Source organism: Undibacterium sp. RTI2.2 (assembly GCF_035018705.1).
Lineage (GTDB): Bacteria > Pseudomonadota > Gammaproteobacteria > Burkholderiales > Burkholderiaceae_D > Undibacterium.
The window spans coordinates 1-50,623 of sequence record NZ_JASJXN010000033.1; the positions used below are offsets into that span (position 1 = coordinate 1).

The window sequence follows — 50,623 nt, forward strand, 5'->3', positions numbered from 1 at the left end:
TGGCCGCTCCTTTCTCATCTATTTTGCGCTTCTCGCAATAAAATTACTCTCCGGTGTTTCGTTTTGCAAGAACCTCACTTATTAACTCAGGTACATACCTAAGATAGAGGTAGCAAAACGATCTTAGTTCATTTGCTCACATCAAGCTCTATGGTAAACGTTCTAGCGTCGACTTACGATGACTGTCGCCGTGTAAAATGTAAGCAAAGCACTATTGCTGATAGCAATATGGGTAGCAGAAATGATTCTGAGTAAGTATCAAAAATGAGGTTGTTGATGTTGTGTAGAACAAAAAAAGTTTTTCGCTGGATTGCCTTATTGGTCGTTCTGTTGTCAACCGCCATCATAGCGCAACCCGCCTTGTCGTCTTCTGACAAAGCTTTTAATGCAGCTTCTAGTCCACCTTCTAAATTATCCTCAGTGACGAAGGACAAAGTGCAGGCCGCGCCGATACGGATTGCCATGATAGACGGCATGAGTGGTGCTTTCAGCAATGCAGGTGAGGCCGTCGTGCGTAACTTGCAATTAGCGATAGAGCAGGTGAATGCGCATGGTGGCGTACGTTTGCCGGATGGCAGGCATCCGTTGAGTTTATCTACCTTTGATAATAAGCAAGGCGTGGAAGATAGCCTGACCTTGCTAAATCATGTTACCGATCAGGACATCCCGTTTATTGTGCAAGGTAATAGCTCCGCCGTAGCACTTGCTTTGGTGGATGCGATCAATAAGCATAACCAGCGTGTGCCGCAGCACCGGGTTTTGTTTTTGAATTATTCCGCAGTAGAACCAAGTTTGACGAATGAGAAATGTAGCTTTTGGCATTTTCGTTTTGATGCCAATGCAGATATGCGGATGAACGTGCTAACTGATGTGATCCGGGACGATGCGCATGCCAAAAAGGTGTATCTGGTGGGGCAGGATTATAGTTTTGGCAGGCAAGTAGCAAGCGCTGCGCGCAGCATGCTGGCGGCAAAACGTCCCGATATGACGATAGTGGGAGAAGACTTGCATCCGATTGGCAAGATCAAAGATTTCGCACCTTACGCCGCCAAGATCAAAGCCAGCGGTGCCGATACGGTGATCACTGGCAATTGGGGTAACGACCTGACATTGTTAATCAAGGCGGTGAAAGAGGCGGGCATGGACATCAAGTTTTATACATTTTACGCCAATGCTTTAGGCGCACCAGCCGCGATTGCTGATGCCGGCGTTGGTCGGGTACGTGCGGTGGCCGAGTGGCATCCCAATGTGGGCGGTGCTGAGAGTGATGCGTTTTATCAAAGCTTCCGCCAGCGCTACCCCGATCCGCGGGATGACTATGTGCATTTGCGTATGCAGGTGATGATCAGGATGCTCGTTACCGCGATTGAAAAAGCCGGGAGTGTAGAAGCCGCTGCCGTCGCCAAAGCCTTGGAAGGTGCCAGCTTTAAAAACGGTTTTCATGATGCCAGCATGCGTGCCAGCGACCATCAACTGATACAACCCCTGTATGTATCTGTGATGCAAAAACGTAGCGACTCTAGCCGCGGAACTTTAGATGTTGATGCAATGCGTGGTGCAGTGCGGTTTGATAATGAAGGCAGTGGTTATGGCTTTAAAACTGAGCGCTATTTCCCATCACGATTGACGGCACTGCCGACCTCATGCAAGATGAGTCGGTTCAACTGAATTTGATCTGCTGAATTTGACTCGGTAGATTTGACCCATTGGATGGATTCATATCCGCCGCATGTTCAAAAAACGATAGCACTACAGGTAGCAACACAGATAGCACTACGGATAGCAACACCATCAGGAGACCACCATGACTACCCCTTTTAATACCAGCGAGATTCCCGGTATGGCGTCGATGAATGACAGCTTGTCCTTCGTCAAAAATCTATGGGGCGGCATGCATATTCCAGGTATGGTCACGCCGACCGTGTCCATTGATGACTTAGATAAAAAAATCAAAGATCTGAAAACCGTAGAATCCTGGTTGACAGTCAATATGAACATGTTGCGCGGCACTATACAAGCACTAGAAGTACAGCGTGCAACGATTGCGGCACTCAATTCTTTAAGCGAGAGTTTCGCCAATACCATGAGCGCGGCAAGCGCGCCTTCAAGCTCACCCGAGGCAGTAAAGCCTACGCGTGACTACTGGCCTAATCCTCCCGCTGATTCTGGCAATAACAAAGGTAGTTCTGAAGCCGCGCCCATATTTACACCCACTCCGCCACCCGTTGTCAGCATGCCTTTGCCAGCAAGTGCGCCGCTTGCAGACCCGATACCCAATACCCCAGCACAGCACGCCACAGCAGAAGATGCCGCAGGTACTGATAGTTCGACCCGGTTTAGCAACCCGGCAGCCTGGTGGAACCTGCTGCAAGATCAATTTAAGCAAGCAGTCAGCAAAGCAATGGCAAGCGAACCGGAGGAGCCAACGCCTGAAAAAGCAGCGAAAAAAGCCACATCTACTTCAAGCAAGAGCGCACCTAAAAACTCAGTAAAAAAAGCACCGGGGAAGGTAGTAGCTGCAGCAGCGGCAACAACACCCACAGCCGCAGCGAAGAAAATTAAAGTCGTTAAAACCCCTGCCAAAACTACACCCGGCACAGCGACTAATGCCACTGTCGATAAATTAGCGAAGCAGTCGCCAGTCAAAGTCAATGCAGTAAAAAAGGTGACGGTAGCAGCAAAAAAACGCACTGCACCTTAAGTTTAATAAAGCTTGATGGCTGCTTAGCCCATGCTGATATAAATGCCATCAATTGCCAGACAAAGCCGCATATGCGCCATAAGTCATAGAAGAGTTTAAAATATACTGCCCCTATGTATATTTAATTGTCCATATAATCATTGGACAATAAGGCATATTTTATAAAAATGAGGGGGAGTATATTGCTTTGGCTCTGTCCAGATCAATTTCTGGCGGCGCGTTTTAATGCCCGCATCAGGCTTCCTAGTATCGGCAGCTTTTCATATAATTCTTCCGCTGCATCCCAGTAATCCCGGTGATAACTAACGCGACCGTCTTCCAAAAAACGTAAATGAGTCGCACCTTTAATGCGCTGTAATTCGCTGGAAAACCGTTTCATCGTGAACAAAAAATCCCAACTGATAAATGCCTCGTTGCCTTGCAAAATATGGGTGTGGACTTTAAACCGCGGCTGGTTCACTTGCGAGAACATGTGAGAAAAAATTTTGATAATAGCGGCCACATCTTGTACTTCATTAAATGGATCTTTGAAGTAAGCTTTTTCAGCATAAATCGCGCTGATTTGCTGGCTGCTATCGGGTGTGAGCGTCTCAAAAAAAACGATGAGTTTTTTCAACGCCTCTTCGTAGGTGACTACCTTATTCGCTAACTTATCCGCTACCTTAGTCGCGGTAAGAGTGTCAACGTCAGAAAAAGAGTTCTCGTTCATAGTCCGGTCGTTTTATGGATCAACGCAAAATACCAGCGATAAGGCAGCAAACGCGCAAACCTGAGCCAGTTCGTAAAGCGTTTTGGAAAATGGATATGAAACTGCCCTAATTCTATGCCAGCCACCAGCTCTTGCGCGGCAACTTCTGCCGTGATTAATGAAGGCATTTCAAAATCATTATCCGCAGTCAGCGGGGTTTTGACAAAGCCGGGGCTGATCAGGTACACCGCAATATTTTTAGGATGTAGATCAAAATACAGCGATTCACATAAATTGATAATCGCTGCTTTGGTCGGTCCATAGATCAGTGCTTTGGGCAGACCCGATAAACCCGCCACCGAGCCGACGATACCAATCCCGCCTTGCCCTTGTCGTAGCAAGGTCGGCAAGACGACATCCAGACAATTTAAGACTCCGCGCAGATTAAGATCGATCAGCTTATTCGCTGCAAGCAAATCAAATTCATCAGCCCGCATAGCGTTGTAACCGCCTGCTACTACCAGGACTAAATCTATCTTGCCCCATGTTTGTATTAAGTTGGCGTGTGCCTCAACCAAGGTCGCATGGTCGGTGATATCGACAGGCAAAATCATCGCCGCGCTATGACCTGCGGCTACTTGTTCCAATGTAGTTTTTTGCCGCGCCGACAGCGCCACATTGGCGCCTTTTTGCAGTAATAACTTGGCGGTCTCCGCGCCGATGCCAGTGGAGGCACCGATGACCCAGACATGTTTTCCGTGCCAGTCGCTTATGCGTGGATTCATTTGCTCTCACGTTTAGTAAAGGACAGAGTGACGCTACCTAGCGCGATGCCATACTTGCTCATCAGGGCACGGTTCAGCATGATTTTGTCGTCCATTAGTACCATCAGATCATCAAAATCAACATTGATAATTTTCCCGTCTACGGGCAAGGCGAGCACATAATTCCAATGCAAAGTATTACCCGAAATGACGCCTTTGGCTTCACCCACGACATCGGCTGCGGTGCCGACAAAAGTTGTTTCAGAGTTTTTTTTCAAAGTCCAGACGCGCTTTTGCTTGGTACCGTCTGAGTAAGCAAAATCTTCATCCAGTGTGCCGGTATCGCCATTCCAGTTGCAGTGCATGACGACGGTAAAACGTTTCACGATTTTTCCTGAGCGATCTTGGAACATACCCCAGGCATCAACCACACCGTTGAAGTAACGGGTCAATTCTAATGTTGGCTTTTCTGTTGCGTACATGGAGGGTTCAAAACTGCTGGCGCAAGAGCTCAGCAACAAGGCGACGGAGACACCCATGGCTAGCCGGCTGAATTTACTGAGTCCTTGCATAACGGAACGGGAAAATAGGTTCATCAGAATATCCTCGATAAATTAAAAATAGACCAAGCTTAGTGAGGCGGTTTTGTTGCTTTGGGATATGCCTTGATTACTGCATTAGCTGCATCAGCTATGTTAGCCGTTACTGCCAGCCAGCAATTTTTGGCGCAAATCCGGAGCAGTTGTTTTTTTGTCTAACCAGATGGAAAAAAAAGCATTCGCAAAATCAGCGTCTTTAATTTCACCCAATAACTTTCCATCTAAGTAAAACCGGGCTGCTTCGGCAGGTATAAAAATGCCGGTAATGTGATTACCTTCTTTTACATCAGGAAACAGTTTTCGCATTTGCTCCAGCCAGATTTTGCGCTGATCTGCCGTGCCTAATTTTAGCTTCTGAATCTCTTCAATACTCGCTTCGGCAATTTTGCTGCCCACCAGTGAGCGTGCATATGTCAAATCCAGGGCTAGCGGTTGCTGGCCTAATTTACCGCTGGCCTCGGGTGTATAGCCATCTTTGCCAACCCACAACTGAGCATCATAAACCGCAATTCCGAACCAGCGAAATGTGCCACTACCCAAAGCATGTGCTTGCGGGATTTCTTTTTTGATGTGCTCTGAGTCCGCCGCCATTGCTGCCATTGCTGTCATGGTCACCGAGCTAGCGAGTAGCAGTGGGCATAGCAACAAAAATAAAGCACGCAGTAAGCGTGATGGATGCGTGCGACTCATTTTTTCACCAAAGTGAACTGTGCAACATCAATACTATGAGCGCGGAAGCCTGCTTCGCAATAGGCCAGATAAAATTCCCATGTACGGAAAAATTCGTCGTCAAAACCTTGCGCCCTGATTTCTGTTAACTTGGCCATAAAGGCACTACGCCATTCTTGCAAAGTTCTGGCGTAGTCAAGACCAAAGGTAAAAGTATCAACGACTTCCAGACCATGTTCCTGCGCGTATTGTTTAAAGATTTGTATCGAAGGCAGCATGCCGCCGGGGAAAATGTATTGCTGAATAAAGTCTGTCCCTTTGCGATAACGGTCAAACAAGTCATCGGCAATCACGATACTTTGCACGCAGGCACGACCACCTTTTTTTAGATTGCGGCTGATGCATTCAAAATAGCTTGGCCAGTAAGATTCACCGACGGCTTCAAACATTTCAATCGAGGCGATTGCGTCATAATTACCATGAGCATCGCGATAGTCCTGGATGTGCAATTTACTTTTTTCATGCAAGCCGGCTTTTTGCAAACGCTCTTGCGCAAAATGGAGTTGTTCTGTCGATAGCGTCAGTCCGGTGACATGCGCAAATGCCTCAGTTGCTGCAACCTCTGCAAAACCGCCCCAGCCGCAGCCAATTTCCAGAATATTATCTTGTGGATGGACTTCTAATTGTTGCAAGATGCGGCGGTATTTTGCCAGTTGAGCATCATGCAAAGTTTCCACTTTATCGCCGGAGAATAAGGCGCTGGAATACGTCATAGAAGGGTCAAGCCACAGGCGATAAAAATCATTGCCGATGTCGTAGTGCGCATGAATATTTTTTTTGCTACCAGAGCGCGAGTTACGGTTTAAAAAATGCTTCACCCGATACAGCAAGTTACCCCACCACGTACCATAAATCACGGACTCTAACTGCTGACGATTGCGTGAAATCATTTCTATCAAAGCAGGTAGTTGTGGCGTACTCCAATTACCCGCAATGTAGCTTTCTGCAAAACCGATATCGCCAGATTTTAAGACCGAGCGGCAGAGCTGCCAATCTTTCATATGTAATTGAATTTTTGGATGATTGCCATCGCCAAAAGTCGCTACTTGCTGATCAGGAAATTGGATAGTCAGGCTACCGTGTTGCAGCTTATTGAGCAGACTAAGGACAAATTTTGCCTCTGCTGGAAACTCTGCTGTATTGATCGCTGCAGTTTGATCTTGGTCTGGGTTTAATGTTGGATGCAGGCTGCTCATCGGCTTACCTCTTTGGCAGGGGGAATAGGTTTAGAGAAAAATGGAACACGTTTTATCCAGAGATAAAGCGCTTGTAAATGGATGCGTGCGACGATACCGAAGGTAAGTAAGGGATAGCGCAGCAAAACCCACGCAACGAGTTGGTTGCTGAGAGAGTTTTCTCCACCGGCGATACTGGTCAATAACAAAGGTCCGGTGTCGTCGTCATAATCAATTCGTGCAACGTGCTGTAACCGAATTGCATCACCGATCTGGCGCGTCGCTTGCATAAAGCGAAAACGGTATTTGCCTTCTATCGCGCAAAAAGGGGAGACATGGAAGATTTTTTTTGCGCTTAATTCCTGGCCATATTTTTGTGCAGTACCAGTATCTAGCAAGTAAATATGTTTTTCGCCAAAGGTATTGCGTACCTCACACACGATGGCACGCAATTCGCCATCTTCGCGATGGCAAAACCAGAATGAGACTGGGTTAAATACATAACCTAATACCCTTGGAAAACTTTGTAGCCAGATTTCGCCCCTTGCATCAGTGATGTTTTCTGAAGCGAGTAAGTGATCAATCCACGCTAACAAGGCTTGCTGCCCATCGCCATGATCCTTATCGTAGAACGACATCAGATTAAAGCGATTGCGTGAGAACAGGCGACATCCGTTTTGGCTTGCGCTGACACTTGCATTTTCCATAGAGCGCAAAGGCACACGGATAAAAAATACCCCATAGTTAAAACGATTCGCCGCCGGACGCAAACGGTGATGCCGTACCTCTCCTATACAGAGTTGGATGGTAGCGGGTAGCTTGGTGTCCATGGTTCAGGCAGCCTTGCTAGTTTGTTGCTGATGCTGCGACAGCAATTGCTCTGCGACAGCTAAGCCTGATTTCAAGCCATCTTCATGAAAGCCATATCCAGTCCAGGCACCGGCAAACCAGGTGTGTGCCTGACCTTGGATTTGGTGTAAACGAGTTTGTGCTTGTATGGCCTTTTGATCAAACACCGGATGGGCATAATCAAAGCTGGCCAAGACTTTTGCCGGATCAGGTTCGCTGATCGGATTTAAGGTCACGATCACTGGTGTACTGAATGGTAAAGGCTGCAATTGATTAATCAGATAATGTACGCAGACCTTGGGTTCGGCACCGCTCTCACTTTGGTAATTCCAGGCCGACCAGGCTTTTTTTTGCTCGGGTAAAAAGCGGGCGTCGGTATGCAATACCGCTCTGTTGGGCTCATAAGTGACTGCCGATAAAATGGCCCGCTCATTGGTGGAGGCGTCTGCCAGCATGCGCAGGCTCTGGTCGCTATGAGTTGCTAAAACGACGTGATCAAATTCTTGCAAACCATCTTTGGTCTGGATCTGTACCGTCTTTTTGGGTGTGCGATGGACCGCCAGAACAGGCGTGTTTAGATAACGATTTGGTAGCTCTTTGAGCATTTGATCGACATAGTGTTTAGCTCCGCCTTTGACGGTTTGCCAGCGCGGTCGGTCATTGACTTGCAACAAGCCATGATTGTGGCAAAACTGTACAAACGACGACAAAGGAAAGGCCATCATCGCAGCGGTAGGGCAAGACCAGATGCAGGCCGCCATCGGCAGTAAATACCAGGAACGGAATTCTGCGCTGTAGTGATGCTTATCTAAAAAAGCGCCGAGCGAAAGCTGAAAATCATTATTACTGTTAGCTGATGCTGTTGCCGCTTCTTTCGCCGCATTGGCCAGCGCCGTAGTTTGCTTGTTAAAACGTAAGATGTCTCTTAGCATGCGCAAAAAGCCGGGGCTTAACAAATTGCGACGTTGTGCGAAAACAGTATCAAGATTGGCGCCCGCCCATTCCATCATCCGCTTGCCGATGGGCATTTTTACCGAAAATGACATGTCGGTAGCGACGGTTTCTATCTGAAGTTCTTTAAATAGCTGGACTAGATTGGGATAGGTTTTGTGGTTAAACACTAAAAACCCTGTATCGACACCATAAGTGCAGCCGTCTAGGGTCACATCTACGGTGTGCGTGTGTCCACCAAAATAATCATTGGCTTCAAACAAGCTAACGTGATGTTGCGCCTGGGATAAGCGATAAGCGCAAGAGAGGCCGGAGATGCCGGAACCGATGACTGCAATTTTCATCATATTCAAACAAGGAAGGTAGTAGTCTATTAATATAATTGCAAAGTTACTTTGCTTCTACTGTCTTTTACGCATGACTTGAGTAAACGGATTCAATTCCAATGATTTACCTACACAAAGACAATCTTTGATTCGCTGATCGGATTGCTGAATCTTTATGTTTAATTTCCACGTATAAAAATGGGCACGCTCTAGCGCACCCATATTTACAACGATACATTAATTACTGACCGATCTTTGCTATGACCCGTTCTTTATAGTTTTGCCCCTGATTATTTACTTTGCGACCCGCAATTAAGCTTATTGCGCCAACGCTTTTTCGATATCTGCGACCAATTTTTTATCGTCTGGCGTAGTCACGCTGGAGTAAGCCGCTACGACATTGCCTTTGCGATCGATCAGATATTTATAAAAATTCCATTTTGGTGTGGTGCCGGTTGCCTTGATTAATTCTGCATGCAAGGGATTGACGTCTTTTCCTTTGACCGATGATTTAGAGAACATCGGGAATTTCACGCCGTAGGTATTAAAGCAAAAATCGGCGATTTCCTTGCTGTTACCTGGTTCTTGCTGACCAAAATCATTGGATGGAAAGCCGAGCACAACCAAGCCTTTAGGATTATATTTGGCGTGTAACGCTTCCAAGCCTTGATATTGGCTGGTAAAGCCGCAGTAGCTGGCAGTATTCACAACCAGAGTCACTTTGCCGGCGTACTGACAAAGATCTTGTGGCGCATCGTCTTGTAAGCGGTTAAACGTATGGTGTAACACGGCAGGGCAACTTGCGGTAGTGTCTGCCAGTGCAGTATCCGGGATTGCAACGCTAGAAATGCCAGCAACCAAGCTGAATAATAATGCGCCGCTGATTTTGTGAGAATAAGACATACATGCTCCTTGATTACGATGACATCCAATTTGACTTGGTTTGCGTATCTTATATTAAGTTGAAAAATTCTGTCATACCCCAACATGAACAGAAAGTAGACCCAGAATTTGCACCATCTCAGAGTATGTTTTTGTGGATAAATCCTGATTTGCTCATCTGAGGAATGTCCCGCTTTCGATTTTTATTTGTCGTGAAGCAGTCATATCTGTCTGGTAAAATCGAGTAAATATTTTTATTTTTGCTGTAACTTTGTAAGGGTCATTATGCTTTACCCAGAACTGTTTAAATCCTTAGAGCAAGTCCGCTGGAACATGGATACCGACATCAAGTGGGATCAGTACGATGCTTCTAAGTTGACGTTGGAACAGGCGCAAACCATCAAAATGAACGCGATTACCGAATGGTCTGCATTGCCTGCCACAGAAATGTTTTTGCGTGATAACCGGGGCGACAGCGATTTTTGCGCTTTTATGTCCATCTGGTTTTTTGAAGAGCAAAAGCATTCTTTGGTCCTGATGGAGTATCTGCGTCGCTTCCACCCGGAATTGGTACCAACCGAGGAAGAGCTGGATAAAGTTCGCTTTGAATTTGATCCTGCCCCACCGCTAGAAACCCTGATGCTGCATTTTTGCGGCGAGATTCGCTTAAACCATTGGTATCGTTGTGCCTCCGACTGGCACACCGAACCCGTCATTAAACAAATTTATAAAATCATTAGCCAGGATGAAGCACGGCATGGCGGCGCCTATTTGCGCTATATGAAAAAAGCCTTGGGCGAAGCAGGCGATACTGCGCGTGCAGCTTTCGCCAAGATCGGCGTCTTGATGGCATCAGCCCGCCGCACGGAAAAGCCTTTGCATCCGACCAATTTGCATGTCAATCAATCGCTGTTTCCTAATGACACCATACAAAGCCGCTTGCCAGATCCTGATTGGCTGGAGCGTTGGTTAGACGGGCAAATTAATTTTGATATCGTGTGGGAAAAGAAAGTCATAGAACGTATTTTGCATAATATGTCGCTACTGTTTGAGCGTACTTTTGAGTCGGTACAAGATTTGAATCGCTATCGTAAGGAAGTGTCACAAAGGTTGGCTGCGAGTGACAATGCGGTGCTGGCGGCTGGCGTGGTGCCAGGCGCTGTTTAAGATTGATGGCTAGCCTCGGCTGGTCGTGAATCTGATTTGGTTTTACTAAAAATAGCTGCATTTTTTTGCGGCTATTTTTTATAAATATTTAATATACTCCCCATTATTTTTATAAAAAATGCCTTATTGTCCAGTTTTTATATGGACGATTAAAATATACATACTGGGAGTATATTGACAGTTGTTTGCAGGAATCGTGAAAATTATCTGGCACCAGGAGTCTTATCCGGTATCCGTTTTTATCAGCATTCTGCGTACTGACATTGGCCGATGGATTGAATCGATAGCAAAATAAATGGACTATTTCGAGAACAAAATCACCAGCTTCGCTGATCTGCAACAACGCGTCGCCGCCTTGCCAAAACCGGTCGTAATGACCAACGGTGTATTTGATATTTTGCATCGTGGTCACGTCACTTATCTGGCGCAAGCACGCATGTTAGGTGGTTCTTTGGTGGTGGCGGTCAACACAGATGCATCGGTCAGACGCTTAGGCAAGGGCGATGACAGGCCGGTCAATCAATCTCAGGACAGAATGGCGGTATTAGCCGCGTTGGAAGCGGTCAGCCTGGTCGTGGATTTTGATGACGACACTGCCTTGCAGGCGGTGCAACTGGCGCACCCGGACATCTACGTTAAAGGCGGCGATTACGATATGAGTGCCATCCCCGAAGGCCAGGCAGTATTAGCCTATGGTGGTCAGGTTGCTGCCATTGAATTTGAACATGATCGTTCTACCAGCCAATTATTAGCGCGAGTGCGCTCACAAAAATAAATAGAACCTGCGCAAGACGATTCAAGTTGTGTTGCAGCGCTCGCACTTAAATCGCGGTGGCGTTATTGCTCTGCGCGGCACATGCCATTTGCGTTGCTGCGAAGTGGTAGCGGTCTAATGGACAATCTGGGTTTAAACTTCAACCCGCCAGTAGCCGCTCAAAATCCTCCGGCGGTATCGGTCTGGAAAACAAATAGCCTTGCGCAAAATCACATCCGGCTTGCTTTAATAAGTCACGCTGCTCTTCGGTTTCTACACCTTCTGCAATCACTTTTAATCCTAGCTTGTGTGCCATGACAATAATAGCTTCTGCCAAGGCGCTATCGCTTGATCCTGGTGTCATGTTACGGACAAAGGATTGATCAATTTTGAGGTAATCGATGTCGAATTTTTTTAGATACGATAGCGAAGAATAACCAGTTCCAAAATCATCCAACGCAACTTGCATCCCTGCATCGCGGAACTGTAATAACTTATCGCTGACGAGGGTGCTGGCGTCCAATAGCAAGCCTTCAGTAATTTCGATAGTAATTGCCTGGCCGGGCAACTCTGCTTCATGCAAATGATTAATCCAGTTCGCATAACGAGAACCGTCGCGTTGGAATTCTACCGGTGATTGATTAATGCTGATTTGAAAATTCTTCTGCGCCGGATATAGGTTTCTCCAGCGTTGCAGCCAACGTACTGAGGCTTTAAAAACAGTCTCGCCAATATCAAAAATCAAGTCACTGGTCTCAGCAATGGCGATGAATTCCAGCGGGCTGATAAAGCCTCGTTGTGGGTGCTGCCAGCGTATTAAGGCTTCCGCTTTTTGGATGATCCCAGTGTTTAAGTCAATAATTGGTTGGAAATACACGGAGAGTTGCTGCTCTGCGATGGCGATGCGTAAATCGCTACCCAACCGCAGTCGCGCCAATGCTGCAACTTGCAGACTGGGTGTAAAGTAATTAAAACGATTGCGACCGGCATTCTTTGCTGCATACATTGCCTGATCGGCGTTCTTCAATAAGTCGTCTAGGCTGACGGCATCATCTGGATACAAGGTAATGCCAATACTGGCCGATAAAAACACTTCTTCGTTCGCCAGTTGAAAAGAGCTAGACATTTTTTTGATAATGCTTTGTGCGATCTGCTCTACGTCTTCCGGGTTATGTTGATCTGGAAGCGAAACAGTAAATTCATCGCCTCCTAATCGGGCGACTGTGTCGGATTCTCTGACGCAAGTGAGCAGCCGTTTGGCAGCTTCTACCAGCAGGATATCGCCGACAGAATGGCCTAGCGTATCGTTCACTTCTTTGAAGTGATCCAGATCAATAAATAGTACGGCTAGTGAGCGGCCATTACGCTTACTTTTCTTGATATCTTGCTCAAGCCGGTCATAAAACATGCGGCGGTTTGGCAACCCGGTCAGCGTATCGATATTGGCTTGCTGCCAGATCATGGCCTCGGCATTTTTACGCTCGGTAATGTCTAGGTGCGTACCTACCATGCGCAGTGGCTTTCCGTCATGATCACGCTCTACGATGGTACCGATGGATTGCAGCCAGCGCCATTCACCAGTGCGAGTTTTTTGACGAATTTCAACGCGATATTCGGGGATTTTTCCGGCTAGATAATCCTGGTAAATAGTACTTGCTTTATCTACGTCATCGGGATGCAGACGAGCGAACCAGGCGTTGCTGGTTTCATTCATTTCTGCAACGGTATAGCCAAGCATATTGGCATATTCTTCGTTGACGATGGTGACACCGGTTTGCACATTCAGATCGTACAAACCTTGATGATTTGCCAGCAGCGCCATGCGCAGACGTTCGGCACTTTCCTGCAAGGCGGTTTCTGCATTTTTACGTTCTGAGATATCGGTATGGGTACCGATTACGCGTACTGGCAAACCTTGGGCATTACGTTGTATGACGGTACCGCGGGTCAATATCCACTTCCAGGTACCGTCCTTGCATTGCACCCGATGTTCGTTCAAATAAATCGGCGTGAGGCCATCAAAATGCGCCTGACGGTCGGCGTACATTTGTGCCAGATCTTCGGGGTGAGTGCGCTTGTCTAGCTCTTCCGATAAGTCATTAATGTCGGTGCCGCCGTAGCCGTAGATTTCTTTCAGTCTTGGCGAGAGTATCTCTACCCCGGTTTGCGGGTACCAATCCCAGACCCCGTCGCCTGAAACTTCCAGCGCCATTTTCCATAGCTCTTCATTTTGCTTGTACTGTTCTTCGCTTTTCTTTTGCTGAGAAATATCCTGCACAAAAGCGTACACACCGCGTACGCCATCAATATCCATGTCTGGGTAGAGTTCTATCGTCACCCAGCGGTCATTGCCGGTGACGTATTTCATATACGTTTCAAAAGAGACAAATTCACCGGTGAGCGCGCGACTAAGATGAGGGAGTGATTTTTCAAATGCCTGCTCACCGACGACGACCGACACCTTCAGACCAATCACTTCGGTTTTATCGTAGCCAAACCATCGCTCATAAGTTTTATTGGCGAACTGGTAGCGATACTCTTTGTCGATATATGAGATACAGACAGGCAAGGCGTCAATCAGATTCATCAGATCATGATTCGAATTTTGAAAGCGTTGATTGACCTGTTTGGTAGTACTGATGTCTTCCACCATGCCGCGTACCGTACTGGCATGTTTGATCGCAGCGGCGTTGCTAAGTTGTTTGTCTGTATTTAGAATGCCGCGCTGTTGTAACCACTGAATTTCGCCTTTGGCGCTGGTCAGTTGGTATTCGATTTCGAACGGCGTGCCGTGGCGCACGGTGTTGTGCAAGGCATCTTGCAATTGCTGCCAGATATCGCTGGGATAGAAACTTTTAGCCTCAGCCTTGGAGAGCCGTGCTTTGCCGGGATCGCGGCCCATGATCGCGCACATCTGCGGTGACCAGACGAATTCTTCCGCTTCTTCATTCCAAGTCCATGTACCGACATTTTTCAATTGTGGCGCCTTATTGGTTGCTGTCCGGTCGTGCTCATTGGTGTTTCGCCATCATGCTTCAGTACGCTCAAGGGTCGCGGTCTGATCTTGCCGCATAAATATTAACGCGTCGCTTGGTAAATAGACATACTTTTTCAACTCAAACGATTTGTTGTTGCAGTTTGCCAAAACTAGCAGAGATAGTTGGGATGCCCGCCTCAGCTTGAATCTTGCTTTGGCTTGGGCGATGTTTATTCAAAACTATCTAACTTGTTGCAGCTTATTTGATCTGGTCCAAACTGACTAATGCGTTCCGTCATTGCTCGTTTTAATATCCGCTGAAAAAAGAAAACTGCTTTCTATGAGGTTATATATCGCATCAAACAAAGCGCGTTGTTTGCAATTTAGCGTCTATTTCTCAGGCTGAACTGTACCGGCAAGAAATACATACTCCTATGCAGTATTATTTGTTGTCCATATAAAGTATGGACAATCAGCCAATTTAGTGAAAAATGGTGGGGAGTATATGATTTCCTGCATCTTTAGACAGGATTTGGATGATCAGGCTCCGCCTGCAAAACCGTTTTGACGCCATGCCTCATACACCACGATGGCGACCGTGTTGGACAGATTGAGACTACGGTTGTCGGGGCGCATCGGTAGCCGTATTCTTTGCTCGCTCGGGAAGGAGGCGCGTAGCTCGGGCGCTAATCCGCGTGTCTCTGCGCCAAATACAAAATAATCACCTGGCTGAAACTGTACGGAGGCAAAGGTGGAGGAGCCATGCGTCGTCATCGCAAACATACGCGTCAGATCGGGTTGCTCTTGCTCTAAAAACGCGGCGTAGTTTTTATGTACTTTCATCGTGGCGTAGTCGTGATAATCCAGACCAGCCCGCTTCATCTTGCTGTCATCCAGCGGAAAGCCGAGAGGTTCAATCAAGTGCAACTGCACACCTGTATTGGCGCATAGACGGATAATATTGCCGGTATTCGGCGGGATTTCGGGTTCGACCAGAACGACGTGGAACAAGGTGATTTCCTTTCAGCAGCGCTTTTTGTGCCGCTATAAATATGTTAGTTTTGTTAGTGTATTAGTGGGGCAGGGTTCGGGCAAAAACATAATTGCTGATTCTACGTACGCCAAAACGTTTTAACACAGTAGCGATTTCATGCAGCGTGGTGCCGGTGGTCATGACGTCATCGACGATGCCGATATGCTTACCGTAAATTTGTTCGATCAATAGCTCGTTCGGGATGAAGGCGTTACGGACGTTTTTTTGTCTCTCATCAGGGTGCAGGCTACTTTGTTGGGCAGTGTTGCGGGTGCGTTCCAGCAAGTCGGGTAAAAATGGAATGCCAAGCTGACGAGATAAAGGTTTGCCAATTTCAACTGCCTGATTAAAGCCACGCTCAATCAATCTTTGCTGGCCTAGCGGCACCGCTGCCAGCAGATCAGGTAAATCGCCTTTAGCATCTTGAACAATCGCGTCGCGTAGCAAGTCGGATAATAGCGGCGCTAACATGAGCTGGTGTGCAAATTTGAGCGCCAGGGCTAATTGATCTACGGGCGCTACGTAATTGCAGGCGACGACAGTGTGATCAAAGCTGGGTGGGTTTGCGATGCATTCGCCGCAGCGCACTGCACCAGACGGTGTTTTTTCGATTGCAGCCGTCTGCGTGCTTTGCTCTATTTGATCTGATGATGTCGGTAGCGGTGTTAATAATGATGTTAGTAGCGGCAGCGCGCATTGGCTGCAACGCGATACGCTTGCAGTGAAAAAATCCTCATAACAATCGGTACAGATCAATTCAGATTTTCTTGCAGACTTGTTTGACAGATGCAGGCCGCATAACGCGCACGAGGACGGCAAAAACTGGACAGTTTTTGCGAGCTGTGTGCTGATGGTGGTCGCTATTTTGGCGAAATGCATAGATGGCATGCGGCGAATTGAATGACAAGCGTGTAAACTCTGCGCATTATCGCACCCCCTCACACTGATTGCCATGCTCAGCGCCCCCATTGATTTAAGTCGTGTTCGTCGTTTGTTTGCCGATCCCAAAAAACTGGCGGGATCAGAATTTTTGCGTCGCGAAATCGCTAGCCGTATGCGGGAAAAATTAGAGCTGGTAAAAATACAGCCAGAACGTCTTTTGGATGCTGGTTGTGGTGAGGCAATCGATCTGATTCATATGCAGAGTTTGTTTCCGCAAGCGCATTTATTGGGGATTGACGCATCGCTGCCGATGTTAAAGGCGGCGGCTGACAAACAAGTTGCAGCACAGAGTGCGGTTAGTCGCCTGTTTGCCAATTTGTTGCCTGCGGGTTTGCGCTCAAGTTCCCGTGCGAGCTTGCTCTGCGCCGATTTTGCCCGTTTGCCGGTAGCGGCGAATACCGTCGATCTGGTCTGGTCGAATCTTGCTCTGCATTGGCATCCGCAACCCGATTTGGTCTTTGCTGAATGGCGACGGGTGTTGCGTACCGAAGGTTTATTGATGTTTTCTTGTTTTGGGCCAGATAGTCTGATCGAATTGCGTCAGGCCTTTGCAAAAATTGACGGATTGCCGCATACCTTGCCTTTTGTCGACATGCATGATTTTGGCGATATGCTGGTGAATGCTGGTTTTTCTACACCAGTGATGGATATGGAAAAAATCACTCTGACTTACAGCGATGTCGAAAAACTGTTTGCCGATGTGCGCGCCTTGGGCGGCAATCCTCTTCTTACACGGCGCCAGGGCTTGTTGGGCAAACATGATTATCGTCGTCTGTGCGACGCATTACTGCAGATGCGCGGTGCCGATGGCAGAATTCCGCTGACATTTGAGGTGGTATATGGCCATGCATTCCGGCCAATACCCAAAAAATTAGCATCAGGAGAATCCATCATTCGATTGGATTTTCCCAAAAAGTAATTTGGTGTAGCGAAAATATTTTATAAATTTACCGAAAATAGCAAATTTTAAGTGTCGTAATCTAGGCTCAATTTGCGCTTAATATTGGCGATTTGAACCGCATTCCGCTTGATATACCGCGGCTTTACGCCTTATACTCTCGCAGTTGTGGAAGTTGCCATCATGCATTGACGATCATTGTTGAGTTAGAACACTAAGATATAACTTGAAGATGTAGTAAGAGTTCAATAGGGATTCAGTAAGCGCGTGTTGCAAATTAGGCACTTCTGTTAAAAGCATTCTAATGGGTTTTTTGGGGAAATCATGAAATACGCGAAGCGATTACCGTCGTTAATGCTTGGTGCCTCGCTCCTGGCGGCAGGTATGCCATCATGGGCAGTGGTGGATAGTCAGGGCGGTCCTGCAGTGATGCAGTTGAACTTGCAGACACCAGTGACGCAGATAGCATCACAAATTTATTCACTGCATAATTTGATGCTCGTGATTTGCCTGGTTATTTTTGTGGCTGTTTTCGGCGTGATGTTTTACTCGATTTTTAAACATCGTAAATCAGCAGGTCATAAAGCGGCGACTTTCCACGAAAGTACCACCGTCGAAATTCTCTGGACTATCGTTCCATTCGTTATTGTGATCGCTATGGCTTTGCCAGCGACTAGAACAGTAGTAGCAATGAAAGATACGTCCAACGCAGATATCACGATCAAAGCAACTGGCATGCAATGGAAGTGGGGTTACGACTATCTCAAAGGCGACGGCGAAGGGATTTCTTTCTTGTCCACGCTGGCAACTCCAAGATCCCAGGTCGGTTCTCCTGGCGTCGCTCCCTCTGAAGCACGTGGTGACAACTACTTGTTAGAAGTCGATAACGAAGTGGTCGTGCCGGTCAATAAAAAAGTTCGCCTGATTACGACTGCGAACGACGTCATTCATTCCTGGACTATCCCTGCATTTGGCGTAAAACAAGATGCGATTCCTGGTTATGTTCGTGATACCTGGTTTAAAGCAGAAAAGACCGGTACTTACCGCGGTCAGTGCGTAGAACTGTGCGGTAAAGAACACGCGTTCATGCCTATCGTCGTCAAAGTCGTCTCTGATGCAGACTATAAAGTCTGGGTGGATGGTAAGAAAAAAGAAATGGCTGCAAAAGCAGACGACCCAAGCAAAGTCTGGACAGTGGATGAGTCCAAAGCGCGTGGTGAAAAGATTTATGCTGCCAATTGCGTAGCTTGCCACCAGGCTAATGGTAAAGGCGTACCAGGCGCATTTCCCGCCTTGGATGGTTCTGCCGTTGTGAATGGCCCTCGCGCCGGACAAATTGATATTTTGCTCAACGGTAAAAATAACAAAATGCCTGCATGGAAATCAGTTTTGTCAGATACAGAAATTGCTGCTGTAATTACTTACACGCGTAATAGCTGGTCGAATAAAGCCGCCGAAAATATCGTTCAGCCAGCAGAAGTGCTCGCTGCTCGTAAGTAATAGCATAGTAAGAACAGGAGAAACTGATGAGCTCTACTACAGTCGCGCACGCTCACGACCACGCACATGACGATCACGCTCATGACCATCCACATGGCTGGCGTCGTTACTTATTTGCGACCAATCATAAAGATATCGGTAATTTGTATCTGTGGTTCGCATTCACGATGTTGTTGTCTGGCGGTGTCTTAGCACTGATTATCCGTAGCGAATTATTTCAGCCTGGTCTGCAATTAGTTCAGCCGGAATTTTTTAACCAACTGACGACTATGCATGGTCTGATCATGGTGTTCGGTGCGATTATGCCGGCTTTCGTTGGCTTCGCTAACTGGATGATTCCGCTGCAAATCGGCGCGTCTGATATGGCGTTTGCCCGTATGAATAATTTCTCATTCTGGTTGATGCCTCCTGCTGCATTGTTACTACTAGGCTCGTTTTGGGTTCCAGGTGGTGCAACTGCTGCCGGCTGGACATTATATGCACCGCTGTCCACGCAAATGGGACCTGGTATGGATATGGCGATTTTCGCTATTCATATCATGGGTGCTTCTTCGATTATGGGTTCGATTAACATCATCACGACAATTCTGAACATGCGCGCTCCTGGCATGACTTTGATGAAGATGCCGATGTTTTGCTGGACCTGGTTGATTACAGCTTATTTGCTGATCGCTGTAATGCCTGTACTGGCTGGTGCGATTACGATGACACTGACTGATCGTCATTTCGGTACGTCGTTCTTTAACGCTGCCGGTGGCGGTGATCCTGTGATGTACCAACACATTTTCTGGTTCTTCGGACATCCAGAGGTGTACATCATGATTCTGCCTGCGTTTGGTATCGTCTCGCAAATTGTTCCCGCCTTTGCCCGTAAGCCTTTGTTTGGTTATGCCTCCATGGTCTATGCAACATCGTCCATCGCGATTTTGTCTTTCATCGTTTGGGCGCATCACATGTTCACAACAGGTATGCCAGTAACAGCGCAGCTGTTCTTCATGTATGCCACGATGCTGATCTCGGTTCCTACAGGCGTGAAGGTATTTAACTGGATTGCGACAATGTGGAGAGGCTCTATGACTTTTGAGACGCCAATGCTGTTCGCAATCGGATTTATCTTTGTATTTACTATGGGTGGTTTTACTGGTTTGATTCTGGCCGTAACGCCAATTGATATCCAGTTACAAGACACCTATTATGTGGTCGCTCATTTCCACTACGTATTAGTTGCTGGCTCTCTGTTTGCCTTATTTGCTGGATACTACTACTGGAGTCCGAAATGGACTGGTTTTATGTACAACGAATTACGTGGCAAGATCCATTTCTGGGGTTCGCTGATTTGGTTTAACGTCACCTTCTTCCCTATGCATTTCTTAGGGCTGGCAGGTATGCCGCGCCGTTACGCAGACTATCCTGCTCAATTTACTGATTTCAACCAAGTTGCCACAGTTGGTGCGTTTGGATTTGGTTTGATGCAAGTTTATTTCCTGTTTGCGGTCGTTATACCTTCCATCAAAGGTGGTAAGCCAGCGTTGGCAAAACCTTGGGATGGCGCAGAAGGTCTGGAATGGACAGTTCCAAGTCCAGCTCCTTTCCACACGTTTGAAGAACCACCAACCGTAAAATAAATTGGAGTAGAGCGTGTTCATCGCGCTCTTAAAAATAATGAGTAATAACAAGAAGGCCAATAACACTAGAACAGGGTTGATTCTGTTCACTGTTGCCTTAGTATTTTTTGTTGGTGTTATCGTTAAACAATCGTTTTTCCGCTAAGGCTAGCTAATGTCGGATGAGATAAAGCCAGACAAGTTTGGTCGCAAGCAACTGAACGCCAATATGCTGGGTAAGTTATTGGTGATCGCGGCATTGATGTTTGGCTTTGGTTACGCGTTAGTACCTATTTACAAACAAATTTGTGAATTGACTGGCGTAAATATCCTCACTCCGAAAGATATTTCTGTAAAGGAAATTTCTAATTCGCAGATAGATCGTTCGCGTGAAGTGATTGTTGAGTTTGATGCAAATACCCAGGGGCCGTGGCGTTTTCGTCCTACCGTGTCTAGCATGAAAGTGCATCCGGGTGAAATGACGCAAGTCCTGTATGAAGTCGTAAATAAGCAGTCATACAAGATGGACGCACAGGCAATTCCCAGTTATGCGCCACAACAAGCGGCTGCCTACTTTAAAAAAATGGAATGCTTTTGTTTTAAGCAGCAAACATTAGAGGCAAACGAGGCAAGACAAATGCCTGTAGTGTTTTATATCGACCCTGAATTGCCTAAAGAAGTGAAGACAATAACCTTGTCGTACACATTTTTTGAGGTTGGTGGCAAACCAAAAACTGCAGCAGTCGATGCAGTACCTAAGGGTTAATCAAGGCTGATTATGGGTGAGCTAAAGCAGGCAAGTAAGCGTAAAGCTTCATTTTTTGTAACGATGAAGGCAGTATTCTGGTCATTTCTAGGAATACGCAAAAAATCTGATTATGAACAGGATGCAGCGCAACTAAATCCTGTTCACGTAATACTCGCTGGCATACTCGGAGCGATTATCTTCATAACGATACTGGTGTTAATAGTTAAAAGTGTCGTAGCAAAATAAAGTAAGAAATTAAGTCTAAAAATTGTATCGGGAGATGGAAATGAGTTCTCAACACGCTAACGCACCATATTACTTTGTGCCGGGTCCGTCCAAATGGCCAGTTCTTGGCGGCACGTCTTTATTGTTGACCATGTTGGGCGCTTCAGCATGGGTTAATGGTGTGACATGGGGTGCGTATTTAAATTTTGCAGGTATTTTTCTTACGTTGGTTGTTCTGTACAACTGGTTCGGTGATGCAATTGCTGAGTCGGAAGGCGGGAAATACAGCGCTCGTATCGATGTTTCTTTCCGTTGGAGCATGAGCTGGTTTATTTTTTCCGAGGTGATGTTTTTCGGCGCATTCTTTGGTGCACTATTCTATGCTCGTAGCATCTCTATGCCTTGGTTAGCAGATCTCGATCATAAAGTCTTATGGCCAGATTTTGCAGCACACTGGGGTAACACAGGTCCGGCAGGAACCATTGAAGCGTTTAAAACAATGACGCCGTTTCCTATTCCAACTATTAATACAGCTTTGCTCTTGACGTCGGGTGTAACACTGACTCTCTCGCACCATGCTCTGCGTGCAGGACACAGAACGCAAACTGCGATCTGGTTGTTTGCTACGATTTTGTTGGGCGCAGTTTTTATGGGATGCCAGGCTTACGAATATATCGAGGCTTACCATGATCTGAATTTGAAACTGACTTCAGGTATCTACGGTTCGACTTTCTTCTTGCTAACTGGATTTCATGGCTTCCATGTAACGATGGGTGCGATTATGTTATCGGTAGTTTTGTACCGCGTGTTGAAAGGTCATTTCACGCCTGAGCAGCATTTCGCTTTTGAAGGCGCTGCATGGTACTGGCATTTTGTCGACGTAGTCTGGCTCGGCTTGTATGTTGTAGTTTACTGGTTGTAGTCCTTATTTCACATTAACAAAAAGCCGCACAATGTGCGGCTTTTTGTTAATGTCTCATCTGTTGATGAGTCTCAATCCATAAGGCTAGCGGATGCCTGTAGGTTGTATCAGTCCAAAATGATTAGCGAGTAATATCAATAAAAACAAGCTGATCGAAAATCCAACTCTGAATGCCAGAGCTTTTACCGTACGGTTACTTTTTCCCTTATCTTTCATCAAAAAAACTAATGCTGAACCCATGCTAAAGATAATCAGGAAAAAAGCGATTGCGACTAGAATTTTCATATTGTCCTGCCAATTAACCAAACCCTCATTGTAATGCTTAATTTTAATGCGCTATTTGAAAGATGAACAAGTTTAGATTTCGCTTGATTCCCTTGGTTGTCACAATCGCTCTGGTTATACTTGGAGTGAGCTTGGGGCAATGGCAAAGCAGAAGAGCGTTGGAAAAAGAATTGATAGCACAGGCCCTAGAACAACGTGGGCAGATGCCTCCGTTGGTGCTTGGTACATTTGAACCAAGACTTCCAGAATCAAGCTATAGACGTGTCAGCTTAACGGGTCAGTTTGAAGCGGAGTGGCCAGTTTATTTGGATAATCGTCCTCTACACGGTGTCGCAGGATTCTATGTCGTGATGCCATTTAAAATACAGGGCACAGACAAATATGTTCTTATAGGGAGAGGATGGCAACCTCGTGATGCAAATGAACGTACCCGTATGAAGCCATTAATCACCCCAAATCAGCCGATCACCATTGAGGGCGTTTTGCTGGAAAATTTTGGACATGTCATGCAGCTAGGACAGATGGGCGGTTTGAAGCCGGGTGCTATTATTCAAAACCTGAACCCTGGAGATTTAGCTAAAAAAACTGGATGGAAAGTACAGGAGTTTGTCGTAGAACAAACTTCATTATCAGATGACGGTTTGCAACGTGATTGGCCTTTACCATCGTCTGGTTCGGATAAGCATAGAGCATATGAATTTCAATGGTACGCACTGTCCTTAATGGCAGTAATTTTTTTTGTAGTAACAGGATATCGTCGTGGAAAAAATAAATAATCAACATGCAGGTCGCTGGAAACTTTTTTTGGTCTTAGCTGTTTGTGCTGCACCAATGCTACTGTCGTATTTGTTTTATTTTGTGATCAAACCAGAAGGTCGGACTAATTACGGCGCAATTCTCGATCCTCGTCTTTATCCTATTCCAAAGTTGGATAGCGTCTTGCTGGGCGGTGAATCAAAGGAATTGAGTGCTTACAAAGGTAAGTGGTTAATGCTGCAAATTGATAGTGGCTCTTGTGCTACTGCATGCCAAAAAAAGATGTACGACATGCGTCAGCTGCGTCTGGCGCAAGGCAAAGAAATGGATAGGATGGAAAGAGTTTGGTTGATTACGGATGATCAACCGATTGATACTGTGTTGATCCGCGAATATGATGGAACGCACATGCTGAAAGTATCTGCAGACAAGTTAAAAAAATGGCTGCCTGTCGATGCAAATACACAAATTAGCGATCATATTTATATGATTGACCCTCTGGGTAATCTGATGATGCGCTTTCCTAAAGATGCTGATCCCAATAAGATAAAAAAAGACATCAGTAAATTATTGCGCGCTTCTGCCATCGGTTAGATCAGATTATGTGGATACAATTACTCATCACTGGCTTACTCATAGCGGTTTTGCCATTAAGTCTGGTTTGGGTGTCAGCCGATCAAAATAAATATCGCAAGTTAATTGCTGTTACTTTATTTCTGACTTTTGATCTGATTATGTTTGGGGCGTTTACCAGACTCACTGATTCTGGCTTGGGTTGTCCTGATTGGCCGGGTTGTTATGGCGAGGCTAACCCATTTCAGTCGCATAGTGCAATTCAGGCTGCCCAAACGGCAATGCCGCATGGCCCTGTAACGGTCACTAAAGCCTGGATCGAGATGATTCATCGCTACCTTGCGATGAGTGTGGGTGTCCTGATTTTGGCTCAGATGATTATCGCCTGGTGGCATCGTAAAAGTACAAAAAACTCGGTCTTTTTGCCTACGGTTTTATTACTGCTGGTTTGCGTGCAAGGTGCGTTTGGCGCCTGGACGGTGACACTTAAATTGCAGCCCATTATCGTGACCACACATTTGTTGTTGGCAATGGGCTTGCTCGCTATGCTGGCATACTTGCATGCACAACAAAGTCATGCCTTGCAAGCTGTATCGAGGGAGAGCAATGCCAGCGTGATTAATGCAAGTATGAGCCCAATCATATTGCCAGCAACTGTTGCATTGATTTTCGTTGTGATGCAAATTGCTTTGGGAGGATGGGTTAGTACTAACTACGCTGCACTAGCCTGTCAAGATTACCCTTCGTGTAATGGACAGATAATACCTGATATGGATTTTAACCACGGATTCTCTCTGTGGCGCAAATTAGGTCAAACCATGGCAGGTGATTATTTACCGTTTCAGGCACTGGTTGCTGTACATTGGGTGCATAGGAATTTTGCTCTGCTGGTCATTGCGGTCGTTGCTTGGGTTGGATATAAAGCCAGTAAAACCAAGGGCTTGTCGTCCTTGGGCAAAAAGATATTGCTGGTGATTACCATACAATTTTTGAGTGGTGTATCTACAGTCTACTTTTCCTGGCCGCTTTTTATTGCGGTTTTGCATAACGGTGGAGCTGCGCTGCTGTTGCTATTGCTGACCATGTTAAACTACCGCGCCAGGCATTTGAAAAACGTCTAAGTTATATGTGCCTGAAATCGGCCTGACATCGTGTATGTCCCCTCTCTTTAGTTCAATATGACGTCACTTAGTATTCCCTCTAACCGATACGCCCAGTACTGGGCTTTGACCAAGCCTCGTGTGACGCAATTGGCCGTTTTTTGTGCGGTGATTGGTATGTTTTTGGCGACGCCTGATCTGCCTGACTGGCGCTTGGTGGTCGCTGCTACGATCGGTATCTGGTTGTTGGCTGGTGCTGCATTCGCCATTAATTGTCTGGTTGAACGTGAGATAGATTCTCGCATGGCGCGTACCGCTCGCCGCGCATCGGCACAGGGTGAAATCGGGCCGATGCAGATTTTGATTTTTTCTGGCGTGATTGGCGGTCTTGGTATGTGGGTTTTGTACGCGCTGGTAAATCCGCTGACGATGTGGCTCACCTTCATCACCTTTGTCGGTTATGCCGTGATTTATACGATTATTCTGAAGCCAGCCACGCCACAAAACATCGTGATTGGCGGATTATCCGGTGCGATGCCGCCGGCGCTAGGCTGGGCCGCGATTGCTAACGATGTTCCTATGCAGGCATGGCTGCTGGTATTGATTATCTTTGTCTGGACGCCACCACATTTCTGGGCTTTGGCGATGTACCGTCGCGATGATTACGCCAAATCAGGTTTGCCGATGTTGCCGATTACGCATGGTTTAGAATTTACTCGTTTCCATATCTGGCTTTATACGATTGCTTTATTCGCTACCACGATGTTGCCTTACGCGGTGCATATGAGTGGTCTTATCTATCTTGCCAGCGCAGTGATTTTGGGTGCCATTTTCTTATGGTACGCATGGCGTATTTATCGTCACTATGACGATGCCTTAGCACGTAAAACTTTTACCTTTTCGATTGTATATTTATCGCTGCTATTTGCAGCCTTATTGGTCGATCACTACATAAAATTATGACTACTATGCTGCGTTTAATCGGAATTATATTGGTGTTGTGTTTGTCTGCTTGCGATAAACCAGCACCCCAATTTATGAACACTGATCTGACGGGATTAGACTACGCCAAAGATTTTGCGCTAACAGATCACAATGGCAAAGCCCGCACCTTGGCCGACTTTAAAGGTAAAGCAGTAGCAATATTTTTTGGTTATACCCAGTGCCCCGATGTTTGTCCTACGACAATGGCAGAGATGGCTACGGTCATGAAGCAGCTTGGAAGTTCGTCCGATAAGGTTCAGGTCTTGTTTGTTACTATCGACCCTGAACGTGACACGCAAGCCTTGCTTGCCGCTTATGTTCCTAACTTTGATTCCCGGTTTTTAGGTTTGTATGGCGATGCTGCTGCGACTGCCAAAGTAGCAAAAGAATTTAAAGTGTTCTATCAAAAAGCACCAGGTTCGACGCCAAGTTCTTACACCATGGATCACACTGCTGGTACGTATGTGTTTGACCCTGAGGGACGGATTCGTTTATTTGTACGTAACGGGCAAAGCACCGATGCTATTGTTCATGATTTGAAAATATTACTTCAATAGGACTTACGCAAAACTGCCCTAGCTGCGTAAGTCCTGTTAATAAAAAAGGCGCTCAGTTCAGAACTGAGCGCCTTTTTTTCTATGCCTTCTGTGCCGTTAGCTAGTTAAGCAAAGCTCGCTAAAGCGCCTTTCATTTTCTTCAATGCTGCACTTTCAATCTGGCGAATACGTTCTGCTGATACGCCGTATTCGCTAGCCAATTCATGCAAAGTTGCGCCTGAGCCGTCATCGTTTTTTAACCAACGAGATTCAACGATATGGCGTGAACGTGCATCTAGTTTGGATAATGCTGTTTCCAAGCCTTCGCTTTGCAGACGATCCCGCTGACGTGACTCTAGTACACGAGTCGGCTCTTCAGATTCTGTTTTCAGGTAGGCGATAGGCGCAAATTTATCATCTTCGTCATCGGTTGGCGCATCTAAAGCAATGTCGCGACCTGACAGGCGCATTTCCATCTCGATGACTTCTTCACGCTTCACGTCCAGAATTTTTGCCAGAGCGTCTACCTGTTTTGGCGACATCGAATCCAAACCCTCTTTATGGCTGCGCAGATTAAAAAACAGTTTGCGCTGTGCTTTAGTCGTCGCTACTTTGACTAAGCGCCAGTTTTTCAGGATGTATTCATGCATTTCTGCCTTGATCCAATGCATCGCGTACGACACCAGACGGACACCTTGATCTGGATCGAAGCGTTTAACGGCTTTCATCAAGCCGATATTGCCTTCCTGGATTAAGTCTGCATGTGGTAAACCATAACCTAAGTAGCCGCGAGCGATGGACACTACCAGACGCAAGTGCGACATAACCAGTTGCTGGGCAGCACTCAGGTCATTATTTTGTGTGAGACGTTTGGCGAGATCAATTTCTTGCTCATGCGTCAGCATAGGCAGACGGTTGACTGCCGAGATATAGGCGTCGATATTGCCCAGCGTGCCAGTAAAACCGAGTGCAAGCGCTGTGCTATCCGAAGTTGGCATCACAGATGTCGATGATTGATTCATTCTTCCTCCTTATTGCCGTCTATTTAGCGTGACTTTTGGGCTAAATCAGACATTTCAAGCCCTTATATTAGCACTCTCTTGGATTGAGTGCTAATACTCCAAATTTATATGCTTAAGCTAATTGATCGCTATTGAGTTTTGATTGCTTGTACGAAATAGCTATATTAATTTAGAGCAGGGAAACTTAGAAAAGTTGCAGCAGTTTTGCTTAAGTCTTGTTGAATTAAGGTTTAGCTAGCGCGTGCGAGTTGTCGGCGTACCGATAGAAAAGCACCAAATAGCCCGAGCACCACACTAGTCGCTAACAAGGCGAGGCTAGCCAACAATCCTAGCGGCACCAGGTGGAATTCCGATGCATAGAGTTTGGCGAATTCTGCAATTGCCTGATTCAGCGGACGCAGAGACACCGCAATCAGTGCCAATGCGGCGCAGCCAGCGAGCAATCCCAGTAGCGCGCCTGTGTAGTAATAGGGCCGGTGAATAAAGCTATTGGTCGCGCCAAGCAGACGGGCTATTGCAATTTCAGCCTGATGGGAGATCACTTGCAGACGCGTAGCGTTAAAAATCACCACGATCACCACCACGCTCAATGTAACCGCCAAAAATAGTAAGGATAATTGTAAAACTTGCACTAAAGCTGCCAGCCGTTTTACCCAAGCTGAATCAACTTGAACCACATCAACTCCTGGCAGACTTTTTAACTGCACTGTCAGAAACTCTACCCGGTTGGCATCTGAGTTGGATAGTGATAACACATAGGCGTCTGGTAGAGGATTTCCGCCCAGAGTCGATAAGACCTCTGCCAGGCTGGAGGTTTCTTCCATTGCCGCTAATGCTTTGTCCTTGGTCACAAAAGTGAGTTTGGCACTGACATTGGCATCTTTCAGTAGTTTTTTGATTGGCAAAGCTAATGCTATCGCGTCGGCGCGTGGTGTGTCTGGTGTCAAAAATACACTGATCTCTGGCTCAATCGAGAGCTGGGTTGAAATCGGGCGAATATTTTCGATCAGCGTTAATCCGGCAATCGGCAACGCCAAGGCAATCGCGACCACTAGAACGTTAAATAAGAAATTGCCAGGGCTGGCGCGTAGATGAGCCAACGCACTTTTTAAGCCAAACAAATGCTGACGAAACCAGACGGTCATATAATTTTTTCCTGTTGCTTCAGACTTGAGGTGTTTCTTGAGATTGGATCAATTTATGCCGCCATATAGGATGATTGCCAGGAGTCGCACAGTTGCCCATGATTTAAATAAATCACGCGGCTGGCCTGATCTAAAAACTGTTCATCATGGCTAGAGATAATACAAGTCACGCCGGCACTCTGGAAGGCTTTGAGCGCGTTGATGACTTTGTTTGCATTCTCTCTGTCCAGAAAAGCGGTAGGTTCATCTGCCAGAATGATTTGCGGGCGATTGACAATCGCACGGGCGATAGCAACCCGTTGTTGCTCGCCGCCTGACAAGGCCAGGGGCATAGCATCCGCTTTATCCGCCAAGCCTACTTTTTCTAGCGCAGTGCGGGCACGGGTTTCTGCCTCGCTGGCAGAAGCGCTGACGACGATCAGCGGCAACATGACATTTGCCAGCACGCTACGGTCTAACAGCAAGCCTTTGTCCTGCAAAATCAGACCCAGTTTGCGGCGTAGATAAGGAATGCTGCCTGACTTTAACTTGCCAATGTCTTGTCCATTCACGCTAACGGTGCCGCTGCTAGGGCGCTCAATACCCGCAATCATTTTTAATAAAGTTGATTTGCCAGCGCCTGAAGGGCCAGCCAAAAAAATCAATTCACCGGGTTTGATGGTGAGCGATATATTGCGCAAAGCGACGGCGTCGCGTGAATATTCTTTAGAAACTTGCTGAAACTCTATCATCGGCAACATCCTTGATCTGGCTAAATAAATCAATGCAAATCAATGCAAATTGGTGAAATTAATTGAGCAGAGCATCCACAAATTCCTGAGCATTAAACGGTTGCAAGTCTTCAATCTGTTCGCCCACGCCGATGAAATAAACCGGTACCGGACGGGTTTTGGCAATCGCTGCTAATACGCCACCTTTGGCGGTACCATCGAGCTTGGTAATCACTAAGCCTGTCAGTGTGAGTGCATCATCAAATGCTTTTACCTGAGTTAAGGCATTTTGCCCGGTATTGCCGTCAATGATCAATAAGACTTCTTGCGGTGCGCCATCCATGCCTTTGCCGATGACGCGCTTGATTTTTTTCAGCTCTTCCATCAAGTGCAACTGGGTCGGCAAACGACCTGCTGTATCCACCATCACAACGTCTATCCCTTTGGCACGGGCGGATGCGACTGCATCGAAGGCGACGGCCGCCGGGTCGCCAGATTCTTGCGAAATCACAGTGACGTTGTTGCGTTCGCCCCAAATCGTCAGTTGCTCACGTGCCGCTGCACGGAAGGTGTCACCCGCTGCGAGTAATACGGACTGTTGATTTTTCTGCAGATGTTTTGCCAGTTTGCCGATCGTAGTCGTTTTACCCGCGCCGTTGACGCCGCTAATCATCATCACCAAGGGTTGATGACGACCTAGCTCTAAAGGTTTTTGCAGTGGTGTCAGCAAGTCTAAAAGCAAGGTCTTGAGGGCGAGTCTGACTTGCTCGGCCTCGGTTAATTTTTCTTCCTTGACCTTTTTCTTCAAACCATCCAACAAAAATTGCGTTGCTTCTACGCCGGCGTCGGAGGTCAGTAGTGCGGTTTCTAACTCTTCATATAAGTCATCGTCGATCTTTGCGCCAACAAATAGTGTGGTCAGGTTGGACGATGTTTTCGACAGTCCTGCTTTTAAACGGCTGATCCAGGAGCGTTTTTCAGCGACAGCTTCTGTGGCTTGATCGCTGCTGGCCAAAGATTCTGGCACAGTTGATGACGCGATTGATGACGCGATTGATGAGGCTGCTTCCGCGCTGGGTAGCGCTACTGTGGTTGGCAGCGAAGCAGGTTCTTCTTTGGGTTTTTTCTTGAAAAAGCTAAACATCGAGGTTTTAATAGGGCAGAAGACGAACAGGTTAGAATGCAGCCATTCTAACAGAGCCCTATTGCCAGATTGACGAGCCTTGTGTTGTGCGGCGCTAATTTGTTGTCGATTAGCTGGTCTTGGGCAATTTTGTGCGAGTTGTGCTTAGCTTGTCTTATTTAGTTAAGCCTTAGCGCTAAATAAGCTTAGTTTTTTGGTGTCGTAACGCTCTTCGCGGTGCGTCATATGGCTTGCATTTCATTAGTAGAATAAATACTCATCGCTAGTATATTTAAGTTGTCCATATAATTACTGGACAATAGAGCTATTTCTCATAAAAAAATGGGGAGTATATTGATTTTCCTAGTATTTTTATATTTAGCATTTTTGTGTAGGTTTTGTAATTCATGAATAAAATTGATTTCTTTTTCAAGCAGCTTAAAGCTGCGCAACCTGACTCTCGTGCATGAAAGCTAAACCTAAAAAACCGACCACGCCCGCTGGTCCCAAGCGCGTTCCGCATCAGGTACGTATTATTGGCGGCCAGTGGAAGCGGACTTTGTTACCCGTGATTGATGCCGAAGGTTTGCGCCCGACTCCTGATCGTGTCAGAGAAACTATTTTCAATTGGCTGGGACATTTGCTAGACGGCAGATGGCCAACCGTGCGCTGTCTTGATTTGTTTGCTGGCAGCGGCGCGCTGGGTTTTGAAGCCGCCAGTCGCGGTGCAGTAGCGGTCACGATGGTGGAATACCACACGCCCGCTTTTAAGCAGCTAGAGCAAGTCCAGCAAAAGCTGGGCGCGCAGCAAATTGCCTTAGTTCGTGGCGATGCCTTGACGGTGGTGCAGTCGCTGGTAGCGCGCCAGCAACAATTTGATTTGATTTTTCTCGACCCGCCTTTTGCGCAAGGATTTTTAACCAAGATCGTGCCGCTGTGCGCTAAGTTGTTGGCGGCTGGCGGCTTGTTATATGTCGAAGCAGAAGCGGCCTTGCCAGAAGATCCTGCCGATCCGGCGTATCCAGAATGGTTGATTGATTGGAAACTGATTCGTGCAGATCAGGCAGGGAGTGTGTATTTCCACATACTGCAACGCAACATCTTGACACATGACATGCCCGAAATTCAGGCATAATGCCTTCTCAAATTGGTGCATAGACACAAAATCAGGGAGTAAAGATGGTCACAGCCGTATATCCAGGAACCTTTGATCCGCTCACGCGAGGTCACGAAGATCTGGTGCGTCGCGCCTCCGGTTTGTTTGAGACGCTGGTTGTTGGCGTTGCTGACAGCAAAAACAAAAAGCCTTTTTTCTCGCTGGATGAGCGTCTGCTGATCGCCAACGAAGTGCTGGGGCATTACCCAAATGTCCGGGTGGAAAGCTTTTCTGGCTTACTCAAAGATTTTGTCCGCAAGAACGACGCCCGGGTGATTGTGCGTGGCTTGCGGGCTGTGTCTGATTTTGAATATGAATTTCAAATGGCCGGTATGAATCGCTATTTGTTGCCGGATGTTGAAACCCTGTTTTTGACGCCATCAGACCAATACCAGTTTATCTCCGGCACCATCGTGCGCGAGATCGCTATGCTGGGCGGGGATGTGTCGAAATTTGTATTCCCATCGGTAGATAAATGGCTGCAAACTAAAGTACTTGAGCAGGCGGAAAAAGCGGCACAAATTGAACTGGCAGAATTAGCCGAGTTAGCCAAAAAAACTTCAGTGTAATCGCAAGATGCTGCAAGTCTTTGCAGCAGGAGATAGTAAAAGTATGGCCTTACTGATTACGGACGATTGCATCAATTGTGATGTATGTGAACCTGAATGCCCCAATGATGCAATTTATATGGGGCCGGAGATTTATGAAATCGATCCGAATAAATGTACAGAATGTGTAGGGCATTACAACGAGCCACAATGCCAGCAAGTGTGTCCGGTAAGCTGCATTCCGTTTAATCCCGATTGGCGCGAAACGCCTGAGCAATTGCAAGCCAAGTACGAACGCCTGCAAGCAGGACTTAAGCCTGCATAAGTTTATCTGGCGCGAATTAATCAAGCCAGTGACTGCCTTAACCTAACACTTTGCAACTGGTAAGCACTTCGCAATCATTTACCGCGCGCCCAACATCAATCTGCCCGGCAGACCCGGTTACGACCTTGATTCTTCGCTCTGAATAAAGCCTGATCTGCTGCCTGTAATAAATCACGCGCAACATTCTCAATCTTGCCTTCATTATTGGCGACAGCCAACGTTGACACGCCGATAGAAATCGTCGCCTGACAAGTACCGATGGCACCGGTCAGTGCAAACGTTTTGCCTGCAATACTTTTGCGTATCCGTTCTGCCACAATCAAGCCGTCTTGCGCGCTGGCATTGACTAGCAGAGCGACAAATTCCTCCCCGCCAAAACGCCCCATGGTATCGCTCAGACGCAGTTCTGCCTTGATACGATTACTGACTTCGATCAAGACATCATCGCCCCCCTGGTGGCCGTAACGGTCATTAATTTTTTTAAAGAAATCGATATCCAGATACATGCAGACAATGCTGTATTGCTGACGACGGGCGCGCCCGATTTCTTCCAGCATGCGCTGTTCTACATAGCGGCGGTTGCTGACATTGGTGAGCGGATCGGTTAAGCCTATATGTGTCAGCCGTTCGTTATTGATCACGTTCTCAAGACAGATGGCAATGATGGAGGCCAGATGCTCGATAAAATCGGTCGCCATGGTTGGGCTAAACCGTGCGTCTTCAAAGCTACCTAAATTCAGATAACCTAATAATTTTTGTTGTCGTATTAAGGGCACCACCGCAACGCTTTTGGGTTTGCGCGTACAGGTTGAAAACATCTTGCCGTGTTTCACGGGGTCATAAATTCCTAAGACCGGTTTGAACAATTGCTCGCCATGGATGCGCAAATCTAGCTCGTTTTGCACAAAAAATAAGGAGGGAAATTCTTCAGAAGTGATCTTCAGATCCAGCATGATCTGCTGCAGATTTTTTTGATAGTCCAGCAAGCCTAGCGTGACAATATCCAGTTCTGACATCTTGGCTAGTGCACTAAAAATATTTTCGATCAACTCACGAAAACTACTGGCACCGATCAGCTTTAAATCGAAGCTCTGATGCCGCGACATAATATTTTGGTTACGATGCGCTTGTTCTAACAGGTTTTCTAATTGAGTACGCAAGGCAAAATTCTCTGTACGCAGTTGGGTAAGCACATCGGCAATCACATCGGATTGTCCGGTAGATGACACGACAACTTTCTCCATAATGCCTTTCGTTTGCGCGCAGCTTGGGTCAATATTTTCGGTAATTAGAATGCTATCTGAATATCTAACGCATCACCAACATATAGTGTTTGACCGCAACCTTTTGTCACAATTACGTTCATCCCGAATGTGATCCCGCCATCCAGCAGAGGATTGGCGCGATAGGTTTGCAAAATATCTACCGGATCAGGTCCGGGTTCTCCGGTGGCTTGATCTACGGCGGGGATTGTGCAGCGAGTGCAAGGCTTGACCGGCTTGAGCTGGATTTGGCGCTCATGATTGATGAGGTCCAAACTACTCGCATAGTCCTCTTCAAACGCGGCTATCTCAGCAAGCACGATGTTGGGGCGGAAGCGATCCATAGGAATCGACTCACGACCTTGCAAGAGTAACTTTTGGTTTAGATCATCGAGCGATGCAGTAGACGTCAGCAACAGCGGGAATCCGTCTGAAAACAGCGTGCCGACCTCCTGATCGCCGGTCCATTTTTGGCTGGCTAATCGTCGACCAGCAGGATCAAAGCGTACCAAACGACAAGCGGTGCCCAAGAACTGACTCAACCAAGCCGCGGCGTTGTCGCCACAGTCAAACGCAGCGATCAGATCGTCCCAGATTTGTACTTGCAAAGATACCGCTGGTGCCAGCTCAGCCAGGCTAAGCGCCATTGGCAATGCTGGCATATCAGGCGCAAGCAGTATTAAATGATCGCCCTCTATCGTTGGGCGTATCAATGCCATGCGAGGATGGCTGCGCTGGCTTAAAAATAGCCCCGTCGGATCAACCACCATCCACTCACGATCACGAATCAGGCTTGCGCCGATCTGCTGTGACAAGCCAGACTCGCTGACCGCCGCCGACCGTAAGCGGATACCAGCGCAAGATTTAATCGGGTACAGCGTCAGTTCAGTAATCGTAGGCATGGTGGTTAATACTCACAAGTCAAAATTTATAAGGAGATACATCGTCGGAATAATCAGGTTTTACAGGAATATTTAATATACTCCCCCTCATTTTTATGAAATATGCCGCTTTGTCCAAGTAATGATTGGACGATTAATAATACTATAGGGGGGTATTATTGCTAATAGGTTTTGATCGTGATAAAGGAACGGACAAATTCAATCGCAATGCCTGCTACATGGACAGCCACATAAGCAGCCACATACCCCGCTACTTACCTTGAAACGCTTGCCGGTAAGCCGAGGGCGAGAGATTAAATTCCCTCGCAAAATAGCGTCGCAATAATAGCGCCGAGCCAAAGCCGGTATCCACCGCGATGTCATCAATCGAGCGCTTACTCGATTCTAGCTGACGTTGCGCCTGTGCCAGTCGCTGATTGAGCAGCCATTTACCGACGGTGGTACCAGTTAACTGCTGGAAGTGGCGCGTAAAACTGCGTCGGCTCATCAAGGCTTTTTCTGCCAGCTGATCCAGATGTTGCGGCTCCGCAAGATGCTGCAGCATCCATTCCAGCACTTTAGATAAACGGTCATCGCTGGCTAGGCTAGGCACAGGTTGCTCAATATATTGTGCTTGTCCGCCTTGGCGATGTGGCGCCACCACCAGACGCCGGGCGACATGCGCTGCAATCTCCGCACCATACTGAGAGCGCAGCACATGCAAGCAGCAATCAATCCCCGCCGCCGTACCCGCCGAAGTAATCACATCCCCATGGTCAACATACAAGACATTGGAATCGAGGTGTACTTGTGGAAAACGCTGTAAAAATTCTTTCGCAACTGCCCAATGAGTTGTTGCCATCCTCTGATCAAGCAAGCCCGCTTCCGCCACCACAAACGCACCCAGACATAAACCAATAATCCGCACACCAGCCCGATGCGCTTTACGCAAAGCACTCAGCAGTGCAGCCGGTGCAGGTCGCAAATCGGTATGCCATGACGGGATCACTATCATATCCGCCCGTGCTAAGGCAGATAAACCATGACTCGTGTTGATCGAAAAACCAGCACTTGTCGTCACCACATGTTTGCCAGCCTTCGCTGCGAAGACACACACTTTCAGCTTGAACGCAGGTAATTTAAATTCGCCATGCTGCTCACCGAACACCAGGCAAGGAACCGATAAATGAAACGGACTAATACCATCAAATGCCAGTACAGCCACCGTGACAGTGTTCTTCACGGCGTTAGACAGGAATTGAGTCTGAGATTGAATTGGAGTTTCAATAAGCATGGCCTGATTGTATCGAATATTGGCAATCGGGTCACTTCTTAATCTGGACGATATGTCTGAAAATAACAGCACAAACGCAATCGCTGTTTGCCATATCACTTTATCTGGAGAGCTTTATCATGACTACGCCCATATCCATTCCGACCACACCGAAGCGCGCATTGATAGTGATCGATGTACAGAACGAATATTTTACGGGCAACATGCGGATCGAATATCCAGATCCGCAAGTGTCCCTGCATCATATTGCTCTTGCGATGGACGCAGCCAAGGCGGCAGGTATCCCGATTTTGGTAGTACAACATTCCGCGCCCGAAAACTCCCCCATCTTTGCGCGCGACTCTGCCAATTGGGAGTTACATGCAACGGTCAAAAGTCGCCCTTATGATCATTTGATCGAAAAGTCCATGGCCAGTATTTTTGTCGGCACGGATGCCAAACAATGGCTGGAAAAAAATCACATTGATACCCTGACAATCGTTGGCTACATGACGCATAACTGCAACGCCAGCACCATTTATCAAGCGGCACATGATGCTTATCAAGTCGAAATTTTGTCCGACGCGACCGGCGCTTTACCCTACGAAAATAGCGCAGGATACGCCAGCGCAGAAGAAATCCATCGCACTTTTAATGTCGTATTCCAATCTAACTTCGGCGCAGTGGCTAGCACCGCAGAATGGATCAAGTTAATTAATACAGGCGGTGTGTTGGAGAAGAGCAACGTATTGGTGTCGCATCTGGCCGGGCGGGCGCATCCATCTGCTTAAGTAGTGTTGGGCTCGCAAAGCGCTAATAAAGCGCTAACGTAAGGCGAATAACATGAATAAAAAAGCGTCACTTGTTTGTACAAGCAACGCTTTTTTAGAGCTCTCACCACTGAGGACGAGAATCATTAAATTAGTACTTAGACGTTAAACAAGAAGTTCAGCACATCACCATCCTTAACCACATATTCCTTACCTTCAGCGCGCATCTTACCTGCGTCTTTTGCACCAGCTTCACCTTTAAAGTTGATGAAGTCATCAAACGCTATGGTTTGTGCACGGATGAAGCCGCGTTCGAAATCGGTGTGGATCACGCCTGCTGCCTGTGGTGCGGTATCACCGACATGAATGGTCCAGGCGCGGACTTCTTTGACACCGGCGGTGAAATAAGTTTGCAGGCCAAGCAGTTTGAATGCGGCGCGGATTAGGCGATCTAGTCCCGGCTCTTCCATGCCCATGTCGTTTAAGAAATCGGTTTTATCGGCGTCATCCAGATCGGCAATTTCTGCTTCGATCGATGCACAAATGGCGACGATAGGCGCATTTTGTGATTGGGCGTAGGCAGTCAGTTGATCCAGTAAGGGATTATCTTTAAAACCGGTATCGGATACGTTAGCGACGTACATCGCTGGCTTGGCAGTGATCAGGCAAAGTGGCTTGATCAACAGCATTTCTTCTGCGTCCAGACCCAGGGCGCGCACTGGTTTTGCGTCGTTCAGTGCGGGCATGATGCGCTCTAATATGGCGACCAGTTTGGCGGCATCTTTGTCGCCGGAGCGGGCTTTTTTGTTTTCGCGGTGGATGGCTTTTTCTACCGAGCTCATATCGGCCAATGCCAGTTCAGTCTGAATGACTTCGATATCATCGAGCGGGCTGACCTTGCCTGCGACGTGGATCACATTGTCATCTACAAAGCAGCGTACGACGTTGACGATAGCATCGGTTTCGCGGATGTGGGCGAGGAACTGATTGCCCAAGCCTTCGCCTTTCGAGGCACCGGCAACCAGCCCAGCGATATCGACAAACTCAACAATCGCGTTTTGGATACGTTCTGGTTTAACGATGGCGGCCAATTGCGCCAGACGCGGATCGGGTACCTCTACCATGCCGACATTGGGTTCGATCGTACAGAAAGGATAGTTTTCTGCCGGGATGCCTGCTTTGGTCAGTGCATTAAAAAGAGTAGATTTGCCGACGTTAGGCAGGCCGACGATGCCGCATTTGAGACTCATGATATTTTACCGAAGAGGTGAGATGTGATTAGATTAGCCCGCTATTTTACCGGAACATCGGCTTATTCAGGCGGTTTTGACGCTGAGGATGGAGTTCGTCTGAATTGGTGAGCGGATATTCTTTCAGCTTGGCGTGGGTTTTTATGACGCCCGAAAAAAATTGCTACAATTTACTTGGTATTTTTGAAATTAAACTCATATATTTTAAATGCGGCCAGCAATCATGCTAGTTGCCGATTATTTTAGGGAGAGTCCTTTGACTAAATTGTTAATCACTTTAGGTTTGGCGTGTGCTTTTACATTGCCGTTGTCAGCGCAGGCTCAGGTTGCGGTGCAAGCTAATCCAAATCAAGCAGCCTTATTGGCAAGCCCTGATACACAGGTTGCGGCAAATAAGCGCCTGGTGTATGACTTTTGGCGTGAGGTATTTGAGGGGGGACATATGGATCTGGCGGATAAATATCTGACCGAATCATATATTCAGCACAATCCGAATGTGGCGTCAGGACGCGCTGCGTTTGTCGATTTTTTCTCTAAATTTACCAAACCATCCCCGATTGCTGCGCAGATCAAAGCACCACTTGTGTCCATCGTTGGCGATGGCGATATGGTCGTTCTTAGTTTTGTCCGTCAGTATGACGATCCCAAAGATGCCACCAAAAAATATACCACGACCTGGTTTGACATGTTCCGTATTCAGGACGGAAAAATTGCCGAACACTGGGATAGCGCTTTGAAAAAATAAGTTTGTCGTGTCTTGTTTAGCGCTTATTTAAATAATTCATTAAGCGAGATATAGCCGCTGTTTAACGTTTTCAACTTACGTTCTTAACTTAATAAACAGCGGCGATTTTGATTTGGTGGCTTTGATTAAGCGAGCGCAGTATTTTTCTTCAAATACCTAGTCGAGACGCGGTGTAAATACACCACCAGCGATACAGCGGCAATGGTTAATCCAACCACCAGCGATATCCAGAAACCGCTGGCAGCCATTGGTTCTGCTGGCCGCAGCGGGAACCACTCAGGTGCCAAACCTAGTATGCAACCGAGTGGAATACAGACACCCCAGAACGCTGTCAGATGGATCAGCATCGGCGTGCGGGTGATTTTGTAACCTCGTATCGCGGAAGATGCGGCGACCTGAGCACCATCGGATAACTGGAAGATCGCTGCCAGCAGTAATAGCTTGACCGTCACTTGCTGGACGGCGACATCGCTGGTGTACGCTGCTGCGATTTCTTGCCTGAACAGGGTGATCATCAACGCCGATATCACCGCAAATCCCAGCGATAAACCTACGCCTACCCAAGATGAAAAACGGGCACGTTGCGTGTCATTTTCCCCCATCGCCTGACCGACACGTGTTACCGAGGCAATACCAAAACTCAGCGGCACCATAAACACCAGGGACGAAAAATTTAAGGCAATCTGATGTGCCGATACCGTGACTACACCAAAGCGTGCCACCAGTAAGCCGATCACACAAAATGCACTGACTTCCGCAAAATAGGTCACCCCGATGGGCAAGCCCATGCGCAGCATCTTGCGTATCTCTGGCCAGTGTGCAGGTTCTCTATGTGTGAACGGGTAAGTTGATTGATAGGCCGGTGCTTTTTTAATCCATAAGACCATGGCTCCCAACATCAGCCACATACCGACGCCAGTCGCTACGGCACAGCCTGTTGCGCCCAATTTTGGTAAGCCCCAATGGCCATAAATCAGCAACCAGTTAATACACACATTAAAAGCCAATCCAAATAGCGCGATCACCATCACCGGCTTGGTTTGGTTCAGGCTGGCGGTATAGCCATAGAGCGCGCGGTAGCAGGCAAAAGGCGGCAAGCCAATACTGATCACATGCACAAATTGCGCGGCTTTATCTCGTACGCTATCTTCCAGATAAATATGATCGAATACCACGGTGGACAGATTGAGCAAGACACATCCCACCAGACCCACGCCCAAGCCCATCCACAAGGACTGGCGGACGATATGCGGGATTTTATGATGTGCATTAGCCCCGACCTCATGCGCCACGATCGCATTGATTGCCATCATCACACCCATCACGGTGACCAGCACCATCGCCCACAAAGATGCACCCAGCGCGACAGCGGCCAGATCATTGGCACTGGCATGCCCCGTCATCGCCACATCGGCGACACCCATGCCGACGGTAGCGAGTTGGCCGATCAGGACAGGCCAGGCGAGTTGCCACATGGCGCGGGATTCGGTAAGGATTTTTGTTTTCATAATCAGCAGTGCAGGCGAGTGTGAGTCGCAAAATAGAGTGCGAGTGGCATCTTAGTTCATTTTTTATAAAAAGAGGATTTGCGCAAAGCCTCCGCAGCTGCGTTGTAGCTCCCGTTCGCACTATAAGTACGATCTTGGTTGCTGCGGCCGTGCCAGGATAATTTTGCGTAAATCCTAAAAAGTATCTTAACGAAGCATCTTAAGGTGATGCTGAACGCTAAACAGCAGTCCCAAAGCTAGCGGTCATGCGCTCTTTTTGATGCGGGATTAATAACATACTCCCCTTATTTTTATAGAAATATGCCGTATTGTCCAATAAGTAATTGGACGATTGAAATATACATGTAGGTAGTATTTATTTTAGCACCGCGTAAAAGTTCATGTGGCTCTGGTTAGCAGTGCTTGGCCGTAGGCATTAAAACGCAAAGTCAGGCACTAGCAGATGCATGCGCCTTATAAGCTGAGATTCCCATTCTTCGTATTTCCGCTCGCGATTCTTGACCGTATCCGTATCCGTATCCGTATCCGTATCCGTATCCGTATCCGCATGTCGTGGCGTGACGGATAGGTGAGTTTATTTAGTTGCCGATTTGTTCCAGCAAAGATGATCAAGCATTCAGTTGACGAAATGATATGCCATCGGTGACAATCGGTTGTCCAATTAGCATTTTTCGCATTGGCGCTGATAGCCGTTGTTGACTCTAAACTCACAGTCTCGCGACATGACAAAATTAACCACATCATCTCATTCATGAAAATCACCCACTTTGTATGCGCTAGCGCACTACTTTTTTCTCCCTTATTGGCCCATTCGCAAACGGCCACGTTTAATTTGAAGGACATTATCAAGAAGAGTATTTCCGATAGCAGCTCACAAGCTAAAACTCCCGATGCGACTAAGGACAATGCGAATAACTCAGGCGCTGACACTGCGAATACCGGCGGCGCAGTTAGCAAGGATGGTATTCCTAAAGTCTTAGAAACAATCGGTATCAAAATCGGGGATACGCGACAGCAGGTCGATCAGGTATTGACTGGTAAGGGTTATAAATTGGGCTCGACTAACACTCATCCGATGGGACAAAGTTTCCCCGGAATTTTGTGGAGTTTGGTGTACACGATTAATTCAAGTGCCAGTACTGGTAGCCGAGATCTTGCAATGGTTGATGTGCGATTTGGGCCGCAATCAGGCAAGGTGATGGCTATTTTACGTCGCGAAAAATTTGATCATCCAGTCGTAGCGACGGAAATAAAAAAAGCGCTGATGGAAAAATATGGTACCCCCAGCAGCCAAACTTCTAGCGATTTGAACTGGATGGCTTACCGTCCGGGCTACAGTCGCACCGGCGTTGGCATCGATTTGAACGACTGCAATGGACGATTTGGAACGGCTATTAATGTCAGTTATCCGATGAGTAAATTTAAAGATTGCCGGCAATCAGTCGGTGTTGCTCTCGCGGAATCAAATAATAGCGGCCGAGAGTACAACACCATTGAGGTTGGTGTTACCGATTTTGCGATGATGACAGCCGAGTATGCTGCGGCACGTGCAATGATGGATAAAAAGAACGCTGAGATTTTGGAAGAGCACAAAAAAGCACCCACTCCTAAGCTGTAATATTTGTCAGAACATGCACGGGCACAGTCATAGCATGCGCGCCTCGTGCTGTTCTTGCGGCTAAATCAGGACTAAATTCAATACGGATGTCCGGAAGTGCTTGAATTTCATCCCAGCACTTTCTGCTTCAAGAAAAGTATGCTGAACCATTCTTCCTACCTGCAAGCTTAATCAAATATCATATACTCCCCCATTTTTACAATGAATATGTTGAATTGTCCAATGATTATATGGACACTTAAAATATACATATGAGAGTATATTTTTGGTCAGTGCTGTAGAGTCGAGTTCGATACGTGCTCACCGAGCTCCATAGCATCGCTTTTGCCCGGCAGTGGATTTCCTTCCTTTCATACAAACTCTTCTTGACATCTCCAATCAGTGCTACTAAAGTGATATCACTTTGATGTCATTCAAACGGAGATAATATGAACACAGCAAGTAAAGTTGTCGGTGGCAAGTCATTGATGCATGAACGCATTCATTCCTCGCCAGATGGTTATCTGATGGTGGCCGTTGGGTTGTTTTTGATTGTGGCGGGTGGTTATTGGGCTTGGTCTGGTTTCAATGCGTTGGAGCCAGTGGTATTGCCGATTTTTGGTAAATTGCTGATCAGCATATTGGGTGCGTTTTTATTGTCGGGCTTGTACATGCTGCAACCGAATGAGGCGGCCTTGTTGTCTTTGTTTGGTAAGTACATCGGCACCGATCGCAGCGCGGGTTTGCGTTGGGCCAATCCTTTGTATTCGGTACGCAAAGTCAGTTTGCGGGCTCGCACTTTAAATTCGCCAACTTTGAAGGTGAATGATAAGCGCGGCAATCCGGTGGAGATTGGTGCGGCGATTGTCTGGCGCGTACAAGATACGGCGCTGGCCTTATTCAATATCGATGACTTCGAGCGCTTTGTGAACGTGCAAGCCGAAACCGCGATCCGTCATCTCGCATCGCAATATGCGTATGACGAGGGCGATGATCTGGCGGAGCACGAGACCACCTTGCGTGCTGGTTTAGATGAGGTGACTAAAGCCTTACGACAAGAGTTACATACCCGGTTTGAAGTCGCGGGGATCGATGTGGAAGATGCCAAGCTCACGCATTTGGCCTATGCACCAGAAATCGCGCAAGTCATGCTGCGCAGACAGCAAGCCGATGCAATTATCAGTGCACGTAAAAAAATCGTACATGGTGCGGTGACGATGGTAGAAGAAGCGCTCAAGGGTTTGTCTGAACGCAAGATCGTCGAGCTCGATGACGAGCGCAAAGCTGCAATGGTGAGTAATTTGCTGGTCGTGCTTTGCTCGGATAAAGAGACGCAGCCGATTATTAATACCGGTACGCTTTACAATTGAGTCTGCTGGTTTGAAGTTCTGTTCCTGATGAATATTGTTGAGGGGTTGATATGTATCCATTTTTAATGATCTTCGGTGTCTTAGTCGCCTCCGTTTTGGCACTGATTTTATGCTTCCTCGGTTTATCATTTTTAGGCCGTTGGTTTGGTCAGGATAAAGTCGAGCGGTTTGCCAAGTTCCGTCTGCAAGGCCCGTTTGTGCCAGTCACGCCTGCCGTAGCCAGTTCGCACAATGCAACATCAGATGTGAGCGATCAACCTTCAGTACCTTAATCTAGCAAAATGAAGTCGCTTAACGAAGTAGTGAAACAAAGTAGTAAGCGAAGTAACTAAATAAGTTCGCCAGCTAGTCAGAATCAAAAACAAAATTGTTGAGGAAAATGTTGTGAACGAAATTAAATATCAACAAAGCCAATGGATGAAAGTCCTCTGGATCATGCTGCCTTTAGTGACCTTAATCATGATGGCAGTGAAAACCATAGGGCTTGATCCCGTCGCCCGTTTGCGCGCGCTGCTGACGATTGCTGCGATCAATTTTATGGTGCTGGGTTTGCTGGGACGATTGACAGTCAAAATAGACAATACCCATTTGCGCTGGTATTTCGGCTTGTTTGGCTGGCCCGCATGGAAGTTAGCGCTGACCGATATCCGTCAGATAGAGCAATGTGAATCGCGCTGGATAGAAGGCTGGGGTATCCGCTTTACCAAAGAAGGCATGCTCTACAACGCCGCCGGAAAAGGCGCGGTACGTATTACCAAAGCGGATGGCTCCAGCCTGAGGTTAGGTTCTGCCGAACCTGAGGTGTTGTGTGCCGCATTGAACAATGCGCTAGCAAATTATGCCAATAAGCTTATTAAATAAGCTTACTAAATAAGCTTAGTTGCTAAGCTAACCAAGTAAGTTCGCCAGTTAAGTTCACCAATTAAGTCGCTCACTCAGGTAGATCAGAAACATCATGGCCAGCCCCGGGAAAAAATCTTTCATGTTGCGTATCGATCCTGTACTCTGGGCAGAGATCGAGCGCATGGCTGCGCAAGAACTGAGGAGTAGTAATGCGCAAGTGGAGTATTTACTGAGAGACGCTTTAAGCCAGCGTGGCCGCAAAGTCGACATAGAAGCTGCTAGCCAGGATGACGTAAAAACGGATCTCGTTTTACCGTCAGCTTCTTAGATTACTATTTTCTTCGCCGCACAATCTCTCGATACTGCCAGTTTACAGCGGCAATACCTGGCTTACATCAGGCCGTTGAATAAAATCAGCGAACGCATCCCGCAGCCGCGCACCTTCTCCCATCGCGGTTTTCCAATGATGAATACGTAGATCATGATTGGTACCGTAAAAGAAAAAATCTTTCCTATCGAGTACCTTGCCGCGTGGCAGAGTTTGTAAAAAGCCCGGTGATGGCGACACCATAATCACGTTGTCCAGCCAATGCCGGTTTTTGCCTATGCTGGCACGTCGCCAGGGCAAACTTTTATCCAGCCAGCCCGGCACGATATGGTCGGTAAAATGCGGATAAAGCACTAAGCCACCTTCTTTGTTACCGCTTAAACGCGAGTAAGGCAGCGCCAGATGGTAATCAATAATTCCACCATCCCAATACGTACCTGTCGGCGCATGAGGAATATGGCGCACAGGTTCCATAATCAGCGGCAAGGTACCTGATGCTAATAAGGCGGAGGCTAAATTATCCGCCGTTAATGATGAGAAATGGGTATCGAACGCATCAAATTTTGCCTTCAGCCAAAACAGCGGATCACGCATGTCGCCAATCACCATTCTGTCCATGTGATTAGCGAGTTTAGAGCGCGATGCCAGGTTCGAAAACGTCGCTGCCACAAATCCTGCTTTAGCTTTGCCACTCGATTGTGGTGCGCTTAAAAAGCCCCGGCCACGTACTGCCAGCAGATGCAGACGGTGCAGCGGTTGGTGTACGATTTCTTGCTCGTAACCACCGATAAAATTTTGTAGCAATTCAACGCAAACATCCGTCACATATTGGGCTGAAGGTTTTTCAGGATAACGCTGCTCACAATACAAATCACCGAGGCGCTGGAACGCCGCCACCGGATCAGCGTGGCTCGCCGCTGCCATACGCCAGGCACCGATAGAGGCGCCGATCAAGGTGCGTTCGCGCGGTGCGCTTGGCAACCATTCTCCAAATAACCATTGATCCAGCGCCTGCAAAATCAACCCTTTAGGGCCACCCGCAGCAGCAGGGATAACCGCGATGTCGCGCGCCTGCAAACCATGTTGACGAATATGTTCGAGAGCAAATTTTCCGGCGCGGATTTGTATGGGTGATGTCATAGGAGGTACTTTATTTCACGGTATGTAACTGCATCGTCGCGGCAGAAAATTTTCCTTCGACCAGCATAGGAATGATCTCCAGACTCTTGGCAATCGATTCGTCGATCAAAGGCTGCTCTTCTTTGCGCGGGCGATGTAAAACAAAATCAGCGACCCCTTGCTGCAAATTCAGACTACGCGGATGTCCGATACCAATACGCAGCCGCCAGTAATCTTGTGTCCCCAAAGCAGCGGTGATGTCTTTCAACCCGTTATGACCACCAGACGAGCCACCTAATTTAAGCTTAGCAATACCCGGCAAAATATCCAGCTCATCATGCACCACCAATACTTGATCTGGCGTGATTTTATAAAACCGACAAATCGCACCGACCGACTGGCCAGAACGATTCATAAATGTTTGTGGCTGCAACAGCCAGACCTCTTCGCCAGCAAGCCGTGTTTTAGCTACCAACGCGTTAAAATTTTTATCGCGTTGCAAACCATTTATTGCAAGTTGATCAACCAGCCAGAAGCCAGCATTGTGGCGGGTTTGTTCGTATTCAGGGCCAGGATTGCCGAGGCCGACTATGAGGCGGATAGACATAATAATTTCAGCAAAAATAGTACATTAGCTGTGAGTTGATAGATTGAATTGATTTGAATTTTTTACACGTCATCTTGAAGATCAACAGGTCACATAGTTCGCTTGTCTATAATTAATAACCGTATGGTGCGCCATGCTCACCAGTACACCTTGCTGTTTTTTGTCGCTTGCTACGGTGCGTATGACGCACGCCGCAGCAGTATTCTGGTTAAAATTTTTAGACAAAATAAAAATAGAACGTCCAATGATTCTGCGGCTTCTGGCTTAAAATCATGCCAGAAGCCGCAGAATCATTGGACAAGTAGTTTTACTTTTTTTTCTTCAGCAAGGGCTGTAAATACTTACCCGTCACACTCTCAGGGTTTGCTGCAACATCCTCTGGCGTACCGCTGGCGATAATCAGACCACCGCCTGCGCCGCCTTCTGGTCCCAGATCGACGATCCAGTCGGCGGTTTTAATTACGTCTAAATTGTGTTCGATGATGACAACCGTATTGCCTTGATCGCGTAAACGGTGAATGACTTTGAGCAGCAAATCGATATCGTGGAAATGCAGACCCGTGGTCGGTTCATCCAAAATATACAGAGTACGACCAGTGTCACGTTTGGATAATTCCAGAGACAATTTTACCCGTTGTGCTTCGCCGCCAGACAGTGTAGTAGCGCTTTGACCCAGTCGGATGTAGCCCAGACCCACATCTAGCAGTGTGTGCAGTTTACGTGCGATGACGGGAACTGGTTTAAAGAATTCATACGCATCTTCTACCGTCAAGCCCAGCACCTCGTTGATATTTTTGCCCTTGTATTGGACTTCTAATGTCTCGCGGTTATAGCGCTTGCCGTGGCACACATCGCAGGGTACGTACACGTCGGGTAAAAAATGCATTTCGACTTTGATGACGCCATCACCCTGACAGGATTCGCAGCGACCGCCTTTGACGTTGAACGAGAAACGCCCCGCACTGTAGCCTCGTTCTTTAGCCACTGGCACGGTAGAAAACAGATCGCGTATCGGGGTGAATAAACCAGTATAGGTAGCTGGATTAGAGCGCGGTGTGCGCCCGATCGGTGCTTGATCGACCGAGATGACTTTATCAAAATGTTCTAGCCCGCTGATGCTGTCAAACGCGGCAGGCTCGGTTTGCGATCCATATAAGTGGCGCGCAGCGGCCGGGTATAAGGTGTCATTGACCAGTGTAGATTTGCCAGAGCCGGATACGCCGGTCACGCAGGTGAGCAAGCCAACTGGCAACTTGAGCGTCACGTTTTTTAAGTTGTTGCCGCGTGCGCCAGAGATCACGAATTGTTTTTCCGGATTAAAGGTCGTGCGCTTTTTGGGGACGGCGATTGCCATGGCACCGCTCAGGTATTGCGCGGTCAGCGAGCGTTCGCTTTTCATGATGTCTTCTAGCGTACCTTGGGCAATGACTTCACCGCCATGCACACCTGCACCGATACCCATATCGACGACAAAGTCGGCGCAGCGGATCGCATCCTCATCATGCTCGACCACCAGCACAGAGTTACCGATATCACGCAAATGTTTTAGCGTATCGATCAGACGATCATTGTCGCGCTGATGTAATCCGATCGAGGGTTCATCCAGGACATACATCACGCCAGTCAGACCAGAGCCGATTTGTGACGCCAGACGGATACGCTGTGCCTCGCCGCCAGAAAGCGTATCGGCGCTGCGGTCCAGCGATAAATAGTCCAGACCGACGTTGTTGAGAAAGGTTAGACGCGAGCTGATTTCTTTAATGATGCGATCTGCGATTTCTCGTTTTGCACCGACTAAAGTTAATGATTCAAAGAAGCTCAGGGTTTGGCGCAAAGGCAGGGCGCTGACTTCGTAAATCGCTTTTTCTTGCGCTCCGTTACCGACTTTGACGTAACGAGCCTCAACCCGCAAACGTGCGCCGTCGCAGCTTGGGCATTGCTTTTCGTTGATGAACTTGGCGAGTTCTTCTTTTACCGCCATCGAGTCTGTCTCGCGGTAACGGCGTTGCAGATTGACGATCACGCCTTCAAAGGTATGTTCTTTGATGACGGTGCGACCGCGCTCATTGATGTAAGTGAAGGGAATATTCTGTTTGCCTGATCCGTACAAAATCACTTGCTGAGCAGACTCTGGCAATTGTTCAAACGGCGTATCAATATCAAAATCATAGAACGCCGCGAGGTTGGACAACATCTGGAAATAGAATTGATTGCGTCTGTCCCAGCCCTTGACCGCACCGCTGGCCAGCGACAAATTTGGGAAGGCAACAATCCGTTTCGGATCAAAAAATTCGATGTGGCCGAGGCCATCACACTCTGGGCAAGCACCCATAGGATTATTGAAGGAGAACAGGCGCGGTTCTAATTCTTGTAGCGAATAACCGCAAGTCGGGCAGGCAAATTTATTCGAAAATAATTGCTCATGGCCGTTGTCCATATTCACAATCAAGGCGCGACCATTGGCGATGCGCAGTGAGGTCTCGAATGATTCTGCCAGACGTTGTTTGATCTCAGCCTTGACTTTGACACGATCAATCACCACGTCGATCGTATGCTTCTCTGTCTTTTTTAATTTAGGCAGATCATCCACTTCGACAATCTTGGCCGGGTGTGTGCCAGTTTGTACGCGGAAGCGCACAAAGCCCTGCGCTTGCATCTGCTCAAACAAATCAACATGCTCACCTTTGCGGTTGGACACCACGGGCGCCAAAATCATGAGCTTGGTATCTTCCGGCATTGCCAGCACGGTATCCACCATTTGCGATACAGACTGCGCTGCCAATGGATTTTCTGGATGATCCGGGCAATACGGCGTACCGACGCGGGCATACAAAAGGCGCAGATAATCGTGGATCTCAGTTACCGTACCGACGGTAGAACGCGGATTGTGCGAGGTCGCTTTTTGCTCTATCGAAATGGCAGGGGACAAGCCTTCAATCAGATCGACATCCGGTTTTTCCATCAATTGCAAAAACTGTCGTGCATAAGCAGATAGTGATTCGACATAACGTCGCTGGCCTTCTGCATACAAAGTATCAAACGCCAAAGACGATTTGCCTGAGCCGGATAAACCAGTAATGACCACCAGCTTATTGCGTGGCAAATCTAAACTGATGTTTTTTAAATTATGTGTACGCGCACCGCGAATGCGGATTTCGTCACGCTTAGGTGCGGGGATGCCAGTTTTATCGAAGTCGATTTCAGCAGGCTTGGCTGCTTTGGCCGATTTTGCACGAACTTTGACCGTATTTTGTGTCATATCAACTGCTTTCCGTAAGGATGGTTTGGCGCCCCGGTTTTTTGATTCGGGAACAAGCAACCTGATACTATAACGGGTTTTTGAAATTTGACGTGTGCAAGCTGCGGACTTTGTTTTTGTCCCGTGTTTGACATATCTTTATGGCAACGTCACGAATGGATAAGAGCATTCTGAAACGCTTTACTAAGCTTGTCTGGCTTATAATCGGCGGCAAATGCTCAATCAGCTAAACAGCGAGATGGCTGAATGGGCTGAATGTGGTTTTAGCCAGAGTTATTGTCAAATTCATCAAAATAATCACTATTACTTAGTGAACTTAATTAGCGAACAACAGGAGAAATACATGGCATCCCTCAATAAAGTCCAGATTATCGGCAATCTCGGACGCGACCCAGAAACGCGTTACATGCCTAGCGGCGACGCCATGACCAGCATCACCGTTGCCACTACAGAAAACTGGAAAGATAAAGCCACCGGCGAGAAAAAAGAACAGACCGAATGGCATCGCATTACTTTTTTCGGCAAACTGGCAGAAATCGCTGGTCAGTATCTGAAAAAAGGCTCGCAAGTCTATGTAGAAGGCAGCCTGCGTACACGTAAATATACCGACAAAGACGGCGTAGAGAAATACGCAACCGACATTAAAGCAGACACCATGCAAATGTTGGGCGGACGTCCAGGTATGGGCGGCGGTGCACCGATGGATGAGTACGGCGGCGCCCCATCAGCACCACGCCAAAGCGCACCAGCGCCATCATCTGCACCACGTCAGGCACCAGCATCGCGCCCGGCACCGAATTTTTCTGATATGGATGATGATATTCCGTTTTGAGACCTAGTCTCTTTGATTCTGTAAACTACGCCCTGCAAGTCTTTGATTTGTAGGGCGTTTTTCTTGTTTACACATTTCTTATTGACAACGGTTATAGTTTTTATATAACCTAGTCGTATAAAACGTAAACAAGGAGCATTGTTGGTGGCGAAATATAGTGTCAAATTGGTGGACATGGGTGTTGGCGCGCACTCAATATTGACCAGCTGCGCGCATTGAATATTGACCAGGCGCTTAGTTGCTGAGCATACAAGTTTGTTTCAGGTTTGTCGATCAATTATG

The 50,623-nt window shown here is 47.3% G+C and carries 52 protein-coding genes; 28 read left to right on the forward strand and 24 right to left on the reverse strand.

The features are described 5' to 3' along the window. Nucleotides 1-276: 276 nt before the first annotated feature. Both QN395_RS15975 and QN395_RS15980 read left to right on the forward strand, forming a co-directional pair. Complete coding sequence (locus QN395_RS15975) at nucleotides 277-1,668, forward strand: branched-chain amino acid ABC transporter substrate-binding protein (protein WP_323492364.1); 1,392 nt, start codon at nucleotides 277-279, stop codon at nucleotides 1,666-1,668. Between the two features lie 136 nt (nucleotides 1,669-1,804). Continuing rightward, complete coding sequence (locus tag QN395_RS15980) at nucleotides 1,805-2,701, forward strand: PhaM family polyhydroxyalkanoate granule multifunctional regulatory protein (RefSeq protein WP_323492363.1); 897 nt, start codon at nucleotides 1,805-1,807, stop codon at nucleotides 2,699-2,701. 202 nt (nucleotides 2,702-2,903) lie between these two features. Here QN395_RS15980 and QN395_RS15985 read toward each other — a convergent pair whose 3' ends face one another. The 8 genes from QN395_RS15985 to QN395_RS16020 all read right to left on the reverse strand — a co-directional run bounded on the left by QN395_RS15985 (nucleotide 2,904) and on the right by QN395_RS16020 (nucleotide 9,685). Then, nucleotides 2,904-3,410: a nuclear transport factor 2 family protein gene (locus QN395_RS15985; protein ID WP_322120978.1), complete on the reverse strand. Its 507-nt coding sequence runs from the start codon at nucleotides 3,408-3,410 to the stop codon at nucleotides 2,904-2,906. After that, nucleotides 3,407-4,174, reverse strand: a complete 768-nt coding sequence (locus tag QN395_RS15990) for an SDR family NAD(P)-dependent oxidoreductase (protein WP_323492362.1) — start codon at nucleotides 4,172-4,174, stop codon at nucleotides 3,407-3,409. The genes QN395_RS15985 and QN395_RS15990 overlap by 4 nt, the downstream gene beginning before the upstream one ends. Beyond that, nucleotides 4,171-4,749, reverse strand: coding sequence for a DUF3833 domain-containing protein (locus QN395_RS15995; protein ID WP_323492361.1), 579 nt, complete (start codon nucleotides 4,747-4,749; stop codon nucleotides 4,171-4,173). Before QN395_RS15995 ends, QN395_RS15990 begins: the two co-directional genes overlap by 4 nt. Nucleotides 4,750-4,848: 99 nt before the next feature. Next, nucleotides 4,849-5,442, reverse strand: a complete 594-nt coding sequence (locus tag QN395_RS16000) for a chalcone isomerase family protein (RefSeq protein ID WP_322120981.1) — start codon at nucleotides 5,440-5,442, stop codon at nucleotides 4,849-4,851. Next, entirely contained in the window at nucleotides 5,439-6,677 is a 1,239-nt protein-coding gene (locus QN395_RS16005; RefSeq protein WP_323492360.1) for a cyclopropane-fatty-acyl-phospholipid synthase family protein, read from the reverse strand. Before QN395_RS16005 ends, QN395_RS16000 begins: the two co-directional genes overlap by 4 nt. Beyond that, nucleotides 6,674-7,486 carry a DUF1365 domain-containing protein gene (locus QN395_RS16010; RefSeq protein WP_323492359.1) on the reverse strand — a complete coding sequence of 271 codons (813 nt, stop codon included), beginning with the start codon at nucleotides 7,484-7,486 and terminating at the stop codon, nucleotides 6,674-6,676. Before QN395_RS16010 ends, QN395_RS16005 begins: the two co-directional genes overlap by 4 nt. Before the next feature lie 3 nt (nucleotides 7,487-7,489). Beyond that, nucleotides 7,490-8,800, reverse strand: a complete 1,311-nt coding sequence (locus QN395_RS16015) for an NAD(P)/FAD-dependent oxidoreductase (protein WP_322120984.1) — start codon at nucleotides 8,798-8,800, stop codon at nucleotides 7,490-7,492. Between the two features lie 300 nt (nucleotides 8,801-9,100). Continuing rightward, nucleotides 9,101-9,685 carry a glutathione peroxidase gene (locus tag QN395_RS16020; protein ID WP_322120985.1) on the reverse strand — a complete coding sequence of 195 codons (585 nt, stop codon included), beginning with the start codon at nucleotides 9,683-9,685 and terminating at the stop codon, nucleotides 9,101-9,103. Nucleotides 9,686-9,949: 264 nt separating this feature from the next. On the opposite strand from QN395_RS16020, the gene QN395_RS16025 reads away from it, so the two are divergent. Then, the gene (locus QN395_RS16025; RefSeq protein ID WP_322120986.1) at nucleotides 9,950-10,831 is read left to right on the forward strand and encodes a ferritin-like domain-containing protein; all 882 of its coding nucleotides are present in this window, start codon (nucleotides 9,950-9,952) and stop codon (nucleotides 10,829-10,831) included. A 295-nt stretch (nucleotides 10,832-11,126) separates the two neighbouring features. Beyond that, on the forward strand, nucleotides 11,127-11,606 hold the full coding sequence (gene rfaE2, locus QN395_RS16030) for a D-glycero-beta-D-manno-heptose 1-phosphate adenylyltransferase (protein WP_322120987.1): 480 nt from the start codon (nucleotides 11,127-11,129) through the stop codon (nucleotides 11,604-11,606). A gap of 139 nt (nucleotides 11,607-11,745) precedes the next feature. On the opposite strand, the gene QN395_RS16035 is transcribed toward rfaE2, so the two are convergent. The 3 genes from QN395_RS16035 to QN395_RS16045 all read right to left on the reverse strand — a co-directional run bounded on the left by QN395_RS16035 (nucleotide 11,746) and on the right by QN395_RS16045 (nucleotide 16,549). After that, complete coding sequence (locus tag QN395_RS16035) at nucleotides 11,746-14,562, reverse strand: EAL domain-containing protein (RefSeq protein WP_322120988.1); 2,817 nt, start codon at nucleotides 14,560-14,562, stop codon at nucleotides 11,746-11,748. A gap of 540 nt (nucleotides 14,563-15,102) precedes the next feature. Continuing rightward, entirely contained in the window at nucleotides 15,103-15,573 is a 471-nt protein-coding gene (gene trmL, locus QN395_RS16040; RefSeq protein WP_322120989.1) for a tRNA (uridine(34)/cytosine(34)/5-carboxymethylaminomethyluridine(34)-2'-O)-methyltransferase TrmL, read from the reverse strand. Nucleotides 15,574-15,634: 61 nt separating this feature from the next. Next, a complete protein-coding gene (locus QN395_RS16045; protein ID WP_323492358.1) occupies nucleotides 15,635-16,549 on the reverse strand; it encodes a ComF family protein in 915 nt (304 codons plus the stop codon). Here QN395_RS16045 and QN395_RS16050 point away from each other — a divergent pair. The 7 genes from QN395_RS16050 to QN395_RS16080 all read left to right on the forward strand — a co-directional run bounded on the left by QN395_RS16050 (nucleotide 16,548) and on the right by QN395_RS16080 (nucleotide 22,434). Next, on the forward strand, nucleotides 16,548-17,456 hold the full coding sequence (locus tag QN395_RS16050) for a methyltransferase domain-containing protein (protein WP_322120991.1): 909 nt from the start codon (nucleotides 16,548-16,550) through the stop codon (nucleotides 17,454-17,456). The genes QN395_RS16045 and QN395_RS16050 overlap by 2 nt on opposite strands. Nucleotides 17,457-17,759: 303 nt before the next feature. Next, on the forward strand, nucleotides 17,760-18,935 hold the full coding sequence (gene coxB / locus QN395_RS16055; RefSeq protein WP_322120992.1) for a cytochrome c oxidase subunit II: 1,176 nt from the start codon (nucleotides 17,760-17,762) through the stop codon (nucleotides 18,933-18,935). A gap of 26 nt (nucleotides 18,936-18,961) precedes the next feature. Continuing rightward, nucleotides 18,962-20,560 carry a cytochrome c oxidase subunit I gene (gene ctaD, locus QN395_RS16060; RefSeq protein ID WP_322120993.1) on the forward strand — a complete coding sequence of 533 codons (1,599 nt, stop codon included), beginning with the start codon at nucleotides 18,962-18,964 and terminating at the stop codon, nucleotides 20,558-20,560. 37 nt (nucleotides 20,561-20,597) lie between these two features. Then, nucleotides 20,598-20,705, forward strand: a complete 108-nt coding sequence (locus QN395_RS16065) for a cytochrome oxidase small assembly protein (RefSeq protein ID WP_322121675.1) — start codon at nucleotides 20,598-20,600, stop codon at nucleotides 20,703-20,705. Nucleotides 20,706-20,714: 9 nt separating this feature from the next. Beyond that, nucleotides 20,715-21,305: a cytochrome c oxidase assembly protein gene (locus tag QN395_RS16070; protein WP_322120994.1), complete on the forward strand. Its 591-nt coding sequence runs from the start codon at nucleotides 20,715-20,717 to the stop codon at nucleotides 21,303-21,305. Between the two features lie 12 nt (nucleotides 21,306-21,317). Then, entirely contained in the window at nucleotides 21,318-21,533 is a 216-nt protein-coding gene (locus tag QN395_RS16075; protein ID WP_322120995.1) for a DUF2970 domain-containing protein, read from the forward strand. A gap of 40 nt (nucleotides 21,534-21,573) precedes the next feature. Continuing rightward, complete coding sequence (locus QN395_RS16080) at nucleotides 21,574-22,434, forward strand: cytochrome c oxidase subunit 3 (protein ID WP_322120996.1); 861 nt, start codon at nucleotides 21,574-21,576, stop codon at nucleotides 22,432-22,434. A gap of 84 nt (nucleotides 22,435-22,518) precedes the next feature. Here the strand turns inward: QN395_RS16080 and QN395_RS16085 are convergent, their stop codons facing one another. Further along, the gene (locus tag QN395_RS16085) at nucleotides 22,519-22,719 is read right to left on the reverse strand and encodes a twin transmembrane helix small protein (protein WP_322120997.1); all 201 of its coding nucleotides are present in this window, start codon (nucleotides 22,717-22,719) and stop codon (nucleotides 22,519-22,521) included. 62 nt (nucleotides 22,720-22,781) lie between these two features. Between QN395_RS16085 and QN395_RS16090 the strand changes: the two genes are divergently transcribed. The 5 genes from QN395_RS16090 to QN395_RS16110 are packed head-to-tail and all read left to right on the forward strand — an operon-like array spanning nucleotide 22,782 to nucleotide 26,689. Beyond that, entirely contained in the window at nucleotides 22,782-23,495 is a 714-nt protein-coding gene (locus tag QN395_RS16090) for an SURF1 family protein (protein ID WP_322120998.1), read from the forward strand. A gap of 55 nt (nucleotides 23,496-23,550) precedes the next feature. Next, nucleotides 23,551-24,069 (forward strand): cytochrome C oxidase subunit I, encoded by a 519-nt coding sequence (locus QN395_RS16095; RefSeq protein WP_322121676.1) that lies wholly within the window; start codon nucleotides 23,551-23,553, stop codon nucleotides 24,067-24,069. Between the two features lie 8 nt (nucleotides 24,070-24,077). Then, a complete protein-coding gene (locus tag QN395_RS16100) occupies nucleotides 24,078-25,169 on the forward strand; it encodes a COX15/CtaA family protein (protein ID WP_323492357.1) in 1,092 nt (363 codons plus the stop codon). Between the two features lie 57 nt (nucleotides 25,170-25,226). Continuing rightward, entirely contained in the window at nucleotides 25,227-26,111 is an 885-nt protein-coding gene (cyoE, locus tag QN395_RS16105; RefSeq protein WP_322121000.1) for a heme o synthase, read from the forward strand. Nucleotides 26,112-26,116: 5 nt separating this feature from the next. Continuing rightward, nucleotides 26,117-26,689 (forward strand): SCO family protein, encoded by a 573-nt coding sequence (locus QN395_RS16110; protein WP_322121001.1) that lies wholly within the window; start codon nucleotides 26,117-26,119, stop codon nucleotides 26,687-26,689. Nucleotides 26,690-26,793: 104 nt separating this feature from the next. On the opposite strand, the gene rpoH is transcribed toward QN395_RS16110, so the two are convergent. The 4 genes from rpoH to ftsY form a co-directional block, all read right to left on the reverse strand. Then, nucleotides 26,794-27,690 carry an RNA polymerase sigma factor RpoH gene (gene rpoH / locus QN395_RS16115; RefSeq protein ID WP_322121002.1) on the reverse strand — a complete coding sequence of 299 codons (897 nt, stop codon included), beginning with the start codon at nucleotides 27,688-27,690 and terminating at the stop codon, nucleotides 26,794-26,796. Nucleotides 27,691-27,920: 230 nt separating this feature from the next. Next, nucleotides 27,921-28,835, reverse strand: coding sequence for a cell division protein FtsX (locus QN395_RS16120; RefSeq protein WP_322121003.1), 915 nt, complete (start codon nucleotides 28,833-28,835; stop codon nucleotides 27,921-27,923). A 53-nt stretch (nucleotides 28,836-28,888) separates the two neighbouring features. Further along, on the reverse strand, nucleotides 28,889-29,566 hold the full coding sequence (locus QN395_RS16125) for a cell division ATP-binding protein FtsE (protein ID WP_322121004.1): 678 nt from the start codon (nucleotides 29,564-29,566) through the stop codon (nucleotides 28,889-28,891). Nucleotides 29,567-29,624: 58 nt separating this feature from the next. Further along, nucleotides 29,625-30,689: a signal recognition particle-docking protein FtsY gene (gene ftsY / locus QN395_RS16130; protein ID WP_322121005.1), complete on the reverse strand. Its 1,065-nt coding sequence runs from the start codon at nucleotides 30,687-30,689 to the stop codon at nucleotides 29,625-29,627. Between the two features lie 445 nt (nucleotides 30,690-31,134). Here ftsY and rsmD point away from each other — a divergent pair, with 445 nt between their 5' ends. From rsmD to QN395_RS16145, 3 genes are read left to right on the forward strand one after another with little or no spacing between them, the layout of a single operon-like run. Continuing rightward, complete coding sequence (rsmD, locus tag QN395_RS16135; RefSeq protein ID WP_322121006.1) at nucleotides 31,135-31,803, forward strand: 16S rRNA (guanine(966)-N(2))-methyltransferase RsmD; 669 nt, start codon at nucleotides 31,135-31,137, stop codon at nucleotides 31,801-31,803. A gap of 44 nt (nucleotides 31,804-31,847) precedes the next feature. Further along, a complete protein-coding gene (coaD, locus tag QN395_RS16140) occupies nucleotides 31,848-32,393 on the forward strand; it encodes a pantetheine-phosphate adenylyltransferase (RefSeq protein ID WP_322121007.1) in 546 nt (181 codons plus the stop codon). Nucleotides 32,394-32,436: 43 nt separating this feature from the next. Next, the gene (locus QN395_RS16145) at nucleotides 32,437-32,697 is read left to right on the forward strand and encodes a YfhL family 4Fe-4S dicluster ferredoxin (protein WP_322121008.1); all 261 of its coding nucleotides are present in this window, start codon (nucleotides 32,437-32,439) and stop codon (nucleotides 32,695-32,697) included. A gap of 95 nt (nucleotides 32,698-32,792) precedes the next feature. Here the strand turns inward: QN395_RS16145 and QN395_RS16150 are convergent, their stop codons facing one another. The 3 genes from QN395_RS16150 to QN395_RS16160 all read right to left on the reverse strand — a co-directional run bounded on the left by QN395_RS16150 (nucleotide 32,793) and on the right by QN395_RS16160 (nucleotide 36,134). After that, the gene (locus QN395_RS16150; RefSeq protein ID WP_322121009.1) at nucleotides 32,793-33,941 is read right to left on the reverse strand and encodes a DUF484 family protein; all 1,149 of its coding nucleotides are present in this window, start codon (nucleotides 33,939-33,941) and stop codon (nucleotides 32,793-32,795) included. Nucleotides 33,942-33,985: 44 nt separating this feature from the next. After that, nucleotides 33,986-34,861, reverse strand: a complete 876-nt coding sequence (locus QN395_RS16155) for an MOSC domain-containing protein (RefSeq protein WP_322121010.1) — start codon at nucleotides 34,859-34,861, stop codon at nucleotides 33,986-33,988. 250 nt (nucleotides 34,862-35,111) lie between these two features. Beyond that, nucleotides 35,112-36,134 (reverse strand): GlxA family transcriptional regulator, encoded by a 1,023-nt coding sequence (locus QN395_RS16160; RefSeq protein ID WP_323492356.1) that lies wholly within the window; start codon nucleotides 36,132-36,134, stop codon nucleotides 35,112-35,114. A 119-nt stretch (nucleotides 36,135-36,253) separates the two neighbouring features. On the opposite strand from QN395_RS16160, the gene QN395_RS16165 reads away from it, so the two are divergent. After that, complete coding sequence (locus QN395_RS16165; RefSeq protein ID WP_322121012.1) at nucleotides 36,254-36,904, forward strand: isochorismatase family protein; 651 nt, start codon at nucleotides 36,254-36,256, stop codon at nucleotides 36,902-36,904. A 137-nt stretch (nucleotides 36,905-37,041) separates the two neighbouring features. Here QN395_RS16165 and ychF read toward each other — a convergent pair whose 3' ends face one another. Further along, complete coding sequence (gene ychF / locus QN395_RS16170; protein ID WP_322121013.1) at nucleotides 37,042-38,133, reverse strand: redox-regulated ATPase YchF; 1,092 nt, start codon at nucleotides 38,131-38,133, stop codon at nucleotides 37,042-37,044. Between the two features lie 256 nt (nucleotides 38,134-38,389). Here ychF and QN395_RS16175 point away from each other — a divergent pair, with 256 nt between their 5' ends. Then, nucleotides 38,390-38,878: a nuclear transport factor 2 family protein gene (locus tag QN395_RS16175; protein ID WP_322121014.1), complete on the forward strand. Its 489-nt coding sequence runs from the start codon at nucleotides 38,390-38,392 to the stop codon at nucleotides 38,876-38,878. A 125-nt stretch (nucleotides 38,879-39,003) separates the two neighbouring features. Here the strand turns inward: QN395_RS16175 and QN395_RS16180 are convergent, their stop codons facing one another. Continuing rightward, nucleotides 39,004-40,386, reverse strand: a complete 1,383-nt coding sequence (locus QN395_RS16180; protein ID WP_322121015.1) for an MATE family efflux transporter — start codon at nucleotides 40,384-40,386, stop codon at nucleotides 39,004-39,006. 442 nt (nucleotides 40,387-40,828) lie between these two features. On the opposite strand from QN395_RS16180, the gene QN395_RS16185 reads away from it, so the two are divergent. The 6 genes from QN395_RS16185 to QN395_RS16210 all read left to right on the forward strand — a co-directional run bounded on the left by QN395_RS16185 (nucleotide 40,829) and on the right by QN395_RS16210 (nucleotide 44,524). Further along, nucleotides 40,829-40,954 carry a hypothetical protein gene (locus QN395_RS16185; RefSeq protein WP_323492355.1) on the forward strand — a complete coding sequence of 42 codons (126 nt, stop codon included), beginning with the start codon at nucleotides 40,829-40,831 and terminating at the stop codon, nucleotides 40,952-40,954. 183 nt (nucleotides 40,955-41,137) lie between these two features. Further along, entirely contained in the window at nucleotides 41,138-42,004 is an 867-nt protein-coding gene (locus QN395_RS16190) for a hypothetical protein (protein ID WP_322121017.1), read from the forward strand. 428 nt (nucleotides 42,005-42,432) lie between these two features. After that, nucleotides 42,433-43,353 carry an SPFH domain-containing protein gene (locus QN395_RS16195; protein ID WP_322121018.1) on the forward strand — a complete coding sequence of 307 codons (921 nt, stop codon included), beginning with the start codon at nucleotides 42,433-42,435 and terminating at the stop codon, nucleotides 43,351-43,353. Nucleotides 43,354-43,403: 50 nt separating this feature from the next. Continuing rightward, a complete protein-coding gene (locus QN395_RS16200) occupies nucleotides 43,404-43,625 on the forward strand; it encodes a hypothetical protein (RefSeq protein WP_322121019.1) in 222 nt (73 codons plus the stop codon). A gap of 112 nt (nucleotides 43,626-43,737) precedes the next feature. Further along, nucleotides 43,738-44,214 carry a hypothetical protein gene (locus QN395_RS16205; protein ID WP_322121020.1) on the forward strand — a complete coding sequence of 159 codons (477 nt, stop codon included), beginning with the start codon at nucleotides 43,738-43,740 and terminating at the stop codon, nucleotides 44,212-44,214. Nucleotides 44,215-44,308: 94 nt separating this feature from the next. Then, nucleotides 44,309-44,524, forward strand: a complete 216-nt coding sequence (locus tag QN395_RS16210; protein WP_322121021.1) for a hypothetical protein — start codon at nucleotides 44,309-44,311, stop codon at nucleotides 44,522-44,524. Nucleotides 44,525-44,566: 42 nt separating this feature from the next. On the opposite strand, the gene QN395_RS16215 is transcribed toward QN395_RS16210, so the two are convergent. The 3 genes from QN395_RS16215 to uvrA all read right to left on the reverse strand — a co-directional run bounded on the left by QN395_RS16215 (nucleotide 44,567) and on the right by uvrA (nucleotide 49,509). Beyond that, entirely contained in the window at nucleotides 44,567-45,664 is a 1,098-nt protein-coding gene (locus tag QN395_RS16215; protein ID WP_322121022.1) for a patatin-like phospholipase family protein, read from the reverse strand. Between the two features lie 10 nt (nucleotides 45,665-45,674). Beyond that, complete coding sequence (gene pth / locus QN395_RS16220; protein ID WP_322121023.1) at nucleotides 45,675-46,250, reverse strand: aminoacyl-tRNA hydrolase; 576 nt, start codon at nucleotides 46,248-46,250, stop codon at nucleotides 45,675-45,677. Between the two features lie 307 nt (nucleotides 46,251-46,557). Then, entirely contained in the window at nucleotides 46,558-49,509 is a 2,952-nt protein-coding gene (gene uvrA / locus QN395_RS16225) for an excinuclease ABC subunit UvrA (RefSeq protein WP_322121024.1), read from the reverse strand. A gap of 343 nt (nucleotides 49,510-49,852) precedes the next feature. Between uvrA and ssb the strand changes: the two genes are divergently transcribed. Next, nucleotides 49,853-50,341, forward strand: a complete 489-nt coding sequence (gene ssb, locus QN395_RS16230) for a single-stranded DNA-binding protein (protein WP_322121025.1) — start codon at nucleotides 49,853-49,855, stop codon at nucleotides 50,339-50,341. Nucleotides 50,342-50,623: the final 282 nt, after the last annotated feature.

Excerpts from the sequence above, each read along its gene's own strand:
- QN395_RS16160 (WP_323492356.1), bottom strand. The coding sequence starts at position 36,134 with ATGCTTATTGAAACTCCAATTCAATCTCAGACTCAATTCCTGTCTAAC.
- QN395_RS16095 (WP_322121676.1), top strand. The coding sequence starts at position 23,551 with ATGCTACTGTCGTATTTGTTTTATTTTGTGATCAAACCAGAAGGTCGG.
- ftsY (WP_322121005.1), bottom strand. The coding sequence starts at position 30,689 with ATGTTTAGCTTTTTCAAGAAAAAACCCAAAGAAGAACCTGCTTCGCTG.
- ychF (WP_322121013.1), bottom strand. The coding sequence starts at position 38,133 with ATGAGTCTCAAATGCGGCATCGTCGGCCTGCCTAACGTCGGCAAATCT.
- coaD (WP_322121007.1), top strand. The coding sequence starts at position 31,848 with ATGGTCACAGCCGTATATCCAGGAACCTTTGATCCGCTCACGCGAGGT.
- QN395_RS15985 (WP_322120978.1), bottom strand. The coding sequence starts at position 3,410 with ATGAACGAGAACTCTTTTTCTGACGTTGACACTCTTACCGCGACTAAG.
- QN395_RS16145 (WP_322121008.1), top strand. The coding sequence starts at position 32,437 with ATGGCCTTACTGATTACGGACGATTGCATCAATTGTGATGTATGTGAA.
- ctaD (WP_322120993.1), top strand. The coding sequence starts at position 18,962 with ATGAGCTCTACTACAGTCGCGCACGCTCACGACCACGCACATGACGAT.
- QN395_RS15975 (WP_323492364.1), top strand. The coding sequence starts at position 277 with ATGTTGTGTAGAACAAAAAAAGTTTTTCGCTGGATTGCCTTATTGGTC.
- coxB (WP_322120992.1), top strand. The coding sequence starts at position 17,760 with ATGAAATACGCGAAGCGATTACCGTCGTTAATGCTTGGTGCCTCGCTC.
- QN395_RS16210 (WP_322121021.1), top strand. The coding sequence starts at position 44,309 with ATGGCCAGCCCCGGGAAAAAATCTTTCATGTTGCGTATCGATCCTGTA.
- QN395_RS16155 (WP_322121010.1), bottom strand. The coding sequence starts at position 34,861 with ATGCCTACGATTACTGAACTGACGCTGTACCCGATTAAATCTTGCGCT.
- QN395_RS16010 (WP_323492359.1), bottom strand. The coding sequence starts at position 7,486 with ATGGACACCAAGCTACCCGCTACCATCCAACTCTGTATAGGAGAGGTA.
- ssb (WP_322121025.1), top strand. The coding sequence starts at position 49,853 with ATGGCATCCCTCAATAAAGTCCAGATTATCGGCAATCTCGGACGCGAC.
- QN395_RS16080 (WP_322120996.1), top strand. The coding sequence starts at position 21,574 with ATGAGTTCTCAACACGCTAACGCACCATATTACTTTGTGCCGGGTCCG.
- QN395_RS16025 (WP_322120986.1), top strand. The coding sequence starts at position 9,950 with ATGCTTTACCCAGAACTGTTTAAATCCTTAGAGCAAGTCCGCTGGAAC.
- QN395_RS16090 (WP_322120998.1), top strand. The coding sequence starts at position 22,782 with ATGAACAAGTTTAGATTTCGCTTGATTCCCTTGGTTGTCACAATCGCT.
- QN395_RS16190 (WP_322121017.1), top strand. The coding sequence starts at position 41,138 with ATGAAAATCACCCACTTTGTATGCGCTAGCGCACTACTTTTTTCTCCC.
- rpoH (WP_322121002.1), bottom strand. The coding sequence starts at position 27,690 with ATGAATCAATCATCGACATCTGTGATGCCAACTTCGGATAGCACAGCG.
- QN395_RS16070 (WP_322120994.1), top strand. The coding sequence starts at position 20,715 with ATGTCGGATGAGATAAAGCCAGACAAGTTTGGTCGCAAGCAACTGAAC.
- QN395_RS16165 (WP_322121012.1), top strand. The coding sequence starts at position 36,254 with ATGACTACGCCCATATCCATTCCGACCACACCGAAGCGCGCATTGATA.
- QN395_RS16100 (WP_323492357.1), top strand. The coding sequence starts at position 24,078 with ATGTGGATACAATTACTCATCACTGGCTTACTCATAGCGGTTTTGCCA.
- QN395_RS16065 (WP_322121675.1), top strand. The coding sequence starts at position 20,598 with ATGAGTAATAACAAGAAGGCCAATAACACTAGAACAGGGTTGATTCTG.
- QN395_RS16125 (WP_322121004.1), bottom strand. The coding sequence starts at position 29,566 with ATGATAGAGTTTCAGCAAGTTTCTAAAGAATATTCACGCGACGCCGTC.
- QN395_RS15990 (WP_323492362.1), bottom strand. The coding sequence starts at position 4,174 with ATGAATCCACGCATAAGCGACTGGCACGGAAAACATGTCTGGGTCATC.
- pth (WP_322121023.1), bottom strand. The coding sequence starts at position 46,250 with ATGTCTATCCGCCTCATAGTCGGCCTCGGCAATCCTGGCCCTGAATAC.
- QN395_RS16215 (WP_322121022.1), bottom strand. The coding sequence starts at position 45,664 with ATGACATCACCCATACAAATCCGCGCCGGAAAATTTGCTCTCGAACAT.
- QN395_RS16020 (WP_322120985.1), bottom strand. The coding sequence starts at position 9,685 with ATGTCTTATTCTCACAAAATCAGCGGCGCATTATTATTCAGCTTGGTT.
- QN395_RS16005 (WP_323492360.1), bottom strand. The coding sequence starts at position 6,677 with ATGAGCAGCCTGCATCCAACATTAAACCCAGACCAAGATCAAACTGCA.
- QN395_RS15995 (WP_323492361.1), bottom strand. The coding sequence starts at position 4,749 with ATGAACCTATTTTCCCGTTCCGTTATGCAAGGACTCAGTAAATTCAGC.
- QN395_RS16015 (WP_322120984.1), bottom strand. The coding sequence starts at position 8,800 with ATGAAAATTGCAGTCATCGGTTCCGGCATCTCCGGCCTCTCTTGCGCT.
- rfaE2 (WP_322120987.1), top strand. The coding sequence starts at position 11,127 with ATGGACTATTTCGAGAACAAAATCACCAGCTTCGCTGATCTGCAACAA.
- cyoE (WP_322121000.1), top strand. The coding sequence starts at position 25,227 with ATGACGTCACTTAGTATTCCCTCTAACCGATACGCCCAGTACTGGGCT.
- QN395_RS16180 (WP_322121015.1), bottom strand. The coding sequence starts at position 40,386 with ATGAAAACAAAAATCCTTACCGAATCCCGCGCCATGTGGCAACTCGCC.
- QN395_RS16185 (WP_323492355.1), top strand. The coding sequence starts at position 40,829 with ATGCATGCGCCTTATAAGCTGAGATTCCCATTCTTCGTATTTCCGCTC.
- uvrA (WP_322121024.1), bottom strand. The coding sequence starts at position 49,509 with ATGACACAAAATACGGTCAAAGTTCGTGCAAAATCGGCCAAAGCAGCC.
- QN395_RS16150 (WP_322121009.1), bottom strand. The coding sequence starts at position 33,941 with ATGGAGAAAGTTGTCGTGTCATCTACCGGACAATCCGATGTGATTGCC.
- QN395_RS16200 (WP_322121019.1), top strand. The coding sequence starts at position 43,404 with ATGTATCCATTTTTAATGATCTTCGGTGTCTTAGTCGCCTCCGTTTTG.
- QN395_RS16195 (WP_322121018.1), top strand. The coding sequence starts at position 42,433 with ATGAACACAGCAAGTAAAGTTGTCGGTGGCAAGTCATTGATGCATGAA.
- rsmD (WP_322121006.1), top strand. The coding sequence starts at position 31,135 with ATGAAAGCTAAACCTAAAAAACCGACCACGCCCGCTGGTCCCAAGCGC.
- QN395_RS16120 (WP_322121003.1), bottom strand. The coding sequence starts at position 28,835 with ATGACCGTCTGGTTTCGTCAGCATTTGTTTGGCTTAAAAAGTGCGTTG.
- QN395_RS16045 (WP_323492358.1), bottom strand. The coding sequence starts at position 16,549 with ATGGCAATCAGTGTGAGGGGGTGCGATAATGCGCAGAGTTTACACGCT.
- QN395_RS16075 (WP_322120995.1), top strand. The coding sequence starts at position 21,318 with ATGGGTGAGCTAAAGCAGGCAAGTAAGCGTAAAGCTTCATTTTTTGTA.
- QN395_RS16110 (WP_322121001.1), top strand. The coding sequence starts at position 26,117 with ATGCTGCGTTTAATCGGAATTATATTGGTGTTGTGTTTGTCTGCTTGC.
- QN395_RS16000 (WP_322120981.1), bottom strand. The coding sequence starts at position 5,442 with ATGAGTCGCACGCATCCATCACGCTTACTGCGTGCTTTATTTTTGTTG.
- QN395_RS15980 (WP_323492363.1), top strand. The coding sequence starts at position 1,805 with ATGACTACCCCTTTTAATACCAGCGAGATTCCCGGTATGGCGTCGATG.
- QN395_RS16085 (WP_322120997.1), bottom strand. The coding sequence starts at position 22,719 with ATGAAAATTCTAGTCGCAATCGCTTTTTTCCTGATTATCTTTAGCATG.
- QN395_RS16050 (WP_322120991.1), top strand. The coding sequence starts at position 16,548 with ATGCTCAGCGCCCCCATTGATTTAAGTCGTGTTCGTCGTTTGTTTGCC.